Consider the following 57,066-nt stretch of genomic DNA (forward strand, 5'->3'; position numbering starts at 1 on the left):
CTGGCTCAGGAGGTCGCCCAACTGATCGACAGCAAGCCCGAGGAGCCTTGGCTGGTTGTGTATCACAAGGGGGTCAAGAAGGGCGCCATTCCCGATCGGATCAGGGGGCTGCTCAGTTCAAACCCCGACCGTGTCAGCTTCCTCAACTGGGGCAAGCATCAGGGAACGAACGAGTACCGCCATGTCCAGAACGTCATATTGGCGGGTATGAACAACCACCCGGAGACGGACTATGAGGTGAAAGCGCGATACTACTGCGGCATCGCGAATGATCAGGAGGTATCCAAGACCCTCGTGGAAGAGATGGCGGCAGGAGAACACATGCACCACATCCTGCAGGCTTTGTGTCGATCCTCAGTCAGGCTGGGCAGTGGCTCTGAGTGTGGTCCCTGCAACGCCTACATCATCGCCCCGAAGCGGTCAGGCATTCGTAAGCTAATACCCAAGATTTTCCCCGGCTGCGCTATCAGGTCCTGGAAGCCCGGCAAGAGCAAGCCCAAAGGCAAGGTTCAAGAAGCGTTGACCTACATCGAGAGGTTCTTCGATGGCTATCCTGAAGGGACGCTGCCGTTCACCGAACTGCGATCCGCTCTTGGCTATGACGCTTCCAACTTCCGACGCCGCATCCGCAACCACGAAACCTTCAAGCTCGGGTTGGCAAAAATGGGGATTGAGGAAGTCACCGCAGGTAACGCTGGATACCGCAATGCTTTCGCAATGACGTGGGGAGGTATCGGCCTTGCACAAGGCCCCTGCTTCATTGCGGATGTTTGAGCCAGAAAAATGTGAGCGCCTCAACATATATCGGGGCGTTCGCACTTCCCCCCATGGCCTCTATGCAACCCAGCCCACCAGCAAACAACTATGTTCACAGCTCCAGCACAAGCAATGTGAGTACGCCCCCGGGAACCGCACTGGAACCGCCCATGCGTGGGGTCTTCGAGCCGCCGTAGCACAAACCGTAGTACACAACGCGCCTGTTGACCTTGGCTTGGCTGTCGCGATACCCCTTACTTTGCTGACGGGAGACCTGAAGAAGGTGCCTGTAACGGGAACAGAACACCGCCCCCGGGCACCATTCCCAACAGGTAAGCTACTGTTTCCCTTCAGCTTTAACTGGAGCTGACCAAGGGCGTAGTACATGCTGGAGCTATGCCGTTGCTTTCAGCCATTTGCTCAGCACTTCAAGCGGATAACCCTTACCATATCCATGCCCTACGCCTTCGGTTTGCCAACCGCCTATCTGGTCGACGATGTCAGACGGACACTCGACAGCGCGAAGCCTGTCACGCATCGAATGACGAAAGCTGTGCATAGTGCAACGGTTCGGTACATATGGCTTCATCCATTTATTCAGCGCGACACTGGCAGAATTAGCGTTCGTGGTTTTCGATTTGTTGTAGCGGGGAAAAGCGAACTGGCTGTCAGCGTTCTCAGAGAGCAAGCGCTTGGCGGCCCATAGTGACGCCCCGACCAGAGGCACCTTTCGGTTGCTACCTGATGTCTTCAGCCGACGCCAAGGATGCTCTTGGACAACTACGTGAGGCACTGGGTCATTCAGATCGAAATCCTCTTTGAGCAAACCCGCAGCTTCTGCAAGTCGCATACCTGTGTCCGAGACCAGAGCAACCAGCCATCGCAAGTCATCATCAAGGGACCGGCATTTGGATTGCAGAGAGCGGATCGCTTCGATTGGCATAGGTTCACGATCTTCGACACCGGCACTTCTGTCGTAGTACACACCAGCGAATGGGTTGGTCAGTGTGATACCGGCTTCAGAAGCAGCGAAATTGATGACTGATCTGACTGTCCCAAAGATGCGGGTGATACTGCTACCCGCCAATTCTCGCTTCACCAGCTCGTCGCGAAACGCATTGGCATCCGCCTTGGAATAGCTTCTGATGTCTTTGTCCCCGCAGACATCCAAGACGTAGCCACACGACCGCTCAGCAGCCCTGTGGAAGGTGATTGGACGTCCTTGCCCCTTCAGCTGCAGATAGACTGACACGGCTTCTGAGAGCATTACAGCGTCAACGCTGGCTTGATCGCTGCATGACATCGAAGACCCAAGCTCGGCGGCAGCTCCCATCCTCAGAAGATGCTTACCCGGTAGGTCTACGTCTTGGATGCGTAGGTGATACCAGTGTTCATCCAGTTGCTGAGCAGCTCTTTGCGCTCGGGACTTTGCGACCGCCGCTGATCTTGTCCGGAGCGAGAAGGATATTTTTCCGGTGGTATAGTGGTGATCGACGTCCTTCGGGACCCGTCGTGTGAAGTAGAAGACCCCTGCTTTCACAAATGAGAAGGGAACGGTTTTGTTCTCCAGCATGTACTACGCCCTTGGTCAGCTCCAGTTAAAGCTGAAGGGAAACAGTAGCTTACCTGTTGGGAATGGTGCCCGGGGGCGGAATCGAACCACCGACACGAGGATTTTCAATCCACTGCTCTACCCCTGAGCTACCCGGGCACGGGAACGGCTGCTGCCGCTGGGTGGAGGCGTTCTATGACTTGCCACTGGCAGTGTCCAGAGCCTTTTTTACATTTTTTCAATGCGGACGCGAATGAGCGGTTTCTTCGCCCTCAACATCGGCCTCAACGTCTTCCTCCCTCTGAGACGGGACCGCATATGAACCGTTCAACCACTTGGCAAGGTCCAGATCGGCACAACGTTTTGAGCAAAACGGGCGGTACGCCTGAACAGTGTCTTCAGCACAAATCGGACAGGTCATTTCAGCACCTCGCTCAGCGGCAACCGAGCCCGTCTGCGCTGCAATTCAAAATGCCCTAGCGGCGTCCAGCCTGCCAGTGTGGTTTCGATCGGGTCGGTCTTGAAGGCCGAGCGTAGCGCGGATTCGAATCCTCTGCGGTCCTTCTTGGGCATCGGCGCCAGGTCAAGCGTGATCTGCCCTCCTAAACCCCGCACACGCAAGGCGCGGGCAAGCGCTTTGGCGCAGGCAAAGTTGGCCTTCGTACCCGCCGCCAGAGATGTATCGGCACCAGTGTTAACATCGACGGCGACCAATGCGCGTGTAGGCTGAATGTAGAGGCGCCCTCCGCCAGACAAAGGCTCAGAGATACCGCGGGCCGTGTCCAATGCCTCCAGCACGCCATGGGTGCCGAAACTACCTGCGCGGGTTTCGACCTCGGCCGGGTCGGTCCAGTCACGCCAGGCCAGAACATGAGGCCCGTCGCCTTCAAGCAGCAGTTCCGGCTCGGTTCCGGGGTCATTCACTACAGCGTCCGCGTGGGCCAGCATGGTGCTGATATCTTCAGCAATCTCACCCGCATCCTCACCCGCGCAGCACGAGCGCAGGATCAGGCCGTAATCACTGCCTTCCATCACCTCGTGCGCGATCTCAAGCAGGCGGTCACGCTCATCCTCATCGCGGATCGAGCGCGAGATGTTCAGGCCCGGCGCGTCGGGGGTGACAATCGCATAGCGGCTTTTGAACAGGACACGATCGGTCACGGGCAGGGCTTTGCCCGGCTCGGCATAGCCAGTCACCTGCACCAGCAGCAGCGCACCGGGGGCAAGCCCCTTGACCTGCCGCAGAAACGCGGGGCCGTCGGGCGTGGACAGGAACATGCCGCCCTGCCCTTTTACGGGCCGATCTGCGCGAGCACGGTAGATTGTGCCCGGTGCAGGCGCATCGGCGGCGATCAGGAAATCATCCAACTTGCCGTCGACCATCAACGCGGCCGCCTCGCGATCGTTGATGTGATCCAGAACGATAGTGCGACCCTTCATGAGACCTCACGATATAGGGGATAGCCGATGCCTTGCAAAAGGGCGGCGGTTTCAGACAGGGGCAGACCCACGATACCGGTGAACGAGCCCGAAATCCACGGGATGAACGCGCCAGCGGGGCCTTGGATAGCGTATGCGCCCGCCTTTCCTTGCCAGTCTCCTGTCGCCAGATAGGCGTTGATCTCAACATCCGATAGACGTTTGACCTTGACCTGTGAGACCACGTCGCGTTGCAGCACCCGATCCCCGCGTCGCACCGCGACCGAGGTAATTACCCGGTGGCGACGCCCGGACAGGGCGTGCAGAAACTCGGCCGCTTGGTCTGCATTTTCGGGCTTGCCCAGAATACGACGACCCAGCGCCACGGTGGTATCCGCACACAGCGTGATATCGTCGCCATCCGCTTGCACCGCCTGCACTTTTTCGCGCGTGATGCGGCTGCAATAGGGAACCGGAAGCTCGCCCTTCAGGGGCGTTTCGTCGATGTCAGGGGGGCGGATCGCATCGGGCTGCACGCCAAGCTGGGCCAACAGGTCCAGCCGCCTAGGGCTGCCCGATCCGAGGATAAACGCCATGAGAAAAGGCGTTACTTGAAACGGTAGTTGATCCGACCCTTGGTCAGATCATAGGGGGTCATCTCGACCTGAACTTTGTCGCCAGCCAGAACCCGGATGCGGTTCTTGCGCATCTTGCCTGCCGTATGTGCGATGATCTCATGGCCGTTTTCCAGCTCGACCCGAAACGTCGCATTAGGCAGGAGTTCCTTCACGACACCGGGAAATTCGAGCGTATCTTCCTTGGCCATGTTGTCTCCACATTTACGTTGCACTCGCAGAATCTGCGAGGATGTGCGCTTAAATGAGCCTATTTCGGGCTTATTTCAAGGCCGGAATCACGAAAGAGCAGAGATTGTGACCGATTCGACTCGGGGCGTTTGCTCATCCCAATGGGTTCGGTTCAGCACATGGCCATCAGCGCGGACCTCGGCAATAGCCGACAGGTCGATATCGGCGTAGGTCCAGCCGGGCTGGTTCAACTGTCCTTCGGCCAATACGCCGGTGCCGGGAAACCCTTTGTCCGGCGGGCCAAAGACGCCACCGGTGCCTGTGTTCATATCCACGGCCTCGGACCACTCGTTCTTGCCGACCAGCGAGGCCATGACCGTCACACACTGGTTTTCCAGCGCGCGCGCCATCGCGCCGATCCGCACCCGCCAATAGCCCGAGAGCGCCTCGGTGCATGAAGGTACAAGGATCAGGTCCGCGTCACTCAGCGCGCGACCCAGCAAGGGGAATTCGCTGTCATAGCAGATCAGAACACCGATCTTGCCCAGCTTGGTGTCGAACAGTTTCAACGGGCCGCCGGGGGCGATGTCCCAAGCCTCGCGCTCGAACCGGGTCATGATTTGCTTGTCTTGGTGATCCTGCTGGCCATCGGGTGCATAAAGCGCCGCGCGGTTCACCGGGCGACCCGGCCCATCCACAACCGGAGCGGACGCGCCCAGGATATAAGTGCCATATTCCCGCGCCAGCCGTTGATGTAGGGCCTGCGTATCGACCATCCGATCCGACACGGCGCGGATCGAACGTTCCAGATCGCCTGCCACATCGGTCCCGTCCAACGTCGACAGCTCCATCGCGCCATATTCGGGGAAGACCAGCAACTCGGCCCCCTGCCCGGCGGCCTCTGCCACCCAGTGGTCCATCTTGTCCTCATACTGCGCCCAACTGTCGAGCCAATCGAGGTCATAGGCGGCGGTTGCGACTTTCATGGGCTGCGTCCTTTAGCATTGTATTGGCGCGACCCTAGGACAGGATCGCGCGATATGTATAGACCCCGCCGAGACCCGACGAGAAAGTGAATTGGCTGACCGGCCCAGACTTGGTTCAATAGGGTCAGGAGGATAACCATGCAAAACCCCGAAAGCTTCGAAAAGTTCTATTTCGCCAAGGTCGGTATGGGCGAGGCCTGCGGCTGCGCCGAACGTGTCATTGACGTATTCGAATTCAATCGCAAAGGCGGGGCACAAGCAAAATCCGAGGTTCGACTGGAAAAACCCAAACGCCGGTCCTTTCGCGGATGGGCGGTGAAGTACGGCCTTCTCAGCCGCAAACAGACACGCTGAGACCGAAAGGCGCAGCTACGCGTTCAGATCCCTGATCCAGAACTGCAACGGTTTCTGCGTCTCACCGTCTTCTCCGATATCCTTCCACGAAAACTGCGCCACGACACCGGGTAAGGGTTCATACCCGCGTGCCCGCCAGAACGCATCCAAAGGCCTATAGCTTTCTGGTCGCATCGGATGGTCGACAGGGCGCTGCACACTGCAAAAGGCGCATTTCGTACAGCCCAAAGCGCGCGCATGGGCTTCGCGTTGATCGAAGAATTTATGACCAACACCCTGCCCCCGGTAGTCCGGCAGCAGAACAGATTCGGCGCAATAGAAAACATCCGACAAACCCACACCTGACCCGTCAAAGGCCGCAGCAAAATCTTCGGCATGATCGGCCAGCGGCGCGCCGGTCGAGGCCCCGATCAGACGGTCGCCGTCAAAGGCCCCTACCACGATGGATCGGGCACTGTCGCGGTAGGCTTGCAGGTATTTCCGCTCATAGCCCAGATCCCCATCATAGAGATAGGGCCAAGCGTGAAACACCTTGATGCGCAACCGGGCCACATCGTCCAGCGCGGCCTCAAGCGCCGCTCCGGTCAGGGGGTGGACCGCTGAGACCTTAGCCATTCGAGACCTGCTTGGTCCAGTCAGCCAGATTGTAGAAGGTAGTGACCCGGGTGATTTTCCCGTCCTTCAGGTCAAAGAACGACCCGGCGGGCAGACGGTAGGTTTGACCATGCGCCTCGGGCAGGCCTTCGTCTGTTTCAAGATAGGTGCCGTTCACGATGAACTCCGCCGCAGCACGGGTTCCACCTTCGGCGTCGAACACCACGATATCGGTCAGGTTCTCGCTGTAGCAGCGGTTCATATGGGCGCAGAAAGCGGTAAACTTTTCTTTTCCCACACGAATCTGCCCTTCATTGACGTGATGGGCAATGTCATCGGACAGGCAGGCCAACATGCCATCGACATCGCCTGCATTGAAGGCATCGAAATAGGTTTTCACGGTCTGGTTCATGGTCACTCCGTCGGTTCGCCCCAGCGGTCCTTCAGATGTTTGATGATCTGATCGCGGGTCTGTCGGTAGTGAGTTAGCTTGTCTTCACGACTTTCGCCCAGTCCGGTAGGGTCCATTATTGGCCAATAATCGACATCCAGATGAAAAATACGGGTCAAATCCAACGCTCGCCTTTGGCTGGCGGGTGACAACGCGACGATCAGGTCGAACGAGCTGAGGTCATCGCCCCATTCCTGCATCTCGTCGAAGGAACGCGACCTGTGTCGCGAAAGCTCAACGCCGATTTCCTGGCAGACGGCGACGCAGAAACCGTCGATCTCCAGATCGTTATGGACACCGGCAGATTGCACATAGGTACCGGTGCCGTAGAACTTTTTCATGATGCCTTCGGCCATCGGGGACCGAACCGAGTTGTGGTCGCAACAGAACAGAATGGACTGCGGCAGAGACGTCACCCGTCAGCCCCCAAAGTGCAATACGCAAATCAGCGTGAACAGGCGGCGGGCGGTATCGGTGTCCACTTCGGCCTTGCCATCAAGCCTTTCCTGCAAGACTCGGCTGCCTTCGTTGTGTATGCCGCGCCGCGCCATGTCGATGGTTTCGATCTGACTGGGCGGCAACGACTTCACCGCATCAAAATAGCTTTCGCAAATCTGGAAATAGTCTTTGACCACTTGCTTGAAGGGCCCCAGCGAAAGGTGAAACTCGGCCGCCTTTTCTTCGGCCTCAGTGGCAACGTCAAAAACCAACCGTTTGTCGCGGATCGACAACTGCAGGTGGTAGGGGCCATCAGGCACGACACGGTCATCGCGTTTGGGCAGCGCGAAGCTGTTGTCCTCAAGCAGATCATAGATCGCGACCTTGCGCTCCTGTTCGATCTCAGGCGTCGGCGGAGGCAGGTTTCGGTCGTCCAGTTCGATATGCGAAATACGGGTCATGGGTGTCTGGTCCATAAGGGTTGAGACAGCCATATCGTAAGAAAAGTGAATGGGCAACGCGCAGAAAATCGGTCTATGCCAATTCGTCACAAAGGATGTTTGGCGGGGTCAATCCCGTGCTTTGACAGGAGGGTATCGACCAAAGACCCCCGGTTGATCTCCATTTCACGAAACATCTTTCGGAACCACGAACCAAAGAAATGGATCGACATTTTGTTTTGCCACTCCAAAAAATCGAGCTTTGACATATCCGGTTCATTCCACAACCTGCGATGCCTTAAAGGCACGGCGTACAGCTCGGTTCGGGCCGAATTCATCTCGTGTTCTGGCGAGCCATAAAGGCAATGGAAAAAAAGTGGTGGTCCCAGAGTCGACAATGGGAGGCTCCAATATGAGGAACGGCCGTAGAGTTCGCGATACACCCTCTGATGATCCTCCGACCACCAGAATGGAACAAGATCGCTTTCAAAGGCAAACCGACACATCTTTTGCAGCGCAGAACTGTCGCGTGGCAACGCGACAACGCCGTTCATCATGCGCTGCCGCGCCAAATTCGCTTTTGGAAAAAGATATCCTGTGTTGGTTTCGAATGGCCGAAGGGCATAGGCATCCGCATCGACCCAGATATAGTCGGTCTGTTGCATGAGCTTTAGACGAAAAAGATCGGCATGAACGGCAACTGATCGCGTGATCGGGTCACGGTAGATTTCAGAAACATCAAAGATTTCCCGCGCATCACGCGCTTCGACGTAGTCCGGAATGTCTTCAAGCTCGCCATAGTGGTAAACAATGGGCGTCTGGTCGACATCCGCAAAGGACTTCAGGCAAAGGTGCTCCAGATAGTTGAACCGCTTGCCTATCCACAGTGTTGCTACACGTTCCAAACTTACTTCTTCCGACGTTGTCACGTCAGCAAGACGCCTCCGTTCCGTGAGTAAGATCAAGACATATTGTTTAATGAATGAGAATGGCGCAGGGCGTTGTGACCCTCAAACCATAGCCAATTAGTCGTTCAAGCGTTTCAATCTTGCAGCGACCGACAAACCATGTGCCTCAAGGCTTTCCGACTTAGCTAACTGTTCGGCCGCAGGGCCGATGGCCCGCAGCGCAGCGGGTGTCATCTGGCTGAGTGTCGTGCGTTTGAGAAAGTCCATCACGCTCAGCCCCGAGGAAAACCGCGCCGAGCGCGCCGTGGGCAGAACATGGTTTGGACCCCCCACATAATCGCCGATGGCCTCAGGAGTATATTGACCCAGAAAAATTGCGCCCGCGTGAACAGTTTTCTTGCTGAGCGCCACAGGGTCGCCCACGCAAAGCTCAAGATGTTCCGGAGCGATCCGGTTGGACAGGGCTGCTGCCTCGTCCAGATCACACACAGTGATCACCGCACCAAAATCACGCCAGCTGGGGCCGGCTATTGCGCGGCGTTGTAATGTCTCAAGCCGCTTGTCCACGGCCTCGGCCACCGCCTGCCCGAACGCTGCATCATCGGTGATCAGGATCGACTGTGCACTTTCGTCATGTTCGGCTTGGCTTAGCAAATCCAGCGCGATCCAGTCTGGGTCGTTGTCCTTGTCGGCGATGACCAGAATCTCGGACGGGCCCGCAATCATGTCGATGCCCACCTTGCCGAACACACGACGTTTTGCAGCAGCGACAAAGGCGTTGCCGGGACCAGTGATCTTGTCCACCGGCGCGACGGATTCGGTGCCGTAAGCCAACGCTGCAATCGCCTGAGCACCACCGATGCGATAGATCGTATCCACACCTGAAAGCTGCGCCGCCAGCAGGACAAGCGGGTTCACCACCCCATCCGGCGTCGGCACCGCAATGGCCAGCCTTTCAACCCCCGCCACCTTGGCCGGAATCGCATTCATTAAAACCGAGGACGGGTAGGACGCCAGCCCGCCGGGCACATAAAGCCCCGCAGCAGACACCGCCGACCAGCGCCAGCCCAAAGTCGCCCCGGCTTCATCCGTCCATTCGTGATCTTCGGGCAGCTGCTTTTCGTGATAGGCCCGGATACGTGTGGCCGCCAGTTCGAGCGCCGTGCGATCCGCGTCCGAGACCTGCGCCACCGCAGCCGCGATTTCTTCGGCAGAAAAGGCCAGAGTGCCAGGCGTCAACTCAAGCCGGTCGAATTTCGCGGTCAGCTCGATCACCGCAGCATCGCCCCGATTGCGAACATCTTCGATGATCTCCGCCACAATCGCATCTACATCCGGGCTGTCCTCTCGTTTTGCTGACAACAACGCCTGGAAGGCGAGCTCGAACTCGGGCGAGGTCGTATCAAGGAAAACGGGCATGAGCAGGCACTCCGAACGGGATTTTACCGGGACATATCGCCCGCAGCAGATGGCCTCAACCCTTCGTCGGGTGGGTGCAACGATTTGCGCATAGGATAATGTCGCATTCCGCACCAATGTTCAGGGCCACCCGCATCCTGCCAACCATATCGGCGATAGAATGCACGCGCTGTTGCGGTGGCGTTCAGATGCGCAATCGTGCAGCCTTGCTGCGCAAGCTCGTGCTCCATTCGAACCAGTAGGGCCAACCCGACACCGCGCCGAACATAGGCCGGATCGACATACAACAACGCGATTTCCGACCCAAAGCGCAGAGCCCCGACGCCCGAGACTTGGCCGTCCATTTCGGCCAACCAAAGTTCGGTTCCCGATTGCAACCAGCGTCGGATCGTCTGGGGGTCTTTGTTAGCACTCCACGCCGCCAGCAGATCGGGGTCTTTCCGATGATCTGCTGCACCAAGGTAAGTGATCGACCGGATCAACACCTGACTGATCTGAAACACGTCGAACACGGTCGCCGGACGCAAAACCAGACCCGTTGAGGGTCCGGCAAAGGCTTGTGCTATGCCCCGTTTATTCCGGATGATGTGGAGCCTGACCAGAAGGCGCCTGATAGGGCCGGGTCACATCCTTGAGGGTGACGTCCAGAGCCTCGACCGTCAAACGGATCGCTCCATCCCCGGCCAGCGTCAAAACAATATGACCGGCGCCATCTTCGCCGGGCTCGAAATCAACCGACAGCAGGGACATAACCATGTCCTTGTCGCCGCGGTCCACCCCCTGGCTGGCAACCGACAGGACGGAATCGAAAACAAGCAGCGCTTGGACCCGTTCAAACGGACGGTCGCGTTGGCTTGCAGCATCTTTGTCTTCCCAGCGGAACCGGTTCAGCAAAAGACCAAATCGACGCCCCGACGGACGCCATGTCATCTCGGTGATGGGGAACACCGCGTCCTGCGTCAGGGTCGAAATCACCTGGAGGTCATCCGCATCCTCTGCCCCCAGGTTCAGCGGGGCCTCACGACCGTCGTGGAAACTTGCGTCTGTCATTACTGGCCCTTGATCCGTTCAATCTTTGCACCCACGCCTTCCAGCTTGCGCACCACATGTTCATATCCCCGGTCCAAATGATAGACCCGGCTTACAGTCGTCTCACCTTCGGCCGCCAAACCGGCCAGAATCAACGAGACCGAGGCGCGAAGATCCGTCGCCATCACCGGTGCACCTTTCAGACGCTCGACGCCCGTAACCGTAGCGGTACCGCCATGGACCTCGATATTGGCCCCCATACGTACCAGTTCAGGAGCGTGCATAAACCGATTCTCGAAAATCCGCTCTTCAAGAACGGACACGCCTTCGGCAGTGCACATCAGCGCCATCATCTGCGCCTGCAAATCGGTCGGAAATCCGGGGAAGGGTTCGGTGACAACATCGACAGACCGTACGCGTCCGTTCTTGCGCGCAACTTTCAGCCCGTTTGCGGTTTCCGTGACCTCAATGCCTGCGGCATTCAGCTTAGCGGCGAAAGAGTCGACAAGAGACATCCGGCCGCCCAGTAGTTCAACCTCGCCGCCACAGATCGCCGGTGCCAACATATAAGTGCCCAGTTCGATCCGATCCGTTACAACCTGATGGGTCGCACCGTGCAACCGGTCGACGCCTTGAATTTCGATTGTCGAAGTCCCTTCGCCCGAGATCTGCGCACCCATCTTCCGCAGACACTCTACCAGATCGACGATCTCGGGCTCACGCGCGGCGTTTTTCAGCACGGTGGTGCCTTTGGCCAGCGTGGCAGCCATGACGATGTTCTCGGTCGCGCCGACAGAGGCAAACCGCATCTCATGCACGGCCCCTTTCAACCCACCCAACGTTTTGGCGTGCAGATACCCGTCTTTCAACTCGATCTCAGCGCCCAGCGCCTCAAGTCCCTCGACATGCAGATCCATAGGTCGCGCACCAATCGCGCAGCCGCCGGGCAACGAGACCACGGCCTCACCAAAGCGCGCCAGCAGCGGACCAAGCACCAGATTCGAGGCGCGCATCTTGCGCACTATCTCGTAATCAGCGGTATGGCTGGTCAGGTTGTGGCTGGACATGGCCAGCACTTGTCCGTCCTGCAAGGCCGACACTTCGGCCCCCAGCGATTGCAGCAAGGCAGTCATCGTCTTGATGTCGCTCAGCCGGGGTGCGTTTGTCAGCGTCAGCGGCTCTTCGCTTAGCAGCGTCGCTGGCATAAGCGTCAGACATGCGTTCTTGGCCCCCGCAATCGGTATCTGACCGTTCAACGGACCATTGCCCGTAACCAGAATCGAATCCATGTGCTCTTATCCCTCGTCCTTGTCGGTCTTCTCTCCGGATATCGCCCGCGCCTTGGCTTGCGCCTTACGTCGCGCCATATTTGCTTTAAGCGCAGCCTTCAGTCGCTCCTCGCGCGGATCGCCGGATTTGCCGTGTTTTTTTGGTGTATCTTTGTCTGCCATGATCTTTCTCTACAGGAGGCGAAAAAAACCGTCCAGACACCCTTGCGCCGCGTTTCGTTTGAGTCTAATCACCCGCCCACAGCGCTGCTGTAGCTCAGAGGTAGAGCACTCCCTTGGTAATGGGTGGGTCCATTCCAAAATTGAGTGTTCGAACATTGAGTTAGCAGCGTGAAGGAAAAATTAGTAGGGCATTAGTAGGGCATATGCTCGCGGGTCCGAAAAAGACGGTAAGCTGCTGTAGCTCAGGGGTAGAGCACTCCCTTGGTAAGGGAGAGGTCGAGAGTTCAATTCTCTCCAGCAGCACCATATTTTTCAATAAGTTACAGTGAACTCAGCAAATTGCTTAGCTTTGTGGCGACCACATGGCGACCACCACGCGAGCCTTAGAAGACGAGATAAGTCCGCGTAGTTCATTCAGCGCGAAGAGATCATTTCTAGCACTATGCTTTTTTTGTATTCCGACTAGCGGCTGCTCACGCGTTATCTACCCCCTGGCACCCCTTCAGCAGATCGTGCACGTGCTCGCGAGGCTTCCGTATCATACGGGACATATTTTTTTCTAATGAGGACCCTCACTTATGGGGGGGGACCAAACCCCAGCCTTATAGCTCACCAGCCATACGGATAAGTCAAAACAGAGTTTTTCAACAAGTCAGGCCTATTTGCATTGCGATCGACGTGGGACAATGGACTTTACTCCAACGCAAACAACGGTCTCAAGGCGTCGGGTAAAGGCTCGGCGAGATCCCATTGAACAGTAATCGGAGTTTCGCCCTCCCATCCGGCAAAACTGACAGGTCCGGCGTAGCGAAAGGGGGCACCGCGGCCGTCACGCAGTTTGGACTTCCTGACGAACAAGTGGACCGTCCATCCAGGTTCTTCACCCGAAATGATCTTTCCGTGGTTGCTGGCGCGGCGTGTCCTAGTTTGGGTCTGCCAAACGAAACGGGTTGGACTTGCGAATTCGTCAGCGTAGTGATCGCCGACGGACATGCTGCTCTTGTCCATTGTAACGAGTAAGACCATGGCCTTGACGTCTCTGATCACAACGATGCCCGAGTTCCAGGATCCAGTGTTGAAGACAGCACCGAAGAAAGATGGGATCCTGTCGCGTGGGTATTCCTGCCACATCTTGAGTTCCAGAACGGGCGGCGTCGGCTGGTCGACGGGGGGTGCTGTGGGATCGGTAACATGAGAGTTGTTCGACTGATCGTGGGTTTCACTGCGAGTCTGGAAATGTCGCAACAGGCGCCAATCGACGAGCTCTGAGGCGAGTTCCGACAAATGGGCAACGTGGTCATTGCCAAACGTGGTTTCAACGAAGCCAGGACCCAGATGGAACCATTCGGTTTCCCCAAGCAGCTTCAAAGGGTATTTCGTCAATAAGCTGCATATCGCTGCTGTGTCATCCGGGTCCACGCTGAGTTCAGCTTTTATTTCGGGGTTACGTCTAGCCAGCCGTGCAATTCGCTCGGCGAGATCTGTAACGGCGATACGGCCAGGGAACTGGCCTTCCTCGATCATTCCGCGCAATACAAACATCTTGTAACTGCGGTTCATCCGGGTGGTTTCGATCTCGTCGAGCAGGTCTTTGTGAGCCGTCCAAGCGGAATGCATGCCACCTGTAAGGTCGCCCATGTCGTTGACGAAACCCAACCAGCCAGCGTGACCTGTTCTACCTGGATTGAAGCCGGCGTGTTGAACCTCAGAGGCGGTGGGACGCACCCCGTGACGGTCACGAAAATCGCGATAGAATGCTGTCAACTCCTCACCGTCGCGCGGTTGGCGGATCAAGGCCTTGAGTATGTTCAGAGCTTCCAGTTCATATGTTACCTCGCAGCCTGTCGGAAAACTGATATCCTGACCCTCGAGTTTTTCTAGCGCGATCCGAAGTGCGCCTTCGCCTGCACCAACTCGCAACAGAGTTCTTGCTTTGGTTAGGAATATCCTGTGGTTGCCAATGTAGTCGATTACAGACAGGTGCGTCTTTTCGGCGGATCGGCGCAACCCTCGCCCAAGTTGCTGCAACCATATGACCGGGCTCTCGGTCGGACGTAGCATCATTACAGTATCGATCGAAGGTACGTCTACGCCCTCATTGAACATGTCGACCGCGTAAACGATATCAAGATCGCCATCTTCGAGCGCCTTCAACGCGCTAGCACGCGGGGCTGATTTTTCGCCCGAATGGACCGCCACGGCCCGCAAGCCGCGTTCCCGCGAGAACTCGGCCATGAAGTCCGCGTGGCGGCGGGAAACACAAAAGCCAATGGCCTTTCTACCCCCACGCCGCTCCAGTTGTTCCAGTGCGTTTTCAGCGCGCGCCTGCGTGGCAACAGCTTGGGTCAAGGCGGCTTCGTCGAACCTGCCGCTGCGCCACGGGATCTGTGCATACTCCACCGGGTCGGGCACACCGAAATAGTTGAACGGAGACAGTAGCTCGCGGTCGATGCCGGACCACAGATCGCATTCATAGACGAGGTTTTCCTCGCATAGCCCCAGCAGATCACCGCCATCGCTACGATCTGGCGTCGCCGTTAGACCTAGCAGGAACCTAGGCGTGAAATGATCAATCAACCGGCGGTATGTAGTTGCAGCAGCGTGGTGAAATTCATCCACAACGATGTAGTCGAAGTTGTCCGGCGAAAAACGGTGCAGGTGCGCGGTTCGTGAAAGCGTCTGGATCGAGGCAAATAGCACATCCGCGTCAAAATCCTTCACTCCACCTCCAAAGCGCCCGAGCCTTGCATTAGGTCGGACGGCGCGAAAGGCAGCCATAGCTTGCGTCAGGATCTCTTCACGGTGGGCGACGAATAGGACACGCTTAGCTGGTTGACTATCGAATGCGGCGAGAAAGGTCTTTCCGAGGCCTGTCGCCAGCACGACTAAGCCTGCGCGGTAACCTTTGGCGCGTGTGGCAGCCAGCGCTTGTAGCGCTTCTTTCTGGATAGCATGTGGCTCAGGCGTGTCTTCGTCTGCTTCCCTATGCACGCCGGATTGCATAGGCAAGGGAGCGATCCGGCGGGCCTCGTAGCTGTCGACCCAGTCGGGAGAGAGATCGACAACCTCGGGTCGCGCAAGGAGTTTTTCAAACGCGGCGCGGGCCGACCTTAGCGGCAGGGCGTCTGAGCGGTCGAAATGGCGCAGGTTCCATTCGACACCTTCCGTCAGCGCCGACCTAGACAAGTTCGAGGATCCAACGATAAGCGCTCCAGTGCCATCTGCGAAGGAAAACATCCACGCCTTAGGATGAAACGGAATATGGTCTGCCTGGAAGACGTAGAGGTGTCTGTCGTATTCGAGATCTTGCATCATCCGCAGGGCCGCCGGCTCTGTCACGCCCAGATAATCGCCGGTGAGCAGCCGAAGTCGCCCACCGCGCTCCAACAGATTTCTGAGATGGGGCAGAACGAGCTGCGCGCCTGAAGTCATCAGAAAGGAAACGGCCAAATCGACGGATTGCGCTCGGTCAATCAGGGGGCGCAGATGGGCTTGCAAGGCGTCCTCACCGCCGGAGATTAATGGACTTTCATGAGGTGCGTCGGGGATCAAAGTGGCCGTTACAGCCGGGGCCTCAATGCGAAGATGGAAATGTGGCTCTGTTTCAACGAAGGAGACTGGCGCCAGGACCTCGCCAGTTTCTAGCAGTTTTTGTGCTGCGGTGATACGCGCGATGAGCGCGGTTTGTTCTTCCTCAGTCAGATCACGCCAGCGCTTTACATGCCGCCGCGGGGCAAGGACGAAGCCCGCGCCACTCCAGATCAGAATGACTTGAGCGTCGCATTCGACCACAAGATCCATGGTAGGAGCGCATAATGGACAAAGAATATTGTCAGATGTCTCGGGCGGCACGCGTCAGGTTTTTCTCAGCAAGGCATTGAGCCAAATGTCTTCTTTTCGATCCGGACGGCAGTCTGACGACCGCCACACCTCAACCTGCCGCAGATCTGGGCATTCGTCTAGGAGCGACGATAAAGTTTCTTCGTTCATGTCGGTGAAGCTTCGTCCGTCTTTTTGCCGTTCGCCGGTTCCTAGCTTGAATGAGACATAAAGAATACCGTCTGTGACCAAGTGATCAGCCAAACGGCGCATTACACCAGACAAGTCTTCGCGTGCGACATGAAGTAAGGACGCACATGCCCAAATGCCTTCAAATGGGTTGTTCCAAGCAAAGTCTTCGAAACGCAAATGCTGAACAGGCAATCCCGCAAAAACAGTGGCTGCTTCCACCATAGCAGGAGACGCGTCAAATGCGGCAACCTGGTACCCGGCTCGACGAAAGGCTAGTGCGTCACGGCCCGATCCGGTTCCAGCGTCAAGGATACGCACGGTGTCTGCAGTGGATTGGGGGAGTGCTGCGAGAAACCGGTCGCGGAGTGCCGTCATGTCGACATCCCGTGTGTCTTTTACGAATTGCTCAGCTTTGGCTTCGTAGAAATCACTCATCAAATCGCCTGGTTACAGGAAGCAAGGCAAAATTCAAGGGGTTGAACTTCATTATCAATCGAGCGCAGCGCAAGCTATGTCACGTCAGATGCGGGCGTCGGATCAATAAGGCGCCACTAGAAGGTTCGCCGCCTACACTTCTTCGTCCGTTTGCTCGCAAGCCTGAGCGGCTCGCGCTTCATAAGCTTGTCATTTACTTGTAGACCACCAGCTCTGCAGGAGAGCTGCTAGGGCCAACCAAAGGATTACCATGGCAGCAGCCAGACTGACCTTGTCAAATTGGCCAATAAACCAATGCAATTGGCAAAAACTCGCAAGCACGTTTGAAACTACCTAACCAGTTAACTCTTGAGAATACAGGTCTTTAGCCTACGAGCCGCCACCACGCCAACGTTGGAGGCCCCATCATGATTTTGGAGCTCTTTAAAGTGATCAACCTAACCAACATCGTTATCGTCGGTGCCTGCCTTTATGGCGGCACCCATCTCCTAGGCCTTACAATTGTTCAATCTGGTTGGTTGGCTGCCGCAGTCATATTTGCTCAGTATTTGTTAGCAATACCAGTGGCGATTTGGATACGTCGCGTAGCACGGAACGACAAAGGAGTTGAGAAAGGGATCGAGTGGTATCAAGCCATCATAGCCGATTTAGAGTTCGCTGAGCGCAGCTTAAAGGGTCCAGTCGATGATGGGGGCTACCTGACAATTTACAACGAGTACGGAGGATCGGCGTCCTCGGTCCTTAGTGATATCGGCGGTGATTACTCATCCCTAGAAGCGCAAATAAACAGCACAAAGAGCAACGGCTGCTATTCCCAGTACGTCGGCAGCGACCTGCCGGTGACAATCAATAGCATCGAGGCCGCAACGACGCACGCTGATCTGGCACCAGCAGTACTGGTCGCACGTCACTTCATAGAACAAGCGCACCGCGCCCAGTTGCAAATTTTTGCCAACACCAAGGAAATGCTCGATCAACCCATCCTAACTACCATGATCGTAAACTGGATTTCTTCAATCAACGACAACGTTGCAAAAGACAATCGAGAACTGCTTTTGGTTGAAAGTCGCGCCAATGACGCGGCCTATACAATCTTGAAAGCAGCGCATGAGCGATGCGAGGCAATCTTTGAGGCTGATCACAACGCGTGGGTTGAACGTGTGGCCATAAAAAGTGCCTAGCACATCAAAACCGGACCAATTCGGCCGCAAGACTAATGCGTTTTTGCAGTCCTAGTCTTGCAACAAGTAAAGGTGAATGCCGATATTTGGATCAGATTTTCAGGAAACACAATTGCATGACAGAGCCACGCAGTCTTTTGAGCACCAATCACAAGACTTGCACGCCTTATCCACAGCGTTCACTTTGTCAATTGTACAATAAACCGAGTATTTACCAGTGTTCTCTCTTCCAAGTTAGCTCCGTTCGAAACCGCGAAAAATTGAAGAGCTGGATCAAAGTATCCCCGAAAGACAAGGTGATGATGTTGTTCCAAAGTTCGGGACCAACATCGACCGATCTGTTATTGATCTCTACAGGCCACACATCCACACTAGAGATTGCCTTATTGTAACCGGATACCAAGATTTCCTTTCATCGCTCTCGATTTTGATCGCAGAAATACCTGAACTAAAGGAACCAAATTTCGAGGGAGAGCTGAGAATTCGTGTCTCTTTTGGCGTCGACACTGCAAATGCCAAGAGAGTGGGAAGAACTGGATCGGTTAAGCAAGAAACCAAGCTTCGCTGGCTAGAAAAAACAGGGCTTGAAGTAGAAGACAATCAAGACCTGATGGCCATTCTAGCGCGGCGCGCTATCGAACGCGGGAACATCCAGCTACGCGTTTTTGACCCTATTCTCGCCCAAAAGAACCTCGGGATACGAGGGGATCGGCTTATGCACTCAAAGATTGTCAGCTCTCCGATCGGGGCTGCCGCTGGGTCCGCCAACTTTTCTAGGTCGGGTCTCTACCGAAACATAGAATACGCTGACACATTGGAGGCTGGATCCAATGATTTGCAAATTGAGCGAACTCGTACTGCAGAAAAAATCTGGGAAGCGTCTGTCGATTGGACCAATGAAGCGCTTGAGATTTTGGATAAGCTTATCAAGCCGGTAACTTCAGAGGACGCAATGGCTCGAATGATCTCTGAGCAAAGAGGCTTTCGACCCTGGCGTACTCGTTATCGAAAAGGAATAACTGGGCATACACTTTTCAAGTACCAAGAAGAGCTAGTTTATGAAGCGTGTTCCATTGTCTACGAGCATGGGATAGCATTTGTTGAAGCGCCAACCGGTTCTGGAAAAACGGAAATCGGTTGTCATTTGGCAGAAGCGCTGTCCGAGACTTATTCACGTGTAATCCCTCGATCTCCGATCCATGATGTTGCCCGCAAGAACGCGGCTGTGATTGCTCCACCAAAAGTTATCCCAAGCTGGGAAAGACATGCGACAAACTCGCTCAAAGCAGTGGCAAACACCACGCTTTCCAAGCGCAATTTGAGAGGCGCAGGAGACGACAAGAAGGCAGGCCTGCGCCTTGACCAGTTTGGTGTGCTGATTGTGGATGAGAGCCATACTGTTACGCCGAGCTTCGAGGAACCATCAAAAATGGCTGCGGCGATCGAGCTTGCGGCTTTATCAGAAGCCGACCTCTGAATTCCGAACCACAGAGCAATGGTTCTGCTTATCCTTGTCCTAACTTGGGCTAGGCGGACTCAGATCTTCTGTTGCTTTCTATTGTATCAAGGCTTGTATCGTGCGTACTCGAAGTCCATATACACAAGGCTAACGTTTTTCTTTTTCGACCTGCTGTCTCCCAAATTCGGCGTTCAGTCTTTCGATTCAGACCGACCACGCCGAGTCGCCGCAATGATGCGGGCGGCAAGTATTAGGAGACTTCCACCATGGCAAATGGCACAGTAAAATGGTTCAACTCGACCAAAGGGTTTGGCTTTATCGAACCTGAAGATGGCAAGCGCGATGTGTTCGTGCATATCTCAGCACTTGAGCGTTCCGGCATCAGCGAATTGAAGGACGGCCAGAAGGTTACCTTCGACGTCGAAGCTGGCCGTGACGGGCGCGACAGCGTCGCCAATCTGGCACTGGCCTGACCTTTTACGGGCACCCTTATGGGGTGCCCGTTTGCACAATGGGCTGCTAAAAGCCCTTGGAGAACAAGTCGGTTGCAACAGCAGGAATTGACCCGGGCGCTCGCGCAATACCGTGTGCCCGATACGAAGCGTAGCGTTTTTGAACTGACAATCACTGTCATCCCCTTTTTCGCGCTATGGGGCGCAGCGTGGTTTGCGCTATCCCTTAGTATCTGGGTCGCTGCTCTACTGGCCATCCTGAACGCCGCATTTCTGGTGCGTATCTTCATCATCATGCATGATTGTGGTCACGGATCATTCTTTAGAAACCGTACCGTTTGCAATTGGACAGGCCGGGTCCTGGGTGTTCTCGCCCTCACACCTTATGACGTCTGGCGGCAAAGCCATGCGATTCACCACGCCTCAACCGGCAACCTTGATCGGCGCGGGATGGGCGATATCCCTACGTTGACTGTAGAGGAATACCTGAAGCGCAAGTGGTCCGGTCGTGCCGCTTACAGGTTAATCCGGAACCCCTTCTTCCTGTTCTGTATCGTACCGGTCTACACGTTCTTTTTTCAAAATCGCTTGCCCTTTGGTTTCATGCGGTCAGGCTGGCTGTATTGGGCAAGTGCAATGGGAACAAACGCCGCGATTGCGGTGGCCCTGGCTCTGATTTTTTGGACCGGAGGCCTGGATGTACTGGTTTTTGTATTCCTTCCAACCATGATCGTCGCCGCATCGATTGGTATTTGGCTATTCTATATTCAACACCAGTTTGAACACACGACTTGGGAGCGGGAAGAAGTGTGGAATCTTCAGAACGCCGCATTCTATGGAAGTTCTCACTATGCCCTGCCAGGCATCCTGCGGTGGTTCTCTGCCAATATCGGTGTGCACCATGTTCACCACCTTGCCAGCCGCATACCGTTTTATCGGCTAAACGAGGTATTGCGTGACCATTCCGAGTTGGAAAATTGCCAGCGTATTACTCTATATGAGAGCCTTCATTGCGCACCATTGCATCTTTGGGATGAAAAAAGTCAACGTCTGCTGACTTTTTCCGAGGCTTTGTCGAACGCCAATTCCAATTGGCATCTAGTGTAGCCTGGCGCGCACCAAAAAGGCTTCGACAGTATCACCGCCGAGGGCGCGAATGGCCTCTAGTCGGTGAAGGCCTTCAATCAGCACGAACCTCTTGTTGTCCGCGCGTATCTGGATCGGGGTCTTCTGGCCGTTCTTCAGAATATCTTCGGCCAGCGTCAGGACTTTTTGCTGATCAAGTGTTTTTGCACGCTTCACAGGTACATAGATCAGGTCGAGCGGGTATGGTTTCTTCTCCAGCATAAGCTACGTGTGCAACCTTTCTTGCATTTATTCCGGTACAGAGCTCGCTTCAAAAGCGGGGCGGGAACGCACGTCAAAGAACCGAACGAACAGCATCGCGCAGTTCCCGATGCATGATCCAAGTGGCTGGCTCATCGTCATTTTCGACGTGAGAAAATGCCAGAACTTGCGCGGCGCCATCATTCTGCACCGATCCGGCTTCGGGAAGTTGGAGTTCCAGATATTCAGCGATCAATAGTCCGATTTTCTTGAAGACCTTGATGGACGCCTCGCGCGATTTGTAACCGGCTGCCTGTGACAAGTGACCAATAGTCAGACCGTCCTTGCCCGCGATTGTAAGTGCTTTGAGCATTGTGACCTGCGCAGGGGTGAGCCTGATCTGGCGCAATGCCTCTGCATATTCTCTTTCACTGGGAACGAAGGTGCCGGAGTTTCCCTCCAAACGGCGTTGACCGCTACGTTTCCTGTCTCGTTCTTCGAGAATTCCTTTTAAGGCTTCAATGGCCAATGCTGGTGTTTCGCCGACTGCATCAGCAATCATTGCCTGCGTTTTGGCTGGTGGCTTGGGGAATGCGCGCGCAACGCTGTTACCGCTCAGAATGCCAGCCTTAATCAAGTACTTGCCAAACTCTTCCTCAATCACACCGGCTACGTCAGCGTTCCGCGACTTACGAACACTGCGTTCCTGAAATGCTCTTTGATCTAGGACGCGAATTGCCGATTTTGGGTGCCGGAGGCTAACCTGAGGGGTGCTTTTACGCATCAGAGAAACACCACCACAATTATGGCCGCAACAAACACCGCCAACGCGACAAACATCTTTATGCTGTAGGACCAGCGTTGCGCCTTTTCGGCCTTGAGTATTTTACCCAGGTTTTCGTCAATCGAGTTATGGTTCACGGATTCGTCCTTCCGGATATGTCAGGAGGTATTGGTTCCCACCAACCTATTGTCGCGGCACATTTTCGGTGCACTTATCGTTCTGTCGTGTAAACGGCCGATTGCATTCCCAACCGTCACCTCTCCGATTCAAGTGAGCATTTGAAGGGACACGGATCGCAATGCATCTGTCCCGGTTTGCGCGAAAACCTCGTTTGCATTTCCATCCAGAAAAGGTTTCAGGCGCAAGATATGCATGCTGTGGAATTGCCACAGGTTCACAGCTACTCTCCGCTGCCCTGTAACCTCTGAGGCACACCCAACCATCCGCGCTGTTTTTGTCAGTCAGGCGGCCGTTGCTCGGGACATTAATCGCAACACAATCCTGGTCCTCCTTACGAAATCCCCAGTTGCAGTGTATTTCTTGTGCGCCAAACCTAGTTTCGACGTACCCATTTTGAGGTGAAATCACCTCTTCACACTCGTCCCCGATACGCTGGAACAACCGGTTGCATTCCCACCGATCTCCGGTTGAGGCAAGATAGGCATTTTCCGGAACTCTTATTTCCTCACAGAGTTCTCCAACGTTTTGAAAACCATGATTGCATTCCCAGCCGCTGCCATAGGAGCTACCCGTCAAATATGCGTTTTTTGGTACGTCTGTTCTTTGACACGATCCGTTCTTGTTTTCGAAGCCTTCGTCACAGACCGATCCATCAGCATTGCCTGCGACTTGGGCAGGAAGCTGCGTTCCTGGGAGCAACACCAAGAGTGCCGGGATCAAACAAAGAATGCAGCGTGTAAACACGATTAATGACTGATTGAAACGGAGCCTGAGACCTGATCTATCGGGCATCAAGCACGCAATTTATGAGCCATGTGCTGTTCATACGGCGCCTTCTTTCCTGGGTCACGCGATAACTGGTGTATGGCGGGTGACAGTTGCGAATGCTTGCGAGGAACGAGCTCATAGCGAAGACCCCAGCGAAACCCGTTCCTATGCTGGGGCACATGCTACAGTTATTCTGAAGGCCATTGGATCATCGAAGCCGGCAGCATCGCGGCGACGAGTAATTTTCACCAATGCACTTTTGTGGTCCTTAGCCAGAATAGAGTCAAGGAAGTTTCCCTTGTCGCAATGCAAGTACCGCCAGGGCAGGTAGTTTTTGAAACTGCCGGTGACCAAGATCCTTAGTGAACTACCGAAAGAAATTGTCTGGCCTGAGTGCGGCGAAAGAGGAGTATGTGATCAAGGCTTCCCCGTGACTATGAATGACAGGCCTGATGACATTGGCTGCAACGCGGCGATTTTCGCGCCGCTTCTGCACAAGTACCCGCGGTGCGATCAAATGGTCGCTCGGTCCCGCACCCTGTAAATTGCGCCTGAGCCGAGAAAACTGTGCTGCGAGCGTACGCAACAAGATTTTGACACTTCCGCTCAGGGCACGCTACGTCCCACTCCTGCGTAAAAGAACTAGAACCACTATGGATTGGCGACCGACAGCGCCGCTCGCCAAACTGTCTCAGATGTCTATGCGCTCTGCAATGCTTAGCGCGTCTTCCAATTCAACGCCCAGGTATCGCACGGTGCTATCGACCTTTGTGTGCCCAAGCAGAAGTTGGACCGCGCGGAGATTTCCTGTCTTGCGGTAGATCTCAGCTACTTTGGTTCGGCGAAGCGAATGCGTGCCATATCCGCTCGGTTCCAATCCGATTGCGGTCACCCAGTCTCGAACCAGCCTGCCATACTGGCGCGTCGAGATGTGTGGTCGATCATGGAATCGGCTTGGAAACATGAACCGGCTAGCAAACATTTCCGGTGATTTTACCCATACCAATACAGTTTCTCGCGTGTTTTCCGTCAATTCGAATTGAACAGATCGCTTGGTTTTGCTCTGGATCACCGAAACACGCTCACGGACGCGATCGTCTTTGACAAGATCGGTCACAGCGAGTTTGACCAGATCGCAGCCGCGTAGCTTGCTATCAATCGCGACGTTGAACATTGTGAGATCACGCAGATTTCCAGAAAATTCGAGCCGTGCACGGATCGCCCAGACCTGTTTTGGGAGTAGCGGTCGTTTCTGACCGATGATCCGCCCCTTGTTCCAAGCTCTGGGTTTTGGGGTGACTGCAGGTAGTTGGACTCTTGGCATATTTTGCACTCCGATCCACCCTCCGCACCCAAGCAACAGCACCGCGCTGACCACCGAATAGTACAAGCGGCGTGAATGCCTGCTGTCCGATTATGAATACTGGCATGGTTTAAGTGTGTGCATTCGGCGGCTTGAACCCATATCACTACGCATAAGAACGGTTCGAGTCCAAACCGCGCGTACGCTTCGTCTTCAGCACCGAATACCGATCGGGTTCCACGTTAAAAGGCTCGGGTCAGCACCAATAAGATAAAATGAGATATGATCAGAAAAGCTGGTAAGACCGGCGTCAGGTTATCAGCGACGCCGAGCTAACCCGGGGCTTACTGATACGCCATTTCGCCAGGCGCTCAACCCCTTGCAGCGTCGACAAATCCGCTCTCCGAACCCTTCGCTCCAGAATGGCGTTCTGCAACGAAGACACGGGCGTTCTTGCGGCACGTCATTGTGGGCGCGAGCCATGATCGTATCTGCTTCGTTGTCGGAGTCTTCCATCAGTTCTTAGCCTCGATTTCTGTTTTGGTTCATACAGCGACTGGAAAAGAAAGTTCCGAGCCCTAAGCCTTGAGATTGAAGGAGCTGCCTGGTTCAGACTGTCCGATGGGACGGCCTGTAATCCGAGGGGTTTTATTAGGATGAACCGGCATTCCTTCGTTCTCAGCAGCTTGGACAGCGAAAGTATACCGAGAACCGTTTCCGCATCCTTGCGGTAGGGCTCGTTGATCTGATGATCTGTCGTCTGCCTCAGAGATGAGCGACTCGGAGTAGAGGTGCCGAAGTTGAGTCTCTGAAACGCCATCCGCTTCCATAATCAATTGCACCATGGGATCGGCCAAAAGCTGGTCGAGCAAGAACTGCGACAACTGCTTTGAAGACAATTTATCCTTTGCGCGGGCTCTCTCCAAATCAGTAAGAGAAACGGTCAAGATACGCGCCAGACCGGGGTGAGATTTCCGTGGATGCAGACAGATTAGCACTGATGCTTTCCAGGCTTCTGGATCCGAATAATCTGGTGGTGCGGAAAGCTCAGTTTCTATGTCGTATTCGCCCGCCGGGAGTAATTCGTCAAAGCCAGGGAAAGTAAACGGCCTGGAAAAGACTGCGATCGTCTTGCTGATTATCTGGTTCATTTGGTTAATTCTCCTTTGCTGATACCGCTCGCTCGGAGATGCAGACAAGAACAAGCCACCCACTCCCGGCAGGGTATTATCAGTTTTGGGGTTTAGGCTTTGGTTTTTCGGGGACGGTGTCATGCCCTTTCGACGTCACTTCTTTTTTTGACGCGTCCGCATCGTTTTCCTTCAGTGCGGCAGCCGCTCTGGTCGTCAGGTCTTTGAAAGACATCATTTTGATCCTTTGATTGTCCGCACCACCCACGAGCCCAGATGGGGTGTGAAAAGTGAATGCGACTACATCCAATATAGGGATTGGGTGCCTCATTTACTACGTAAAGCCGTAGAATAAGACGGGTGGCTGAAGCAGAACCGAGGCGGCGGCAACCCTGGCGCGCTACTTTCGCTTCGAATATGGGCGATCAGTGTTCGCTGCGGTGCAGTCAACCAATGCACCATCACCATGGAAGACTTTTGCTACATCAGGTGCAGCCATGCCGCGCGAGAGCGCGCTATAGTTCAATTTCAGCTTTACCTCGCCACCAGGGCGAAGCAGACAATTGGTGTTTTCAACAACGATATGATCACTGGTGGCTCCGACGAACGTGACGCCAGCAGGGAATGCAAGACCCGCTGCATCGGTGTCCTGGAGTCCAATGCCAAGGATCGACCGAGTATTCGAAGGACCGTCTAAAGTCACACACTGCATTGAAGGTATAGGGTAATTCATTCGCACGGGATTTGGGTTTGATTTGGCTTTCGTTTCGATCACTTCCGCCCAAAGAGTGAAAGCATCTGTATTAAGCCCGCCGATCGCGTGCCCGGATACAGGATCGGTACCCAACAGGATAGCCTCACCCAGACGCAGGTTGTTGATCTTTCCGGTCGCACCCTTGCCAAACGCCCATGGCAAACTGGCAGAGCCGCCGCCTGACACTGTTTCAAGAGCGAGTGCAAACGCGCGCTCGGTGTCGATGGCAAGCGATGAAAGCAATGCCATTGCTTCTGCAGAGGGTGCCACATGACCAAGACAGGCAAAATTTGCGCCAATCCCCTTCAGAGAAATCCCTTCCATTCTAAGAATTTGAGACACAGTGCCCTCAAGGTGTTCAGGCAAGATGCCTTCCCGCATATCCCCCATTTCCACCATCAGGATAATACTGTGAGTAATGTTCTTTCCCAGCGCCTCGATGGCCAGGCTGGCGATAATGTCCATCTCTGTGTTGTAGCTGACATCGCAGTTATCAACGACTTGCGCGACCTGGCTCAGCATGGGCGTTCGGATCAAGGATATGGAGCACGAGATTCCAGCATCGCGCATACGCCTGATATTGCTGACCCGCGCGTCCGCCAGCCCTGTCGCGCCACCTTCAAGCATAGCATTCGCAATTTCAGGATGACCGCAAACGGCTTTTGTCACACCTGTCACCGTGATTTCGCGGGGTCTAAGGTGGTCGACTAGGAACCGTGTGTTGTACCGAATTTTGTCCAAATCAACGTCGATACGCAACTTGCTCATTCAATCGTCGTAGCACGTACGGGTTGCAAGCGCGGAAAGGCAGATAGAACCATATTCACCAAGTTTTTTGGAGGACGGTTCAATGCGTCAGTGACCGGGAGATACAATTTGCAGTTGTAGTCTGTGATGGCCTTTGAAATCTCAACATCATTCATTCCTTCATGGTTGATCGTCATGCCAATTACCTCTGTGTTCGCAAAAGCCTCGATCAGGGTGATTTCATCGCAAGGGTCGGGCATGGCCATGTTGGGGAAGTCGCATCGACGTTTTCGTTTAGGTGCGTGTTGAAGAATAACCGCATGTGGTTGACTGCCTCGCAGAATGAAGGCTGATGTGCAAAAGGCCGGATGGCTTAGCGCGCCCTGGCCCTCGATCACTATGACATCCGGGTGCTCATCTTCAGACGCTGCAACAACAGCGCGCTCAAGCTCGCCACAACAAAACTGCGGCGGCACCGAATCCATCGCGACGCCATACTTGGCGCCCTGCATCAATCCTGTCTGGCCGGTACCGACTAAAACTGTTTTGATCCCATGCGCGTTAAGTGCGCTTGTCAGGATTGTCGCGGTTGTACGCTTTCCAATTGCACAATCGGTGCCGAACACCGCGATGCGGATCGCCTGGACGTCTCCAATACTGCCATCTAACAGGCGCAGGTCGGGATTGGGCCGCGGCTTGCGAATGTCGCGGATCGTGACATCGTGAATTTTGGCAAATCCGACGAGCTCTTTGTCATCGCTAAGAAATTCATGCAGCCCACTGACGATGTTCATTCCGAGCGTTATCGCATCCACAACAACTTCGCGATCCTCAAGGGACATTCTGCCGCTGGCCGGCGCCATTCCGTAAATAAACGTGTCGGGGATCGTAGCTTCATTAGCGACGGCGGCATCAAGATCATCGAAGATGGGAACCTGATTGGCGACATTATCAAGTACTGTTCCACTGTCACAACCGCCATACGTGCTGTCGATCACCGAAAGAACGCGATAAGACTGTGAATGTCGAACGAGACCATTAGCCGTCTTGCCGTCGATCTTTGCGAAGTTTCCTTCGCAATACACAATTGCAGTCGGTGTACCTGTCACAAGTGTCTTGCGGTGAAGCTCTGGAATAACTGCTTGTGCAGGTGGTAGCTTTTGCGCATCGCTGGCACTGAACCGCTTGGCATCCGACGCAATAGGTACGGGTTTCATATCTGTTCCTTTTTGGAGTGTGAAACGCGCCGTCCTTTGTAAGAACGGGCGCAAATTGTGAAGTTTGGAAAAGTGGGCTCTCTGCCTGAAACCTCACTTGTTCAGAACACACAGCCCTTCTGACCGATGATAATTTCTGTGGCATTGCCACCCATTGCCGGATCGGTCGAGATGGGCATTTGCCGGTAGCTCGATTGCGTTGCAGCGATCACCGGACGCCTTGTAGCCACGTTCGCATTTCCATCCAACTCCATGGATCGCGTCATCGTAGAAAGCATTTTCAGGCACGATGACGGCATCGCACCTTCCGTCTCGCTCAAAATATCCACGCTCGCAGGTCCAGGGGCGCCCGCTGGTTGATGCGTTCAGAAAAGCGTTTTCCGGCACTGCTACTGCAACGCACGCTTCTCCGTCTATCTCGTAGCCACGATTGCAAATCCATACGGATCCATAAGTGCTGTTCGTTAGGTGGGCGTTGTCCGGCACCACGATTTTCTGGCAGCTATCGTCTACTCTTATGTACCCCCGCAGGCATCGCCACCTCTCACCTGAAGGATCGAGGTATCCGCCCTCAGGCACAATTACTTCAATGCATGAGGTGCCACCAACTTCAACAAAGCCATGTGTACATGCCCAGCCCGAACCATAGGTTCTGTTTGTCGGGTAGGCATTTTCTGGGACGGCAATGGCCACGCATTCTTCGCCTTCCAACCGATAGGACAAATCGCATTCCCAACCGTCGCCGTACTTTTTGGGATGCGCGTTATCCGGGATCGAATTTGTTTCGGCCGATGCGGGACTTGATGAGATAAAGGAGCCCGTCAAGCAGCTGAAAACGCCAACAAACAGCGCCGTCATGAAGTGAGAGTAAAACCAGTACTGATTTTTTCGATCTGTCCTGGTGCAAACGGCGTCGTCCGAAAGTTGAGTTGTTGAATTACGATCCATCCAGGTTCAGCCCCTCGATACAGGCCTGTGCCAGATCTTTATTAGGAGCTGGAGATCCCGGTACCGTTGCCCAGCCGGCTGCCATAACGGCATCCTTCCGCTTGAAAGACGAAGCTTCTTTGATCGTCGTTATTTTCTCGGCGCGTTGGGCGTCAGTTCTAGCCATGTCGACGCAGATCGGAACCAACGCAGCGATTACATTGTCGCGGGACATGGCGTTGCCCATCTTGTCCGCGTTACTTCCGGTCATCCATCCACCCCAAGAAAATCCAACGACGCCGACGAATATCCCTCCGATCAGGGCACCGTAGATTCCGGGTTTAAGCCATTCGGGCGTGTTCATAATCTATTCCTCCTGCGGGGAAAGTGCCGCATTGCTGTCATTGTCAGATGTGGCCAACGTCTGGTCGTGCTTAAGTGCCAGTTCGAGATCTTTTGGGTCGATGGGGCGCATTTCTGTGCGGCCTGGCTTGCTGCCTTTGCTCTGAACCGTCAGGTAGGTTCCGGTTCTTCGATATGCTTCGAAACTCAGGCTCTGTAATAGTTCTTCTTCAACAATTACTTCATACTCGCCTGCAGGAAGTTCATCCGGGTAGCCGGACAAAGAGAACGGATTTGAAAACGTCACCAAAGAACTGGACGATCTCGTGCTCACCTTGGTCCTCCATATAGTTGTTGGATCTTCCCCGCGCAGTCTGCCGCGGTACACGCTCGTAAGCGCCGCGGTAGTACTGGCGTTGTAATTTAGAATAATGTGCAAATGGCAGACGCGCGCTGATCGATGTTAGTCTGCGACCAAAGACCTGAGATTTTGTTGGAATCTCAAATGCAATTGGTGCCCGAGGATCAGGTACTGCCAAAAATTGACTAACCTGCGTCAGTGCAACGATGTTTGGATTCCGGCAACCTGATGTGTGTTGGCGGGATATTTGCTGGCGTGTTCTTAACGAGTATTTGAGAAGCGCAGGAAATCCAGTACCGCAATCGGACTGTATTTATCTTGCGCTTCTTTTTCAGTGAAATCCCAAATCTGCCGAAGCGAATGGCGTCTCTAACCAGGCAACTATCATCAAAATCCCGGCATCGCCCGAGGGGTGAACCTATTGCTTCAACAGTGGCCCGGCCTGATCCAGATAAGCGGGGTCAAAACCTGCCAGCGTCACCAGTCCGTCATAATCATCAAATGCCACTTGCCCGGATTGAAAAGTAACCAGCCCCTTCTCCCGCAGTTGCCTTAGGACACGATTAACATGTACAGCACTCAGTCCCAGCGCATCGGCAAGATGGTATTGTGTCAGGGGGCAAGTGAATCCCGTCTTGGTTGCCATCCCGACCTGAGTCAGCCTCACACCAAGTTCTAAAAGAAAATGCGCCATGCGCTCACCCGCATCGCGCCGTCCTATGTTGACCAGGTGCTCAACCACCATCGCTTCATCTCGGGAGACCGCCCAAAGAATTGCTGTCGCCAGCCGGGGCGTTTGCGCAAATGCTTCCAGGAGATCATCCACTACTACCTCAATGGCTTGGATTTCCATAATTGGTTCTATGCTGTGATCCGAGGTGTGCAGCAGAACGCTCCGCAAGCCCAGAAAGTCACCCGGTATTTGGAAATCGACGATCTGACGCGACCCGTCTGTCTGGGTTTTGTAGGAACAAACCCAGCCCGAGGCCAGAATGTAGGCAGCCTGCTCTGATTGCCCTTGATGCACAAGATCACGTCCCGCTTCAAAGGTTCTGCGGCGTTTGTGCAGGCGTGCTAATACCGCAAGTTCAACCTCAGTCAGAGCGACGAAGTTTAAGAGCTTTCGGGTGAGTGGACTGTTTTTGATAGCGCGCAAGTGTTCTTCCTTCATCGATGAGCAGCCCGCGAAACTATCCGACGCCAAGACTGCTTTCGATCAGTTAAGTATACAGCAATCTATGCCAGTATGATGCAATTCATCGTGGCGCTTCCTTGCTTGGACGCCTGTTACAAAAGGACGTCTACCATGGCCGACCGGCAAGACCACTCAGGAATGGCCGCACTCTCAATCTGCGAAGCACTTTTGCTTGCAATAAAAGATCGTGAGCTCCTGCCCGAACATGAGATAGTGGGAGTTTTGCGTGACGCAGCCGCTGCCCACGAAGCAGCGGTCGGCAATAACGATGAAAAGGACATGCACCAGGCCGCCGCTGTTCTGATAAACAAGATCATTGCTTCCGGCTATCGCGTTCGGCAGTAACGTTAATTTCCTGTCAGAAAAACAAGATTACGCTCGTCAAAAAAGCATAACAACAAATAGGAGCACTATTGGTGCCTCGTTCCTGATCAATTCAAACACGAAGCAGGAACCAAAGTTCCAATCTCTGCAATATCTCGACTTAATGAAAAATTCCACGACCGCGACTTACTCCCTCTTCCCCGCCACCTGCGTGAGCCACAACGAGAATTTGCTTACTGGCTGAAGGCCCGCATGGCCTGTCCTGCTGCACTGCCTGCGACAACGCAAACGTTGGCTTTGTTCGGTGTCTAAGTTGCTGATCCTATGTGCCGCAAAACTAGAGTTTGATAGTATCGCATCATCATAGCTTTGAATGACCGGTCTGGCGACAACAGCTGCAACGCAGCGATGAATGCGCTGCGACAGCAAATCAATGCTGCGTCAGCAATTGCCGCAATCGCACAAGTCCGGTTTGTCCGCAGAGCGGTCACTAAGACTGAACGCAGCGAACGGCTGCTCTGAGCCCGAAGCGGACCTGTATGATTGAGCAAAGAAGTTTTATCTTTCGATGCCAAACCGGGCCACAGCGTGTGCGAGCCCGGTTTGTTCCATACTTGCGGCAGAGGCATAAATTGCGTCTAAATATCTGCCCAGGATTTGTTAGTGATCAACCAGCCGCCAGCAGACTTCACCAGCATGAAGACCTCGTCGCAGTCGCCCCCCATAAATCCAAGTTCACGGCACTGCGCGACAGCAACACTGCCGAACACGCGAATGTCATCAATCTCCAAACGGTGGTCGGGCCCTGTTTGACCGGGCTGTAGTTCAGATGAAGCCCAATCGAACAGGCCTTGGATCGGTGCTTCACAAAGGTCGGGTCCAAAGTCACCGAAGAAGTTAGCGTGTTCGTGGAAAGCACTCTTAAGCAGAGCAACATCGGCGGTTTTCAAACCTTCAAAATAGCGGCCAATTGCTCCGCGGATGGCATCTTTGTCGTTCTGTAGCACGGTTGTTTACTCCTCATGTCGACCATGAGCACCATGTTGAGAATCGAACGTCGGAAAATCGTCGGAACGCCGTCGGAGCCGCTAGCTCCTCAATCGGGTAACCCAAGGCCAACCAAGGATGCTCTAAGACGGTTGGTGATTGAAGCGTCGCAAAAAGAAAGCGCATCAAGACAGCGACTAACCTCGAAATGTGGGGCGAGAGCCAGTAGTTTGATCCGGGCATCTGCAGCTTTCTTAGCCTGACCGTCCTCAGCTAATGCAGCAGCCATGAAGGCAAGGCTCTGGTCGTTGGGTTGTGTCATTTGCGCGAGTTCGTTCGCAGCTTCGCCACAATCGCCCTGTGCATAAAGGGCCATACCAGTGCCCCAAGTGTACCAATCGGGATAAAACGGATTGAGACGCGTTGCTTGACGAAGCTGATCGAGAGCTTCGGTCGTCCGCCCAGTAAAGACGAGGGGCCAGGCCATGTTCGCCATCGCATCGGAATTATTTGGATTCAGGTCCAAAGCACGCTGGAAGCCAGACAATGCCTGTTCATTGTCACCGGCGGCTAAGTTGGCCGCACCTAATGCCCAGTGGGCGAAGTCCAAGTCAGGGTCAAGCTCGACGGCTTTCTGGGCGGCTCGGAAAGTCTCATCCAAAGCGGCCTCGATCTCATCCGTCCAACCCATGTAAACCTCGAAAAACCACGTCCATGCCAGCCAGCCATATGCCGCCGCCATCGTCGGGCTGATCGATATCGCGCGTTCAAATAACGAACGAGCGGTACGCATGTCATCTTTAAAAAAGTGTTCTTTTAGGGCCATACCTTGCATCAATAGGTCGTAGGCCGTCAGATCAACTTCGGACTTCGACCGAGCCCTTCGCAATTCAGTTCGCTGTATGACGCCTTTGTAGCCACGTAGCGTTGCAACAATGCGAGCGACGATCTCATCTTGTATCTCCAGCATCTCGGGTCGTTCGCAATCGTAGGTCTCACTCCATACAAGGGCGCCACGGACGCCATCGACTAATTGGACATCAAGGCGCATTCGTGCGGGATCCATGCGCACTCGTCCCTCAACCGGATACCGAACGCCAAGTTCGTTGGCGACTTCCGCCGGCTTGACTGGAAGAGAGCGATACTGAGATGTTGATCCTGTCGAGATCACAAAGAGTGATCGGTCGCGCGATAGGCCGCTTGCAATCGTCTCAAACAATCCCTCGACAATGTGGCTGTGTCGCGCCTCGCTGGTTCTATCAACGAACGGCATGACTGCAATCGAAGGCACTGAAGGCCGCTCCAATTTCTCTCGCGGCAGTAGCCTTTCGCCTCGTCGGATATGTTCATTCAGCTCCAAGGTCAGATCGTCAGGCTGCGCGTCTAGCTCTTGGAGCAGAAGGTTTTGTAGGTCATCAAAGTCCTTAAGCGCATCGGAACGTCGACCAAGCGCCACTTTCGCTCTCATAGACAAGCGGTTCGCCGGTTCGTCGAGCGGGTCTATCGCGATAAGTTCTGTCACGATTTCGAGTGCGCGCTCGCCGTTTCCTTCGGCCAGAGCGGTTTCAGCGGCATCCATTGCTTTGACCGATGCAGCCTTGGTCAGTCGCACTCGCGTCTCAGAAATCCAATCGTCAAAAGCGATCGATCCGATTTCGAAGCCAGAGAGAAACGCCGCCGCCTGAGCGGGAGTCAAATCGCTCACTATGTCGGACTCGACGGTATCAGGATCGACGCACAGATGATTGCGATGGACCTCCAGTACCGTGCTCGCATTTGTTTCGAGCGCCTTCTTGACCTCGTAGATGGTGCCCCTTAGCGCTGTTTTGGCAGAGCTCGGGCCGCGGTCTCCCCATAACAAGTCTGCCAGTGCGTCGCGGGGAATACGTTCTCCGGGCCTGACTACAAGATATGTAAAAAGCGCTAATCCGCGCTTTGTCGGAAAGTGCACCGCTGTGCCATCCATCCGTTCGAAGGAGGGAGACCCACACAATTTTGCAGATAAAAATCTCTCAGGCACCTACTTTGATCCTTGCCGCTTAGGCAATTGATGATCGCCTCTTCATTTCATTTTGGCAAATTAGCGATCATGTTTTGATTATGTTTTCAAAGAACGAGAGGTTTTACTTTGGTTTGCGTGCTGCTTGGTAGAACGCAACCATTGATCATCGCATGTGGTCACGAGTGACTGATAACCGTGGCCCGGCTGACATCTGACCGAAAGCATCTAGCTGGTTGGTTGCCAACTAAACCGGGTCTACTGTGCCACCATGACCGACACTCAACCCTCTGACGCTCTAACGTTTCGCTACCGTGTCTCAGGTATGGACTGCGCAAAGGATGCGGCGCAGATAGAACGCGCGGCACAGGCCGCCGGAATTGCGCCAAACGCGGTGAAGGTATCGGCAGCCACTCACATCATGACCCTCAATATACCTGAGGTGCGGCTGCCGGAGATCGAGAAAGCAGTTGCGACGACAGGTTACGAATTTGACCGCATTGAGGGCGACGGTGATGCTCAGGCCGGCGCGGCGCATCAAGATCCGTCCTATCGTCGTGCTCTTTGGACCGTCGTCCTTCTGAATGTCGGCTACGGCGTGATAGAGATGGTTGGCGGATTTCTGGCTGGGTCACAGGCCGTCAAGGCGGACGCGCTCGACTTTATCGGCGACGGCCTCATTACGCTTCTAGGTCTTCTAGCCATCGGTTGGACCGTTGCATGGCGGGCGCGATCTGCTCTGATCCAAGGCATATTCCTTGGTATCCTCAGCCTAATTGTGCTGGCGACAACGCTATGGAGGATATTCACCCAGACCATGCCCGACGCGACGCTTATGGGCGTATTTGGGATCGTTGCTCTCGCGGTAAACGTGCTCGCCGTACTGCCACTGATGCGGTTCCGCAAAGGAGATGCAAATATGCGTGCCGTTTGGCTGTTTTCACGCAATGACGCTATTGGCAACGCTGCCGTCGTTGTGGCGGCTGGGCTTGTTGCTTGGCTCGGGAGCGCGTGGCCCGATCTGATCGTTGCCTTTGGGATTGCCGGACTATTCATGCATTCGTCTTGGTCGATCATCCGCGATGCGCAGGCCGATTTGAGAGGAGGCCGATAACCCCGAAAGGCGGACGATAAATTTGAGTTGGCATTGGGCGGCTTTGTCCGCTTAGCGACTGTTCACCTGAACTTGTCGAATGACGGAGCCGAGCCCAAACTTGCCGTTGGAGGATAGGTTGCGAACGTCTGCTTTATCCTCTCTTTCACTGAGCTCGAGCTACGATTGTGGTTTTAAGCGCCGGGTTTCGAAAGGAAGCTACGCTACATCCGGCTTTCAACGCGAACCTGTCTGGCTAAAACTGTGACAAGCTTCTCGAAAACGAAGTTTTCAACTTTGCCAGAGAAGCCATCCAATCATCATTAGCCTGTAATTCTACATCGAATTGACGGGCCGGTTAATCAGCGGAGGCCGGCTCTCAGAATACTAAGTGCTAGACAGAAGTTTCGGTTTTTTTCTGTCTCATAAGTTGAATCTCAACCTCAGCCCGAACACCAGAGGATCATCATCGGAGAAGCCGGGATTGTTCAAATATTGGACATCTGCCGTGAGCGCGAGGTTGTCGGAGATATCCAGCCGGTAAAACGCTTCGACGGTGGTTTGCGTGTCAAGGCTTTGATCGGTTGGGTCGGCGACCGTCACGCCAAACCCGAACAAGTCGTCATAGAACCCGGGGCGCCACATGACCCCGGCGTTGACCGCACGTCTGGCAATCGGGGCCTCGCCGTCGGACCAGCCAAGGCGGCCGAACAGCATAACGCTTTCGTCAAGGGTCACATTGCCCGACAGCATCGCTCCGTGACTGCTGGGCACGCCGGCGTCTTCTCTGTCATCCACATGGAATACACCGAGGTGAACATTGGTGAGGTATCGTTGGTCTCTTGCAGGCGTCCAGCCGATCTCTCCGTAGGTGAAGAACTCCGAACCGCCGGGAAACCAGTCTATATCCGTCAATGATCCATTGGCATCGCTGACCACGCCAAGTGCGTAGATCTGATCTGTAAAGTAACCACCGCCAGCAATGCCAAAGCCGGGATCGGGAATGGGAAGGACTGGACTGAACAGAATTGAAAAATTCGAAAAGGTCGTGCGGGGATTCACATAGCCAAGGATATCGGAATAGTCGCCGGGGTCGATGCGACCTGCAACGAAGCCTCCGTCGATGCCGGACAGCGCCTGCGACCAATAAGCAACCGACAGCGTTGAATCTGTGTCGCTGAAGGTCGTTGCCGTGACACCGAGATATCCGATTTCGCCCGCGAGACCGCCCGGCGCGATATCCGTTCCTAGCCGATGACGGTTTTCGAGGATGAAGACAAAGCTACCCGCATTTTCACTGCCACGATTAAAGAGTGCCCAGTTGCCAATGATCCGCGCCTGCCCGGATGCCGCCTCGTCGGTGCCACTCAGGCTGTCTGAAGACTTCTGGTACAGCGCTTGGTAGTCGAAGGACAAATTCAACCCAGTGCGTTTGGCAAAAGCCTCGCGCGACTGTTCGAAGGGATCGAAAAACCGATCCAGCCCCGGCAATCTGGAATTCTCGAGACGCCGGAGCCTGTCCTGCTCCAATTGCGCCTGAGCCGACGCTGGCCCCCCGAGCGATGCGGTGGCTGCCGCCTCCAGTTGCCGTACCGTGCTGTTCTCTTGGGCTGCCGCCCCGGATGCGATGGCCGCCACTCCTGCGCAAACGCTCATGGTCTGTTTCAACCGCGCCATTGCAACTGTTACATTGAGGTTTGAGCGCATGGTTTTGTTCCTGATACGACTGACACTACTTCAAATCATCCTGCGCCTTGATCTCGGGCACGCGGGACAACGCTTCGGCCATGTCCGCGCTGCTCATCAATTCGATCATCTGGTAGTCGTCCAGCAGTCCATCCCCAAGACGGCTGACGTAAAACGCCTGAATGAAGGTGGGATCGTCAGGTAGCAAAACAGTGATATAGTTTTTCCCGTTTCCGAGCCCCCAATAGTAACTGAGAAGCTCCCCGCCAAGCGCCTCAATTCCACCTTTGACGCTAGCTGCACGATCGCCTGGATTTGCAATCTGCATTTCCCACGCGGCACTGTTGGACGTGCCAATGAACAAAAACGTGCGCATGTTTTGGGTATCTTCTGCAGTTGCCAATGTGGCGTATCCCGCCATAAGAGCCCCTAGGATAAGATGTTTCATCGTACGTCCTTTCGATGAAGAGCCTGACGAGGTTATTGGTTCTCTGTTTGAGATTGACGGTTTTGCTTGAGCTTTTCGGCGAGACCTTCCGCCCAAGCCTTGGTGGCGGCTGATGGATCGGTAGTGCCCACTGACTGGCGGACGTCATTTTTACTGAACGTTTGAACGTCAGTAACATCCATTTCGAAGGTGGCACGCATTGAAACGAAACCGTCGACTACCAACATCCGCTCATCCGACGGCTGGATTTGCAACTGTCCCGTCACAACAATTGGTTCATACATCTCGGTCGACTTCCAGCCATTGGTCAGACGCAAGCGAACCATCTGGTTTGGCGGTGGTGGTGGTACGTGGCTGCACATTCCCCGCTCTGGAACCAGATAGCCCACAGGCGTGCCGTCCTCGGCGGCGGGTGCCGGAATGACAAATCCACCCAGCTTGATGATTTCCCCGTCTTTCGCCGGATTTCCGGCTTCTCCTGCCAGCTTTCTCCGATCCGCAACAACCCACCTTTGCGAAATAAGCCAATTGGCATCAATCCCCTCGGCTTTCAGCTCCGCCTCGACGTCGGCGAGCTGAGCTTCCAGTTGCGATCGGTCATCTTCCGCAGTGTCTCCGGATGTCAGGCTCTCCTGAGCATTCACAAAGGTGCGCAGTGCGACAAGCTGATCGAAGGTCAGATCACGGAAGGGATCCTCGAAGTTCTGAGCCGCCTCATCAACGAGATCGGGCCAGTCAGTTACCAAAGGTTCGGCAACTGCGGCCTGCCAACAGGCTGAGAAGACAAAGGAGGCGAGGACCGACCGGAAAGCCCTCATTGCTCCGGGCTCCCGGGTATCGTGGTTTCGAGCGCTGCCGGCCGATCAGGGAACTCCGAGTGTTCATCCTCTGGCGTTTCGATATCCGCATGCCACGAGAATGCCTTGTCGCCCAGATCGAGCTCGATTTCACCGTCTGTGATGCGCGCGTACCGGATCGGCTTTCCGGGCCGCAGATCGGTGTTTGCAACGCCGCCGTCGATGATGATCTGACCGCTCACCAGAACGTAGGGAATCCCCTTGGTGAATGATCCGTTCATGCCCTTTTTCATCGATGATGTCTCAGTGATCGTCTCGGGGTTGAAAATTGTGATATCTGCGATCATGCCTTCCTGCATCCGGCCGCGCTCTTGCATCGCCTGAAGACCGACGCGGGAGAAGTACTTGGCGGGGATGTAAGAGGCGTTGTTGACGATCTCCATGAGCGGGATACCCTGCTCGCGGGCTTCGCGGAACACGATGCCATAAGTGCCGGCATTGCGCGGGTGGCCGCCGTACTCTCTGAAATCGGCCTCAACTGGCAGCGGTTCGCCATCGACGAGATAGCCGACGATATCATTGGCGATCGCAATGTCCTTCATGTGGATCCAGCGCTTCAGATCGGCTTCCGGGCGCACAGTGATGAAGATTGGCTTGGACGGGTCCTCTGCCTGTTGACGGAAGAATTCTTCGTCCGTTTCATAGAGCTCCCCGGTGGAGGTATCGAAGATATCCCGCGTCGGAACGATATTGTTCGACTCGATCTTGTCGGGCAGCAGTTGTGGGGTTGCGATGTTGGGATTTCCGGTGATCGCCGGATAGTACTCGGCGAAGATGTCCATGTCGCGCTGCTGCAGGCGGCGGGCGAGTTCGTAAATCTCTTCCCAGCCCTGATTCTGAATGTGCGACAGGATCAGCGCGCCATCCAGGGCCACGGCATTTGCGATCACCTCGTTTGCACCCAGCGAGTAGTAGAGCGGCAGGCTCTCGGTCGGCCCGAACCGTGTATGTGCGCCAAAGTACCGGTCATATTCCTTGGCAAGCTTCTGGAGTGCGAAGATCTCTTTCGGGAAGGTGTTGTACCCCATGTAGCCGACCGTCGTATTAACGGTGATCGCGCCGGCGCGCAGACCCTTGACGTACATGGTCATGACTTCTTCGAGTTGTTCCTTGGATGGGACATCGAGGGCCCAACTGGCATGGCCGTCTTCTTCCTCGGCCGCCCCGCGCGATTTGAGGATGTATGTCGGATCGGATGCCAGTTCGACCGGTACGCCGTCCATAACCACACGACGGATCTCTTCATGTCCCATCCCGGTGCCGTAATTGAGAAAGGAGTTGCCCTCATACTTGTCATAGAACAGGTCGGCATCGGCCACACCGCTTTCCGTGTCCAGGATCGTGGTGGTCCCGTCGTGGGCCATCATCTTCTAATCAAACCCCCCGAAGGAGTGCGAGTGGGTATTGATGAAGCCGGGCGCGACCACGTGGCCTGCAACGTCGATCTCGCGTTCACCCGAAATTGCATCTTCGGTAATCGACGTGATCCTATCGCCCTTGATGCAGACGTTACGAACGGCGTCGAAATTGTTTTCCGGGTCCATGACCCGCCCGTTGAGCAGTGCAACATCGCAATCTGCGGCAAACGCCGGGGTTGCGAAACCTGAGAGTGCGACCAGAATGGCTATCGCGGATGTTTTCATTTCTAAGACTCCAAAAGTTGTTGGCGGACAGAGACCGATGACCCCGCCGTAATGGAGAGGTCAGTTCAGCGTGTTCTTGTAGATCACGCCGTCCTTCATGATCATTCGAATGCTTGGGACATCCTGTCCGCGCGGCGGCGCATCAAACCATGTATCCACCGCGCCGATGGCCGAGATGTCTTCAAGTGGGTTCCCGTCTACGATCAGAATGTCGGCGTAGGCGCCTTCTTCGATCACACCAAGCTTGCCTTCAGGGTAAGGGTTTCCTCGTCCGGTCAGAGCCGCCAATTCGCCACCATTCGAGGTCATCATCTGCAATGCCCAGAGGTTGCCAAACTCACGCGCGACAAACGCCTTCGTAAAATCCATTGACTGGCGATAAGGGACACCCGTGAGAAGCACGTAATCGGAATCGAACACCATCTTCGGCTTGTATTTTTTCACAAGATCCATGAGCTGCTTGCTGTTTTCCCGCAACCACAGAAACTTCGCCGTCGGCGGGAAAGTCGGGTCCTGATGCATCGGGTGTTCCAGAGCTTCGGGCGCAAGCGCAGTCAGGTTGGGCGAAAAGAACGCCTCTTTTTCGACCAGCTTCTGCATCGTCGGTTCGGTAATAGTCAGGCCGTGGTCTACCACTTTGACACCAAGATCGAGAGCACGGGACAGGTCGCTGTCCATAAATACGTGCATAGCGACGTATGAGTCCATATCGCCTGCAACCTCTACTGCAGCAGAAATCTCTTCGTTTGTGAAAGCAGACTGATAGATCGGGTCCTTGATCGATGTCACGCCACCGCTGACCATGATCTTTAGATAGTTTGCCCCTAAAGCAAAATTCCTCCTCGCACCCTGAAGCACCTCGGCGGGCCCGTCCACCAATCTGGTTATCTCCAGTCGCTCAAGATTGCTCTCGTTCTTGCGCTGACCAGCGATACCCCAGTCGCCGTGTCCGCCCGTTTGGCTAAGGCATGCGCCGGAGGAATAAATTCTTGGGCCGGGAAGTGATCCTTCATCAATAACCGCTCTAAGCCCACCATGAGCGCCGCACATATCGCGAACCGTTGTAAAGCCCATCGCCAACATTTCCTGCGCGAATGCGGCAGCACGTGCGCCAATCTCTTCCCATGTGGTGTCCTGAAGCCCCGGGATAGTCCCGTTCTTGTACATGTTCACATGCACATGGCTGTCGATAAGCCCGGGCATGAGCGTACGACCGTCTCCGTCAATGACGGTCACATCCACTTCTTTGGTCTCGATGCCGCGTTCCGTTTGAACGGTGAAGGAGTAGCCGTCGATGCCGCCGACTGGATCAGGCAACCGCTTGGATCCCCCGGTGCGCACATCGACTTCCCACTTCCCGCCCTCAGGAATGTCAGCGTCAATCTTGTGAATCTTGTTGCCTACGACGAGAACGTCGACGTCCTTGAGCCCGTCACTCACTCCATCAAAAACCATCACATTCTTAAAGAGTGTAACAGGGGGGATGTCACCTGCGGCCTCCTGTGCAAAAGCCGCGCTTGTTGTGAGAGCGACTGCGCTCGCCATCATTGTAGATTTGCCGAGGTATTTCATGGGCTTCCTTTCCCTTCCGCTATCGGGGTGCGCGGGGTGCCGAGGTGAATTCACCCCGCGCGACACTCAATCGAGTGTATTCTTGTAGATCACGCCGTCTTTCATGATGATTTTCAGATTGGCGTCCGGCTCGGCCAACAGAAGGATGTCCTCCAGCGGGTTGCCATCGACGAGTAGAAGATCTGCATAGGCACCTTCCTCGACCACGCCGAGGGGGCCGTCTTGATACGGGTTGTTCAAGCCGGTCAGTTGGTTCATGCGGGCGCCGTTCGACGTAGCGATGCGCAGAATGTCATATGCGCTGAATCCCGCTTCGTGCAGATACCCGATTTCGTCGTTCATCTTCTTGTCTTGCTCAAGCGTCTGATCCCAGTTGTTCACAAGGTCTGTGCCCAGTGTGTAGAGATCGATCATGCCCGGCGTCGTCTGGATTACTTCGATCATATTGGCTGCAGCATCGCGCACGCTTTTCCATTTTACAAAGGACGCTGGCGTGTAAAAGGCTTCCGCTTGTTCGGTGGTCACCGAGTAGACCGGGGCCACCGCCGTCGCGAACATGATCTGCTTTTCGACCATAATCTCGGCAGCCTCCTTGGTCAGGAACGGGATGTGTTCAATCGTCTTGGCGCCATTGTCGATGCAGTTGCGGATCGCCTCTTCGGTGAACACATGGCAGGTGACATAGGTGACCCATTGCGCGGCCGTCTTGACCGCCATCTGGATCTCGTCAGCCTGATACTGAAGTGAGTGCAGCGGATCGAACTCTGACGTAACCCCGCCGCTGACCATGATCTTGATCTGGGTTGCCCCGCGACGCAGGTTTTCACGCACCGCCATTCGGATTTGCTCAGGTCCGTCGGCGATAAAGCTCATGTCCGTCTCGACCCAATGCGAAGGACCCTGTCCGGAGAGTGTCGGATGCCGGTCGTTCAGTTTGCGGAAATCGGCATGACCGGATGTCTGAGTGATAAACGCTTCCGAGGAATAGATACGCGGGCCGGGAAACATTCCGGTGTCAATGATGCGGGCGATGGATTTGGCCGGACCACCAAGGTCGCGCACGGTTGTGAATCCGTTCATCAGGATGCGTTCGGACCGGATCGTGGCGACGCCGCCAAGGTGAAAGGGAGTGATGTTCTGGCGTAACCCGTCGCTGAGCGGATTGAATACCGTAAGATGCACGTGCTGGTCATGCATCCCCGGCATCAGCGTGCGCCCGCCGCCGTCGATGATCTGGGCGTTGGCGACGGCCAGAGGTTCGGTCGAGACATCGGCGATCAAGTTGTCGACCACCAGCACATTGGCATTCTCGATCCGCTCTTCGTTCACCCCGTCAAAGACATGCACATTGGTGAAGAGGATCGGAAAGCTCTCCTCTTGAGCAAATGAATATGTTGCGACCGCTGAAAGAACAGTGGCGACTATAAATCTTTTGAACATTTTGGAGTTTCCTTCTTGGCAATGCACTGCTCTGCACGATTGTATCTTTGCGTGTGGCGCTCAGACTGTCATTAGCAATATGGTTGAATTGTCCAAAAAAATGCTCGAAAATGCGAATAAAAAATTAGATCGCGATAGTTCAGGTCGGCAAATGAAACTCCCAACTGTTGAATGCTCGATGGCGCAACCTTTTGTGTCCCTTGCCCTCAGCCATGGCCTTGAAGTTGAAAAATTTCTTGAGCCATCCGGCCTCTGTCTGAAGGACGTGCAGCGCGGCGAAGCGTTCATGGCAGGGCAGCATTGGTACGATCTGATCGACAATCTCGCGAAGGCATTGAGTAACCCGCATTTAGGGTTTGACGTCGGTGCTAATGCGGCTCTCAATACATTGCCCAACCTGTCGATCCTTGAAACTCAAAGCGCGACGCTCGGTGATCTTTTAATATCGCTTGTTGTGGACGTCGGCAGGATTTCGTCCATGGCGAACTACAATCTCGAGACCAACGGTCATGTCGCTAGGTTGGTTGCAAAACGCACATTCAAGCCATCTTCTCCACCTGGCCAAGTCGACGGCTATTATCTGGGATTTATGGTTCGACTAGTTCGATCCGTCTGCGATCCCGACTGGGACTCCAAGAAACTACAATTCTGGGTTTGCAAACCTGATTGTATCCCTGATTGGCAGAAAAAGGAAATTTCGGTACGCAGGACCAACCGCATGGGGGCGCACATCGAGTTTCCAGCAAACTGGTTGTTGCTTCGGTCCGGAGGTGGGCAAAGCCAGAATCTCCCGGAGAACTTCACAGGCGCCGACGACTTTCTTCAGCAAACCCGCGATTTGCTTGAACTGCATCTCGACAAGCAACCTGCCACCCTGAACTGGTTTGCAGAGTTGTATTCGCAAAGCCCCGACCGTTTGAAACGCACCTTCCGAGCCAATGGTACAAGCTTCAAAGCAGAACTGGAAAAATGTCGGGCGAAGCGAGCGAAGACTTTGCTTGTAAACAGCCAACTTTCGATAAAAGAAATTGGTGAAAGTGTTGGGCTTCTGGACCAACCCAGTTTTCACAGGAGTTTCAAGCGATGGACCGGGATGACTCCGAATGAATTCAAAAAACGCAATCAGATATGCAACTCCGACTGATCGTTAAGCTAAAGATTACCGCTCCAAGATTCAGAAGCGACGACGCAAGTCCCAACTTACTGCAGGCGTTGGCTCGCTTCGGATATCCGGCGTTTTTCCGTGGGACTTCAACGCCGCGAAAAGCGTAAAGACTAGGCCATACCGACTCAACAGGCTTCTCACGGGCGTTTCGGATATGGGCTGATAAGGCCCCCGCAGCTTTCAAACGATCCAACAAATACGCTTACCCCGCGAACGAAGCCCACTTCTGGAAAGCGGTCATTGACCAAATGGTGGCTTTGTCCGCAAAGCGGCTGTTCAACTGAACTCGTCGCATGACCGCTCGGAGCCCAAAGCGGCCACCCATTTAGTGCGAATACTAGGGCAAAATCTGGCTCAAAAACTCTATAATTGTTGACAAAAAAACGACAAATTGCTTTTCTTGAGCCCATTGCGCCCCTTCTAGCAAACAGACGATGCGCCAAATTCGGTTAATGCTCTGCTCCTCTAGGACACAATTTAGCTGCTTGGCCCAAAAGTTAGTGAGCTGAGTTGTGACTGAACGTGAAAACATCGCGGAACAACACCAGGCTGAGCATGGTAATCTTCCCTATGACCCTGAAGAATGGACAAAACGATTAGCCGAAGCGCGAAAGCAGCGAGAAAAAGTACTTCTGAACCGGTCTCCTCACGATAATCAGAAAAAGGGCGTTTCCGACAAAAAAAATCGCCAGAACAATATGCTCACGCGAATGGCGATTGCCCGCGCAAAGCGCGAAGAAGTACTGCAAAATATTACCAAGCACAAAGTTCCAAGTAGCCAAAAGTGCGCCGAAACTCTAAAAGTTCTGGGCGTCCGGAAAAAGCTTGATACGACGTATAATGAAGCCAAGCTTGTTGTTGGTACGGACGGTCGAACAAAGCTGGTTGGCTCGGACGGTCGAACAAAGCTGAATGTCATGCCCTGGGCTTCGGATGTTGATGAAGTCGAGGTCAAAAAGCCTATCCAAGAACCACCTGCCGAAGAGTTGACCCAATTTACGCTGGCCAATACCGAAAAACCAAGGAAACACGCCTCTTCTCGTCCTACTTCCAAGAAAAAACTACAAGCCGAACAATCAGGTAAAGCGAAATCTCCCAGGTCAAGCGAAGCAACAGTTGATCCCGTTAAAACGCCCACCGAAACTACTAGCTTTTCCAGGAAATCGCGAACGTGGATGAACCCACAACTTGGAGTTCTTTTGGCCTTTATCATTGCCCCCGTTGGATTGCTGTACGCGAACTCCAGCCATTTCCAAGCGCAATTTGTAAGTTTTAGCAAACACATTTCAAACTATCGGTCTTCATTCCAAAGCAACGGATACAACATCCGTATCTCACCTGCTCCTTCACAACCAAAGTTGTCCGTTCCCAAAATGACGAATACCACGCTGAGAGGCGCGACTTTGCCGCACATCGAAGAGCGGCCGGAAGTCTTCTCTAAAGTCTCAAAACTAACTGAAATGGTGTCGGGTGAAGAAACCATACAAATTATCCAGACAGGCCATGCAGGAAAACGACCCGAAATTGCACAATATGGCCCAGTCTTGGAACTTCCCGACTACATAACAGAGTCCAATACTGAAAACTGGCTCAGCCCTCCGGCGCCAATCTCAATTAAGTCAGCGTCACTTCCCAACGAGGTGGACCCGGCATCCGTTTCCTTATCAGATGTTTGGACCTCACCACTTTCTTTGAAAAGCGAAACTTTCATTGTCGTGCATTTCCCGAAGAACCTTCCGCAGGAGCGTCGCCGACGTGTCCTAGCAAGATTCGAGGCAGAGGGAATTTCGGTAGAATCCGTTGCTTCGTCACCCTTCACAATAAAAAATACGCAAGTACGCTTCTACCATCTAGAAGATCAGCGTTTGGGGGAGGACTTGGCGAACTTTTTCGACGGCGTCGCGCGAGATTTTACCAGTTTCGTACCGTCACCAAAACGGGGGCTTTTAGAGCTCTGGGTGTCCGGAGAAGGAACTAAAACGGCGCCCTCTTTTCAGAAGCCGCCAACAGTGGCAACGCCCCAGGTTGTTGCGCGAGCTGTATTGGCAAAGCCTCCCACGCAACGCAGCAATCTGTTCGGCAAGTTGTCGGGTATCTTAAAAACGGAAATAGAACGTGGTGAGAGTATCAAAGCCAGCTCTGACAGAAACAATGTGGGCAGCGACGTCACTACTGAAGTTGCAAGCAATTCGACAATCGCTGGCGGCGGCGGAAACAATCCCAGTAGTGGTGGCAGCAAAAGCAGCACAGGCGGAAACGGTGGCGGCAGCAAAGGCGCAGACAAAGAAGGTAGCAAGCCCGGTAAAGGCGGAAACCGTGGAGGTGGAAAGGCCGGAAATAAGGGTGGCGGCAAAAGCGGCAAGGGCGGGAACAGTGGCGGCGGCAAAGGCGGTCACAGAAACTGAAACTCTGAATGTAACCGCTTTATCAGGATTTTGTTCAGAAGCTGACTGCTGCAAAACAGCAAATAACAGCTTCGTCCGCAGAGAACTCGCTCACAGCGCGCCCGTTGAATGGCCGCTTCGAGCCTGTAGAGGACATTCATTAGCACCACAACTAAGCTTGCGGGTGCCGCACTAGCATTAAAGCGTGACAGTATTAATTCACAGATGCATCTGAGGAAACTGAAGATGGTGAAACCTGAACCCGACCGTACTGCGTCCGTTTTGCAGGTAGCTGATCGTTACTACCATGCGATGGTACATGCCGAAGAAGGCGAGCTTCGCCAGCTCTTTGAGCCACGCGCAAACATCGCCGGCTACTTTGAAGGAGAGTTTCAATGGCTAGCACTTGATGAGTTTATAGATGAAACCAAGACCCTAGTTGGACAGCATGGTAAGCTTGAAGCTCGCTTGGAAAGCCTGAAGCTCCACGGCGACATTGCCTCAGTCTGCTTATCCGGAAGATATGCTGGCCTTTGGATTGTGGACCACCTCTTGCTAGTTGAAAAAGACAACGAGTGGATTGTCACAGGCAAGTCGTTCCACGTGAGGAGCTAAAACGAAGAGCGGCCGGCATTATTCGCCATCGGTCTGTATTGTATGATGTCCACTTTGCCCGCAAACTAGACTAGGACGAACTTTCATGATGGTCCGCATTGAGCCCAAAGCGACCCTTAGAATTACGCAATTCATCGCCCGCGGAGAATGTGGTTAGTGCGCTTTAGGTTGGTCTTGGTAGAATACCGAAAGGCGAGAACGTCTTACGTGTCTGCCATTCAATTGTCAGCCGACGCTGTAGTGACCCAACTAGGTCTCTATGCTTGGATCGGATCACCGGGCAACCCTATAGCCTCTCTGATGGGGTCGGGCAGATGAAGATTTTGTGCAAGGATATCCGCTTGTTCTGACAGCGCTTCCGCACGTACTGCAGCAGTTTCCGCTTTGGAGTGCATTCCCGATTTCCTGAGTATCCACGCCTTCACTAACCAAAAGTGTCTGCAGGAGGGACGCATTTCAGTCGCGTCAGAAATTGCTTCGATCGCGTGTCCCTCATCACCTGCCATCATGTGGGCGATCGAAAGGGGGTAAAGCCGGTACGGAAGAAACGGATCCTCAGTGGAACGACTCACGGACTTCGCTAAACTATTCCGAGCGGCTTCCCAGTTACCGGCAATAATTTCGGTGTAACCGCTCACCTCCATACCCAAAACGTAGTTGGGGTTCAGTCGAAAAATCCTATCAATGTCCTTCCGGGCGCCATGTAGATCACCCGCGAGGCGTGCGCGCACCTGTGCCCGCGTATACCAGCAGTAATCAGAGCGAGGCGCAGCCTGAACGGCCTTGTTCGAAGACTCAATAATCCGCATACGCAAATCAGGATCAGCCTCGCGATAGCATGCTTCTAAGGGGTAAAGTTTGGCTTCACACCACATTGCAAGCCCTGACCCGTTCTCGGGATCAAGTCGAAGTGCTCGCTCTAGCAATTTGCCCGCATGATTATAGTCTTCGATGGTGGCACGATAAAACAGCATTGCTGCTCGGGATCTTAACTCACTTGGGCTTAGTTGATCGTCTGGAATGTCGCTCAGCCGGTCGCCGTCAAACGCGTTGATCTGCAGACGTAAATCGTCTGAGAGTTGTTCTGCAGCCCGATCGCTCAATTCAAACAAATTCTCTGAATCTCCGGTTAAGAAGCGCGACCATGTCACCTGTCCATCTCCCAACCGGGTAAGGCTGGACGAGATCCTTGCTTCGGTCTCCCGGCAGCGCAATCTGCACCTAAGGCTGTAAGTTGCTTTGGTCTCGGTTGTTGAATCTGTTGCTATCACACGCACACCAGTGCGGCGCGAAAGACTGTGAACCAATTGCTCCTGAAGATCAGCGCAAACCTCAAGCGTTTCTCTTGTTTCGGGAGCACTTGTGACCGGCTCGACTGCAATGGAAGGCAATTCGGTATGTTCAGTTTCACGCTTCGTGGTGGGCCGCCATTGAAACCCATTCACCGGATTAGCAAGGTTCTTTAAATCGAACCTACCCGCATCGCTGAAACCCGCTGAGAACTTTTCGTCTAACTGCCGCTTGAGGTCTTCGGAGATCATCACACCACCGGGTGGCGCCTCGGTTTGTAGGCGTGCGGTGATGTTTATACCGGCGCCATAAATGTCGGCCTCGTCTTGAACGATCTCACCAAGATGCGCTGCCATCCTTAGCCTGATTTTCTTATGGCCGACCAATGCAAGTTGAACAAACTGAGCGGTTTCAATTGCCGCGGATACTGAAGGAAAGGCAATTATCCATCCATCACCCATACGCTTCAGTATCTCGCCGCCTCTTTGTACGGCTTCCGGTTCCAGTAGTTTATCCCGAAGTTCGCGGACAAGCCCAATTGCGAGCGACTGATCCGCCTCCATTGCGGACGTATAGCCGACCAAGTCAGCCATCAAGATCACAGCAAGGCGAGCTCTCATAAAGCTAGGTTAGGACAGCGCTCAGGTATTGTCATCTTTTTATGCTGGCGGAACGACCTTTGGCATTAGCAAAGCTGTGCAGCGAATGGCGGCTTCGTCCGCATTGCGGTCTTTGCCCCGTTTTCAGCCAACGTCCGCTGCTTAGTAAAAGCCGCCGTCGACGTTGAGCTCTTTTTAAAAGTCCTCATCCTAGCGAACTAACTAAAACTCACCGAGTTCAGACAGCATATGCTCCCATCGGTATTGGGCTTCGAAACGCCGGTCGATAATGGTGGATTTGTCATAAGTTCCAGCTAGCCCGGGGCGCTTGTGTCCGATCATTCTTTCGGCAGTGTCAAAGTCGATCCCGAGTTCGCTCAAGCCGGTACGGTATGTGCGGCGCAGGCCGTGGATAGACAAACGGTTGTCGCCGTATGCATTACGGACCGGAATGATCCGCTTTGACCAGCCGGACATTGGCGATCCGGGTTTGCGATGGCTGGAGAAGATCAAGGCGCCGGTTTCACCTATGGTCGCGCAAGCAACCTCCGCGAGATTTTCCAGCAACGCGCGGGACAGAAGACCGAGCGGGACCGTGTGTTCGGTCCCGGTCTTGGTACGGTCTGCGGGGACTGTCCAGATCGAGAGTTTGGTGTCGAGCTCCGCCCAGCGCATGTGCGCGACTTCGTTGCGGCGTTGGCCGGTCAGAAGTGTGAAGCGCAAGAAGGCTTGGAATATCGGATCATGAGAGGAGCTGACAGCCTTCAGAAACCGCTGGATCTGCTCTGGGGTGTTCATGGTCCATTGGTTGCCCGAGAGGCGTTGCGCGCGTGTCTGGCGCGGTCTACGGTAGCCTGCGAGGGGCGAGACAGGGATATGTCCCTTGTCTGCTGCGAAGTTCAGAAATCCAGTGGCGTTCTTGCGGAAGTAGTCGGCAGCGCCGGGACGACCGGATTTCTCGATACCGTCAATGACCGCCGTCAGGTCGAGGCGTGTCAGATCACCGATTGGACGCGTGCGGTGCGGGTTTAGGTTCGCGCGCAGCGATTGCATCATGTCGGTCGTACGGACGATTTGGCGCGCGATCAGGTCCTGTTCGTAAAGGTCCAGAAGCTGGGCGGTACGGATCGCCCCGATCCGAGGGACGCGCGGGTCGATACCGTTGCGCAGATCGAGGATGTTGGCGCGTGCGAGGTCGCGCGCCTGCTTGAGAGTGGTTGTGCGGGTGTCACCGATCTTGATCTGGACGCGCTTGGCTTCACGACCGGTCCCGAGGCGTGAGCGGAGGATGTAGACCTTGGTGTCGGTCCCGATGCGCAGCGCGAGGCCGGGGACATCCGTGTCATTGATTTCGTATCGTTGGGCGCATGGCTTTGCTGCGCGGACCTTGGCTTCGGTTAGGGCCTGGCGCTGGGCGCTGGGTTTGGGGCCGACCGGAACGATCTTTAGGGCAGTTGGGGTCATAAACCGGTTTCCCTTTTGGCGACCACATGGCGACCACCGTTATGCTCATTCATCGCAACATGACATAACCTAGCATAACTAAATTTTAAAGGTTTCAATTGGTTCTAACTACTCAGCGTGACCCAGCGCATGTTAGAGCACTCCCTTGGTAAGGGAGAGGTCCGGAGTTCAAATCTCCGCAGCAGCACCATAACTATCAGAAATTAAAACGATTTTTACACGGCGTACGGCGTAGTGTTTTTAGCGGGGGAACGCGTGTTCTCCGTCGCCGCCCAATAAATTTGGGCCGAGCTTACTACAGTACATGCTGAGTTTGATCGTGGTGGCTCAAAGGGCGCGCAATCAGCCCTTTGGCTCTTTCATTTCCAGGATGCGTTTGGAGATGAGCTCAACAGGTTCACGCAATCTATCGACGTTGATGATAATGTAACCGCCTGTGACATCGGCAGATGAGCGATGGTTCAGCAGACGTTTGAGCGCGTAGTGCGGAATGTCGAGGCTTTCAGCAATCGTGATATACGTTCTGCGCAGGTCATGGAGCGTGAAAGATACGCCTGAGGCAGCGCTGACCCGTTGCAGGAACTTTTTTGGTTCGACAATATGGCCTGCGGGTCCGTTACCGGGAAACACCCATGGAGATGCGCTCGCATTTTGTTTTCGTTCTCGGAGCAACTCGAAAATAAAGTCAGATAACGGAAGTGTAAGCGGGTCGCCGTTTTTGGTTGTTGGTAGGTGCAGTTTGCGCTCAGCAAGATCAACATTCTCCCAGCGCAAGCCCTGCAACTCACCCCGCCGCATACCGGTAAACAAAGCCATAGTCAGGAAATCCCGGGAGTACTCGGGCTCTTCCATTACTGCGGCCCACCATGCGGGGAGCTGTTTTGCCTCGATAACCGTTTGTCGCCGCCGTTCCTTATTCCAGACCTTAGCCTGGCTCAGTATGCTCACCGGATTTGGCGGAAAATCATCCTCGGTTGCAGCAATAAAGTTGTATACAGAACGAAAATGGCGAAATGAGTCGTTGGCTGTGATTTTGCCATTATCACGGGACATCTCTTGGTGCTTTTTCAACACCATTTGCCGTGTGATCTCATTGATTGGCTTGTTCGCCCAATCCTTCAGGTAAATGAAACCGGTGCGCGAGTAGTTCTCCACTGTGGCCTTTGCTAGATGTGGTCGACCGGCAAAGAACTTATCGAAAGCCGTTTTCAAAGTAATAGCTTTTGTCGCTTTTTTACGCTTCTCCTCTATCGGGTCAACGCCATCCGCCATTTCTCCCAACACCACCTGCGCCTTGCGTCGCGCTTTTTCCGGTGGGAAGAGGTCAGCCCGTCCGATAGTAACACGTCGTGTGCGACGGTTTACCTGCCCTTCGACAATGTATGTTTTCGATCTGGCACCGACACGCACACCAAACCCCGGCAACATTGTGTCCCGATATATGATTTGCCCGCTTACTGGGTGCGGTATGTCGTCAACAGTGCGACGGGTAAGACGTAGGTTTGGCATCGTGACCTCCTTTCGGCCACGACTCATTATAAGCATCATTCCCGAAAAAGCTCGACTTTTCATCGTGTTAAGATACAGCATCGCACTGCATCCGGTACAATGGAGAACTATCCAACTCGATCATATCAACCAGAATTGAAAGGTTTGGCCAATAGAGGCGTCTACCACGATCGAACGTTCAGCGGCTCAACGTCAAAGATCCCCGAAAGCGGACGTTGGAACAAAGTGCAGCAATTAGATCAGTATAAGGTCTGCTATGCGGACAAAGCGGACGCTTCCCGTTCTTTCGAGAGGGTCCGCACCTGTAGCTAACTCTCATCCAATGGCTTCATAAGTTGAAAGATCTGCTGGCGCATCCATTTTGCCATCGGGTTCTCATCAGATCTTTTGTGCCAAATCGCGATGATCAAGGCAGGAGCGATTTCGAACGGTGGCGTGAAATGCTTAAGGTCAAATCCTATCGAGACCTTTTGGGCCAGTTGCGTCGGCACCAGCGCGATAAGATCGCTTTCGCTGACGGTTCTGCACACGCCCGAAAACACTGGCAGAGTCATGGCGACTTGACGTTTTCGTCCGACCTTTGCCAAGGCTGCATCCCCCATGGCCGACATTTTGCCCTCAGGAGAAAACAGGACATGGGACAAGTCGCAAAAAGTTTCCAAAGACATTTCACCGCCGCTAACAAAGCTTGAAAGCGCGGGATTGGTGGCTCTGCCAATGACGGAAAAAGACGAATGGAACAGAGGTTCGCGATTTATCCACTCTGGTAGGTCCGTATCCGGAATAAGGGCGACGTCGGCCTGATATCGGTCAAGGCTTTCGACGTAATTGTAGGGAACCAAATCGACCAACTGGGCGGTTATTCCCGGTGCATTGTGACTGAGGTGGTCGCCAAGCGCTGGCATGAGGAGTTCTGCAAAGAAATCGCTTGCCGAGATTTTGAAGTTGCCCTGTGCCTGCAGCGGATCGAAATCTTTGGGTGGAGTTAGCAATCCCTCCAGCCGATTGAGTTCTTCGCGCAAGCCATCTTTGATCGAAGCGGCGAAATCGGTTGGGACCAACTGGTTCCCGTGTCGAACAAACAGGGCGTCATCCAAGGAATGTCGCAGCCGGTTCAGGGCATTGGAAACCGCAGATTGCGACAACCCCAGCCTTTCGCCGGCCTTGGTCGTCGATCCTTCGCGCAGAATTGCGTCCAGAATTCTGAGCAAATTAAGGTCAAGAGTGGCGAAATTCACGTTGGTGATACCCTGTATTTTGAAGTTTCGTTGGAGTGATACCGAATAATCCCGGTAAATGGAAACCAACGAAAGCGCTTTCGTTTCATCTCAAGAACAGGGACTGAAACGATGAAAGATTTGATGACTGATGACGCCACAATCGAATGGCTTGGCGTCCGTTACAAAACCATCCTGACAGCGGAAGAAACCGGTGGGGCCATGTCGATCGTCGACAGCCTGTCGCCCGTCGGCAGCGGACCGCCCCGCCACGTTCATCACAATGAAGACGAAACATTCGTGATGATCACGGGAACCTGCAAAATCTGGATCGAAGGGATCGAGACGATTGCGGGCCCGGGCGAAAGCGTCTTCATCCCGCGTGGAAAGGAACACACATTCAAGGTGATCGGCGACGAACCGTCTCGTCATCTCGTTATTCTGACCCCGGGCGGCTTTGAGGGGTTCTTTCAGGACATGGCAGACGGACAGTGCAAAATCCCCGAGGATATGCCGGCCATCGAAGCCTCTGCCACCAAACACAACATGACCTTCACCGGTCCGCCATTGGATTGAGCTCCATGAACAAGCACATAGTATATCACATCCCAGTCTGCCCATTCTCCCAACGGCTCGAAATCCTTCTGGAACTTCGTGGTATGCAGGACGCGGTCGAGTTCAGAGTTGTCGACATCACCAAACCACGTGACCCCGAGCTCTTGCGAAAAACCCGTGGGACAACCGCCCTGCCAGTACTGGAAACGGCAGAAGGTCACATCATCAAGGAAAGCCTGGTGATCCTGCGTTATCTTGATGAAGTTCTGGAGGGGCCACGGCTTCGCCGCGCCGACCCTTGCGAACATGCGATCGAAAGCATGCTGATTGCCAAAGAAGGCCCCTTCACCATGGCGGGATACATCTATGTCATGAACCAGGACCGGGCACAGAAAGAGGCCCACAATGACAAATTGCTCTCACTGTACCGGGACCTGAATGATTTTTTGATGGAACATAACCCGGATGGCACCTTCTTGTTTGAGGAGTTCAGTCTGGCCGAAGCCGTGTTTGCGCCTGTCTTCAAACGCTTCTGGTTCTTGGATTACTACGAGGGTTTTGAGCTACCTGTAGGGCCGGAATATGAACGTGTCAAAAAATGGCGCGCCGCTTGCATGGCCCACGAGGCCACCGACCAGGTCAGCGAAGAAGAGATCGTCAAACTGTACTATGACTATGCATTGGGCGCTGGAAATGGTGCGCTGGTTGAAGGACGATCTGTGTCCAGCTTTGCCTTCCAACCTGAATGGCAATCGCGCCCAATGCCACCACGCGACAAATATGAGACGTCGGCCACGGACGTCGATTTGGGTCTTGTCGAGATTGGCGCAATCCTCACTGATGCCAATTCCCAACAAACTTACGCCCACCCGACATCCGACTAACGAATGCCAATTCGGACATCTGTCTAGCTGTTCCAGCCGGATAGGTGTCCGGTTTGGGCTCCGAGCAGACTTGCGGCATTGCGGCGATTTCAACGATTTTTGTTGGAATTAAACGTCTGCTTTTTCGCATATTGCGCGAGCTTATCCGCAAGAAGAGCGAATGACTCTTTAAGGCAACTGACGGTGAGATCCACCCACCATCATTACTAGGCAAACCGCTTACACGGCACCTATGGTCATAGCTGCTGGGAATTAGCCGAAAATCCGCTATACAGAGGCGTTAACGTCGTCCGCAGGGACGCTCAGAAGCTCATGTAGGATCAAGGCGCTGGCCATGCCCCTGCCCCCACCAACATGCGTACAGCCAATGGATATGTCCGCTCAGCATGGCTTTGCAGCCTCCGCTTGGTCACGGATCATTTTAAAATGACCTCGCATACCGGCGCCGAATAGTGTGCAGTTCTTACGTAATCGGTGTTTGGCGCAACGCATCGGTTTGCGTGCGGAGAAGGAAAATACAAAACCGCTAGCCGAAGCAAACCCCGTAAACCCTGCAAAGTAGGGCCGGCCTGTCGGCCAGCCCCGTTTTGATTGATAGCGTGCCTAAACCCCAATCAGAATGGAATCTCATCCTGCACTTCCACTTTCATGGGTGCCGCTTCGGCGATATCGACGCGATAAAGTTGAGCTCCGCTTGAACCCAGGTTCGCCCGGAGAACACGACCACCGACAATCCTATCTTTGTGGCGCATGAGATGCCGGCCCACACTTTTGGGATTAAAATGACCATTCCGGCACATGGCAGATAGCGCCGCCATGAGTTCCTTCATTTCAGGTGTGCTATCGCTTTCCACCCGTGCCGCGATCTCCGCAAGAGTTAGCTCCTCGCTTCCAACCGCGCTAAGCCAGACTTCAAGGAGGTTTGCCAACTCAGACTTGCGCGGATCGTCCGCCATAAGTCGCTCTCTGGCTGCGACAGGGTCTGGCAGACCCAACCAGATCAGCGTCTCTCTGACCATATTCCATTCTGCAAATGACCCCATAGGCGTTGTTTGCTTCGGGCGCCCGGCAGCAATGTAGGCGCGGAATATAGTTAGCCCAGCGACTACTAACTTTGGCCGATCTTGCAGGGCCTCCTCTCTTGGATCAAAGCTGTGAGGTTCTTGATCCGGACGCTCGCTCTTTGGGTCCAGCCGACAAGGAATCGTACGTCTTGCCATGTCGCCTGCGACGATGAGATTGTTCCCTGTCGCCATGAACAAGGCGTTGGTTGGAGTTCTTGCCAACTCTGACTTGCCGAGAATACGAGCACCCCAGATTTCAGAGGTGAGCACAGTACAAAGCGCGTCTCCGCTGATTTGTCTTTCACAGTTGTCCAAGACGACCACGGCATCACCAGCCAAAAGCACGGTCGCGATGCGCTTTTCATCCTCCTCTTCTGTCTTGCCTTGCGAAATGAGTGTCGGCATGTGCCCGTTTGCGATTATTCCGATCACCTGGCTTATGAAGGTTTTGCCACTTCCCGCCGTTGGAGCATCGATAGCAAAGAGTGGTGCTGTCGGCAGCGAGCGTCGAACAAGCGAAGTGAGTGCTGCGGCTATAGCAACACTACGGTCTAGTTCGCTTGCAAACGGGAACTCGCGAAACGGTCGTATGAAGACAGCCAATGCCTGCTTCGCTTGTTCAAGGGTTGGTTTGTCCGGAACTTCTTCGAACTCGGCGCCACCAGGGTCGTAAAGCAAGCCAGATGCAAAGTCGTATCCGGGCGTTTGCAGTATCGAACCGTCCGCTCGCAAAGTTGGAGTAGAAGTAAGTCCGTTAAGCACTGGAACCCTCCACTGTCCAACACGCGCGAGGTAGGTTGTCGCGTGTTCGGATGGTGGACTGACAGTCTTAACACCACCGTCAAATTGCTTTTCCCAATTAATAATCCGGGCGAGTTGCTCCCGCAGCCAAGTACTATTCACTTGAAAAAGAATGTGGGTACCGCCTGGACGGACCACGCCATCTTCTCCGACTGACTTTGGCAGTTCACCGACCCGAACTAAGTGCTCGGCGCGCTGGTAAACATCTATCTCTGACGCGATCAGCGCTTGTTCGAGTTGATCGACTTCAGCCGGCAAATTGCCCGGTGCAATGACGATCGTAGGTTCACCGTTG

The 57,066-nt window shown here is 54.3% G+C and carries 56 protein-coding genes and 3 tRNA genes (1 of these 59 running past the window's edge); 15 read left to right on the top strand and 44 right to left on the bottom strand.

Going from position 1 to position 57,066, the window contains the following annotated elements; all coding sequences use genetic code 11:
* Positions 1–57 precede the first annotated feature (57 nt).
* Positions 58–774: a hypothetical protein gene (locus AC2FNR_RS14790; protein WP_496849736.1), complete on the top strand. Its 717-nt coding sequence runs from the start codon at positions 58–60 to the stop codon at positions 772–774.
* Between the two features lie 376 nt (positions 775–1,150).
* Here AC2FNR_RS14790 and AC2FNR_RS14795 read toward each other — a convergent pair whose 3' ends face one another.
* The 7 genes from AC2FNR_RS14795 to AC2FNR_RS14825 all read right to left on the bottom strand — a co-directional run bounded on the left by AC2FNR_RS14795 (position 1,151) and on the right by AC2FNR_RS14825 (position 5,519).
* The gene (locus AC2FNR_RS14795) at positions 1,151–2,329 is read right to left on the bottom strand and encodes a DUF6538 domain-containing protein (RefSeq protein ID WP_496849738.1); all 1,179 of its coding nucleotides are present in this window, start codon (positions 2,327–2,329) and stop codon (positions 1,151–1,153) included.
* Positions 2,330–2,392: 63 nt separating this feature from the next.
* Positions 2,393–2,467: transfer RNA gene (locus AC2FNR_RS14800), tRNA-Phe, on the bottom strand.
* A gap of 79 nt (positions 2,468–2,546) precedes the next feature.
* Positions 2,547–2,729, bottom strand: a complete 183-nt coding sequence (locus tag AC2FNR_RS14805; RefSeq protein ID WP_170751457.1) for a DNA gyrase inhibitor YacG — start codon at positions 2,727–2,729, stop codon at positions 2,547–2,549.
* Entirely contained in the window at positions 2,726–3,748 is a 1,023-nt protein-coding gene (locus tag AC2FNR_RS14810) for a ribonuclease E/G (protein ID WP_496849740.1), read from the bottom strand. The genes AC2FNR_RS14805 and AC2FNR_RS14810 overlap by 4 nt, the downstream gene beginning before the upstream one ends.
* Positions 3,745–4,323, bottom strand: a complete 579-nt coding sequence (locus tag AC2FNR_RS14815; RefSeq protein WP_496849742.1) for a Maf family protein — start codon at positions 4,321–4,323, stop codon at positions 3,745–3,747. Before AC2FNR_RS14815 ends, AC2FNR_RS14810 begins: the two co-directional genes overlap by 4 nt.
* Before the next feature lie 11 nt (positions 4,324–4,334).
* Positions 4,335–4,553 (bottom strand): translation initiation factor IF-1, encoded by a 219-nt coding sequence (gene infA, locus AC2FNR_RS14820; protein ID WP_005978431.1) that lies wholly within the window; start codon positions 4,551–4,553, stop codon positions 4,335–4,337.
* A gap of 87 nt (positions 4,554–4,640) precedes the next feature.
* The gene (locus AC2FNR_RS14825; RefSeq protein ID WP_496849744.1) at positions 4,641–5,519 is read right to left on the bottom strand and encodes a carbon-nitrogen hydrolase family protein; all 879 of its coding nucleotides are present in this window, start codon (positions 5,517–5,519) and stop codon (positions 4,641–4,643) included.
* Positions 5,520–5,657: 138 nt separating this feature from the next.
* Here AC2FNR_RS14825 and AC2FNR_RS14830 point away from each other — a divergent pair, with 138 nt between their 5' ends.
* Positions 5,658–5,873 (top strand): hypothetical protein, encoded by a 216-nt coding sequence (locus AC2FNR_RS14830; RefSeq protein ID WP_496849745.1) that lies wholly within the window; start codon positions 5,658–5,660, stop codon positions 5,871–5,873.
* Positions 5,874–5,888: 15 nt separating this feature from the next.
* On the opposite strand, the gene AC2FNR_RS14835 is transcribed toward AC2FNR_RS14830, so the two are convergent.
* The 10 genes from AC2FNR_RS14835 to AC2FNR_RS14880 form a co-directional block, all read right to left on the bottom strand.
* Positions 5,889–6,488, bottom strand: coding sequence for a GNAT family N-acetyltransferase (locus tag AC2FNR_RS14835; RefSeq protein WP_496849747.1), 600 nt, complete (start codon positions 6,486–6,488; stop codon positions 5,889–5,891).
* Entirely contained in the window at positions 6,481–6,879 is a 399-nt protein-coding gene (locus AC2FNR_RS14840) for a ketosteroid isomerase-related protein (RefSeq protein WP_496849749.1), read from the bottom strand. Before AC2FNR_RS14840 ends, AC2FNR_RS14835 begins: the two co-directional genes overlap by 8 nt.
* A 2-nt stretch (positions 6,880–6,881) precedes the next feature.
* Positions 6,882–7,334 carry an arsenate-mycothiol transferase ArsC gene (locus AC2FNR_RS14845; protein ID WP_170353273.1) on the bottom strand — a complete coding sequence of 151 codons (453 nt, stop codon included), beginning with the start codon at positions 7,332–7,334 and terminating at the stop codon, positions 6,882–6,884.
* Positions 7,335–7,337: 3 nt separating this feature from the next.
* Positions 7,338–7,817, bottom strand: coding sequence for a UPF0262 family protein (locus AC2FNR_RS14850; protein ID WP_170353926.1), 480 nt, complete (start codon positions 7,815–7,817; stop codon positions 7,338–7,340).
* Between the two features lie 86 nt (positions 7,818–7,903).
* A complete protein-coding gene (locus AC2FNR_RS14855; protein ID WP_496849752.1) occupies positions 7,904–8,701 on the bottom strand; it encodes a hypothetical protein in 798 nt (265 codons plus the stop codon).
* Between the two features lie 120 nt (positions 8,702–8,821).
* Positions 8,822–10,123 carry a histidinol dehydrogenase gene (gene hisD, locus AC2FNR_RS14860; RefSeq protein ID WP_496849754.1) on the bottom strand — a complete coding sequence of 434 codons (1,302 nt, stop codon included), beginning with the start codon at positions 10,121–10,123 and terminating at the stop codon, positions 8,822–8,824.
* 23 nt (positions 10,124–10,146) lie between these two features.
* Positions 10,147–10,650, bottom strand: a complete 504-nt coding sequence (locus tag AC2FNR_RS14865; RefSeq protein ID WP_496849756.1) for a GNAT family N-acetyltransferase — start codon at positions 10,648–10,650, stop codon at positions 10,147–10,149.
* 46 nt (positions 10,651–10,696) lie between these two features.
* Entirely contained in the window at positions 10,697–11,173 is a 477-nt protein-coding gene (locus AC2FNR_RS14870; RefSeq protein WP_496849758.1) for a DUF2948 family protein, read from the bottom strand.
* Positions 11,173–12,441 carry a UDP-N-acetylglucosamine 1-carboxyvinyltransferase gene (murA, locus tag AC2FNR_RS14875; RefSeq protein ID WP_496849759.1) on the bottom strand — a complete coding sequence of 423 codons (1,269 nt, stop codon included), beginning with the start codon at positions 12,439–12,441 and terminating at the stop codon, positions 11,173–11,175. Before murA ends, AC2FNR_RS14870 begins: the two co-directional genes overlap by 1 nt.
* Before the next feature lie 6 nt (positions 12,442–12,447).
* The gene (locus tag AC2FNR_RS14880; protein WP_170751479.1) at positions 12,448–12,603 is read right to left on the bottom strand and encodes a hypothetical protein; all 156 of its coding nucleotides are present in this window, start codon (positions 12,601–12,603) and stop codon (positions 12,448–12,450) included.
* Positions 12,604–12,686: 83 nt separating this feature from the next.
* Between AC2FNR_RS14880 and AC2FNR_RS14885 the strand changes: the two genes are divergently transcribed.
* Both AC2FNR_RS14885 and AC2FNR_RS14890 read left to right on the top strand, forming a co-directional pair.
* Positions 12,687–12,772 (top strand) — tRNA-Thr (locus AC2FNR_RS14885).
* 62 nt (positions 12,773–12,834) lie between these two features.
* Positions 12,835–12,909 (top strand) — tRNA-Thr (locus tag AC2FNR_RS14890).
* A gap of 387 nt (positions 12,910–13,296) precedes the next feature.
* Here AC2FNR_RS14890 and AC2FNR_RS14895 read toward each other — a convergent pair.
* Entirely contained in the window at positions 13,297–16,404 is a 3,108-nt protein-coding gene (locus AC2FNR_RS14895) for a DUF3427 domain-containing protein (RefSeq protein WP_496849761.1), read from the bottom strand.
* 54 nt (positions 16,405–16,458) lie between these two features.
* Entirely contained in the window at positions 16,459–17,049 is a 591-nt protein-coding gene (locus AC2FNR_RS14900) for a class I SAM-dependent methyltransferase (RefSeq protein ID WP_217357441.1), read from the bottom strand.
* Positions 17,050–17,456: 407 nt separating this feature from the next.
* On the opposite strand from AC2FNR_RS14900, the gene AC2FNR_RS14905 reads away from it, so the two are divergent.
* From AC2FNR_RS14905 to AC2FNR_RS14920, 4 genes are all read left to right on the top strand, one after another.
* Positions 17,457–18,230, top strand: coding sequence for a hypothetical protein (locus tag AC2FNR_RS14905; RefSeq protein ID WP_170592149.1), 774 nt, complete (start codon positions 17,457–17,459; stop codon positions 18,228–18,230).
* A 427-nt stretch (positions 18,231–18,657) separates the two neighbouring features.
* The gene (locus tag AC2FNR_RS14910; protein WP_496849764.1) at positions 18,658–19,707 is read left to right on the top strand and encodes a DEAD/DEAH box helicase family protein; all 1,050 of its coding nucleotides are present in this window, start codon (positions 18,658–18,660) and stop codon (positions 19,705–19,707) included.
* A gap of 248 nt (positions 19,708–19,955) precedes the next feature.
* Positions 19,956–20,162 (top strand): cold-shock protein, encoded by a 207-nt coding sequence (locus AC2FNR_RS14915; RefSeq protein WP_496849766.1) that lies wholly within the window; start codon positions 19,956–19,958, stop codon positions 20,160–20,162.
* A gap of 18 nt (positions 20,163–20,180) precedes the next feature.
* On the top strand, positions 20,181–21,248 hold the full coding sequence (locus AC2FNR_RS14920) for a fatty acid desaturase (protein ID WP_496849768.1): 1,068 nt from the start codon (positions 20,181–20,183) through the stop codon (positions 21,246–21,248).
* On the opposite strand, the gene AC2FNR_RS14925 is transcribed toward AC2FNR_RS14920, so the two are convergent.
* The 11 genes from AC2FNR_RS14925 to AC2FNR_RS14975 all read right to left on the bottom strand — a co-directional run bounded on the left by AC2FNR_RS14925 (position 21,240) and on the right by AC2FNR_RS14975 (position 31,151).
* A complete protein-coding gene (locus AC2FNR_RS14925; RefSeq protein ID WP_170452343.1) occupies positions 21,240–21,488 on the bottom strand; it encodes a ParB N-terminal domain-containing protein in 249 nt (82 codons plus the stop codon). The two genes, AC2FNR_RS14920 and AC2FNR_RS14925, sit on opposite strands and share 9 nt — an antisense overlap.
* Positions 21,489–21,561: 73 nt before the next feature.
* On the bottom strand, positions 21,562–22,131 hold the full coding sequence (locus tag AC2FNR_RS14930) for a hypothetical protein (protein WP_496849769.1): 570 nt from the start codon (positions 22,129–22,131) through the stop codon (positions 21,562–21,564).
* Positions 22,132–22,250: 119 nt separating this feature from the next.
* Positions 22,251–22,388, bottom strand: coding sequence for a hypothetical protein (locus tag AC2FNR_RS14935; protein ID WP_480659044.1), 138 nt, complete (start codon positions 22,386–22,388; stop codon positions 22,251–22,253).
* Between the two features lie 1,502 nt (positions 22,389–23,890).
* Positions 23,891–24,523: a tyrosine-type recombinase/integrase gene (locus tag AC2FNR_RS14940; RefSeq protein ID WP_480756871.1), complete on the bottom strand. Its 633-nt coding sequence runs from the start codon at positions 24,521–24,523 to the stop codon at positions 23,891–23,893.
* A gap of 557 nt (positions 24,524–25,080) precedes the next feature.
* Positions 25,081–25,653 (bottom strand): hypothetical protein, encoded by a 573-nt coding sequence (locus AC2FNR_RS14945; RefSeq protein WP_170712022.1) that lies wholly within the window; start codon positions 25,651–25,653, stop codon positions 25,081–25,083.
* 379 nt (positions 25,654–26,032) lie between these two features.
* On the bottom strand, positions 26,033–27,154 hold the full coding sequence (locus tag AC2FNR_RS14950; protein ID WP_496849772.1) for an alanine/ornithine racemase family PLP-dependent enzyme: 1,122 nt from the start codon (positions 27,152–27,154) through the stop codon (positions 26,033–26,035).
* Positions 27,151–28,350 carry an N-acetyltransferase DgcN family protein gene (locus tag AC2FNR_RS14955; protein WP_496849773.1) on the bottom strand — a complete coding sequence of 400 codons (1,200 nt, stop codon included), beginning with the start codon at positions 28,348–28,350 and terminating at the stop codon, positions 27,151–27,153. The genes AC2FNR_RS14950 and AC2FNR_RS14955 overlap by 4 nt, the downstream gene beginning before the upstream one ends.
* Before the next feature lie 93 nt (positions 28,351–28,443).
* Positions 28,444–29,298 (bottom strand): hypothetical protein, encoded by an 855-nt coding sequence (locus AC2FNR_RS14960; protein WP_496849775.1) that lies wholly within the window; start codon positions 29,296–29,298, stop codon positions 28,444–28,446.
* Entirely contained in the window at positions 29,288–29,641 is a 354-nt protein-coding gene (locus tag AC2FNR_RS14965; RefSeq protein ID WP_496849776.1) for a hypothetical protein, read from the bottom strand. Before AC2FNR_RS14965 ends, AC2FNR_RS14960 begins: the two co-directional genes overlap by 11 nt.
* A gap of 3 nt (positions 29,642–29,644) precedes the next feature.
* The gene (locus tag AC2FNR_RS14970) at positions 29,645–29,953 is read right to left on the bottom strand and encodes a hypothetical protein (RefSeq protein WP_496849778.1); all 309 of its coding nucleotides are present in this window, start codon (positions 29,951–29,953) and stop codon (positions 29,645–29,647) included.
* 445 nt (positions 29,954–30,398) lie between these two features.
* Positions 30,399–31,151: a Crp/Fnr family transcriptional regulator gene (locus AC2FNR_RS14975; protein ID WP_421597688.1), complete on the bottom strand. Its 753-nt coding sequence runs from the start codon at positions 31,149–31,151 to the stop codon at positions 30,399–30,401.
* 135 nt (positions 31,152–31,286) lie between these two features.
* On the opposite strand from AC2FNR_RS14975, the gene AC2FNR_RS14980 reads away from it, so the two are divergent.
* Positions 31,287–31,520, top strand: coding sequence for a hypothetical protein (locus tag AC2FNR_RS14980; protein ID WP_480649454.1), 234 nt, complete (start codon positions 31,287–31,289; stop codon positions 31,518–31,520).
* Positions 31,521–32,137: 617 nt separating this feature from the next.
* Here AC2FNR_RS14980 and AC2FNR_RS14985 read toward each other — a convergent pair.
* Positions 32,138–32,506 carry a nuclear transport factor 2 family protein gene (locus tag AC2FNR_RS14985; protein ID WP_171619931.1) on the bottom strand — a complete coding sequence of 123 codons (369 nt, stop codon included), beginning with the start codon at positions 32,504–32,506 and terminating at the stop codon, positions 32,138–32,140.
* Positions 32,507–32,595: 89 nt separating this feature from the next.
* Positions 32,596–34,506 carry a BTAD domain-containing putative transcriptional regulator gene (locus AC2FNR_RS14990; RefSeq protein ID WP_496849781.1) on the bottom strand — a complete coding sequence of 637 codons (1,911 nt, stop codon included), beginning with the start codon at positions 34,504–34,506 and terminating at the stop codon, positions 32,596–32,598.
* A 250-nt stretch (positions 34,507–34,756) separates the two neighbouring features.
* Between AC2FNR_RS14990 and AC2FNR_RS14995 the strand changes: the two genes are divergently transcribed.
* Positions 34,757–35,599 carry a cation efflux transmembrane domain-containing protein gene (locus tag AC2FNR_RS14995; RefSeq protein WP_171619935.1) on the top strand — a complete coding sequence of 281 codons (843 nt, stop codon included), beginning with the start codon at positions 34,757–34,759 and terminating at the stop codon, positions 35,597–35,599.
* Between the two features lie 402 nt (positions 35,600–36,001).
* Here the strand turns inward: AC2FNR_RS14995 and AC2FNR_RS15000 are convergent, their stop codons facing one another.
* From AC2FNR_RS15000 to AC2FNR_RS15030, 7 genes are all read right to left on the bottom strand, one after another.
* Entirely contained in the window at positions 36,002–37,285 is a 1,284-nt protein-coding gene (locus AC2FNR_RS15000; RefSeq protein WP_171728259.1) for a carbohydrate porin, read from the bottom strand.
* 25 nt (positions 37,286–37,310) lie between these two features.
* Positions 37,311–37,712, bottom strand: coding sequence for a hypothetical protein (locus AC2FNR_RS15005; RefSeq protein WP_170482510.1), 402 nt, complete (start codon positions 37,710–37,712; stop codon positions 37,311–37,313).
* Positions 37,713–37,744: 32 nt separating this feature from the next.
* Complete coding sequence (locus tag AC2FNR_RS15010) at positions 37,745–38,530, bottom strand: DUF3299 domain-containing protein (protein WP_170482507.1); 786 nt, start codon at positions 38,528–38,530, stop codon at positions 37,745–37,747.
* Entirely contained in the window at positions 38,527–39,936 is a 1,410-nt protein-coding gene (locus tag AC2FNR_RS15015) for an amidohydrolase family protein (RefSeq protein WP_496849783.1), read from the bottom strand. Before AC2FNR_RS15015 ends, AC2FNR_RS15010 begins: the two co-directional genes overlap by 4 nt.
* A gap of 3 nt (positions 39,937–39,939) precedes the next feature.
* The gene (locus AC2FNR_RS15020) at positions 39,940–40,212 is read right to left on the bottom strand and encodes a hypothetical protein (RefSeq protein WP_496849785.1); all 273 of its coding nucleotides are present in this window, start codon (positions 40,210–40,212) and stop codon (positions 39,940–39,942) included.
* A gap of 60 nt (positions 40,213–40,272) precedes the next feature.
* Positions 40,273–41,784, bottom strand: coding sequence for a metal-dependent hydrolase family protein (locus AC2FNR_RS15025; RefSeq protein WP_170542485.1), 1,512 nt, complete (start codon positions 41,782–41,784; stop codon positions 40,273–40,275).
* Between the two features lie 66 nt (positions 41,785–41,850).
* Entirely contained in the window at positions 41,851–43,224 is a 1,374-nt protein-coding gene (locus tag AC2FNR_RS15030) for a metal-dependent hydrolase family protein (protein ID WP_496849787.1), read from the bottom strand.
* 79 nt (positions 43,225–43,303) lie between these two features.
* Here AC2FNR_RS15030 and AC2FNR_RS15035 point away from each other — a divergent pair, with 79 nt between their 5' ends.
* The 3 genes from AC2FNR_RS15035 to AC2FNR_RS15045 all read left to right on the top strand — a co-directional run bounded on the left by AC2FNR_RS15035 (position 43,304) and on the right by AC2FNR_RS15045 (position 47,388).
* Positions 43,304–44,368, top strand: coding sequence for an AraC family transcriptional regulator (locus AC2FNR_RS15035; protein WP_171722458.1), 1,065 nt, complete (start codon positions 43,304–43,306; stop codon positions 44,366–44,368).
* 533 nt (positions 44,369–44,901) lie between these two features.
* Positions 44,902–46,794, top strand: coding sequence for a hypothetical protein (locus AC2FNR_RS15040; RefSeq protein ID WP_496849789.1), 1,893 nt, complete (start codon positions 44,902–44,904; stop codon positions 46,792–46,794).
* Positions 46,795–47,019: 225 nt separating this feature from the next.
* Positions 47,020–47,388 carry a nuclear transport factor 2 family protein gene (locus AC2FNR_RS15045; RefSeq protein ID WP_496849791.1) on the top strand — a complete coding sequence of 123 codons (369 nt, stop codon included), beginning with the start codon at positions 47,020–47,022 and terminating at the stop codon, positions 47,386–47,388.
* Positions 47,389–47,645: 257 nt separating this feature from the next.
* Here AC2FNR_RS15045 and AC2FNR_RS15050 read toward each other — a convergent pair whose 3' ends face one another.
* From AC2FNR_RS15050 to AC2FNR_RS15065, 4 genes are all read right to left on the bottom strand, one after another.
* Positions 47,646–49,271 (bottom strand): hypothetical protein, encoded by a 1,626-nt coding sequence (locus tag AC2FNR_RS15050; RefSeq protein ID WP_496849792.1) that lies wholly within the window; start codon positions 49,269–49,271, stop codon positions 47,646–47,648.
* A gap of 228 nt (positions 49,272–49,499) precedes the next feature.
* The gene (locus tag AC2FNR_RS15055; RefSeq protein ID WP_282121126.1) at positions 49,500–50,741 is read right to left on the bottom strand and encodes a tyrosine-type recombinase/integrase; all 1,242 of its coding nucleotides are present in this window, start codon (positions 50,739–50,741) and stop codon (positions 49,500–49,502) included.
* 342 nt (positions 50,742–51,083) lie between these two features.
* Positions 51,084–52,250 (bottom strand): tyrosine-type recombinase/integrase, encoded by a 1,167-nt coding sequence (locus tag AC2FNR_RS15060; protein ID WP_496849794.1) that lies wholly within the window; start codon positions 52,248–52,250, stop codon positions 51,084–51,086.
* Positions 52,251–52,558: 308 nt separating this feature from the next.
* On the bottom strand, positions 52,559–53,488 hold the full coding sequence (locus AC2FNR_RS15065) for a LysR family transcriptional regulator (protein WP_171619941.1): 930 nt from the start codon (positions 53,486–53,488) through the stop codon (positions 52,559–52,561).
* 111 nt (positions 53,489–53,599) lie between these two features.
* Here AC2FNR_RS15065 and AC2FNR_RS15070 point away from each other — a divergent pair, with 111 nt between their 5' ends.
* Positions 53,600–54,043 (top strand): cupin domain-containing protein, encoded by a 444-nt coding sequence (locus AC2FNR_RS15070; RefSeq protein ID WP_171619939.1) that lies wholly within the window; start codon positions 53,600–53,602, stop codon positions 54,041–54,043.
* Positions 54,044–54,048: 5 nt separating this feature from the next.
* The gene (locus AC2FNR_RS15075; protein ID WP_496849797.1) at positions 54,049–54,906 is read left to right on the top strand and encodes a glutathione S-transferase family protein; all 858 of its coding nucleotides are present in this window, start codon (positions 54,049–54,051) and stop codon (positions 54,904–54,906) included.
* Positions 54,907–55,520: 614 nt separating this feature from the next.
* Here the strand turns inward: AC2FNR_RS15075 and AC2FNR_RS15080 are convergent.
* Positions 55,521–57,066, bottom strand: the 3' portion of a protein-coding gene (locus AC2FNR_RS15080) for a hypothetical protein (RefSeq protein WP_496849799.1). 86 nt of this gene lie beyond the right edge of the window; the window shows 1,546 of its 1,632 coding nt (coding positions 87–1,632); the start codon falls outside the window, past its right edge — the gene reads right to left on this strand; it ends in the stop codon at positions 55,521–55,523.

Source organism: Ruegeria sp. SATB045, from assembly GCF_059613525.1.

Excerpts from the sequence above, each read along its gene's own strand:
- AC2FNR_RS14950 (WP_496849772.1), bottom strand. The coding sequence starts at position 27,154 with ATGAGCAAGTTGCGTATCGACGTTGATTTGGACAAAATTCGGTACAAC.
- AC2FNR_RS14905 (WP_170592149.1), top strand. The coding sequence starts at position 17,457 with ATGATTTTGGAGCTCTTTAAAGTGATCAACCTAACCAACATCGTTATC.
- AC2FNR_RS14840 (WP_496849749.1), bottom strand. The coding sequence starts at position 6,879 with ATGAACCAGACCGTGAAAACCTATTTCGATGCCTTCAATGCAGGCGAT.
- AC2FNR_RS15030 (WP_496849787.1), bottom strand. The coding sequence starts at position 43,224 with ATGTTCAAAAGATTTATAGTCGCCACTGTTCTTTCAGCGGTCGCAACA.
- AC2FNR_RS14835 (WP_496849747.1), bottom strand. The coding sequence starts at position 6,488 with ATGGCTAAGGTCTCAGCGGTCCACCCCCTGACCGGAGCGGCGCTTGAG.
- AC2FNR_RS15025 (WP_170542485.1), bottom strand. The coding sequence starts at position 41,784 with ATGAAATACCTCGGCAAATCTACAATGATGGCGAGCGCAGTCGCTCTC.
- AC2FNR_RS14975 (WP_421597688.1), bottom strand. The coding sequence starts at position 31,151 with ATGAAGGAAGAACACTTGCGCGCTATCAAAAACAGTCCACTCACCCGA.
- AC2FNR_RS14830 (WP_496849745.1), top strand. The coding sequence starts at position 5,658 with ATGCAAAACCCCGAAAGCTTCGAAAAGTTCTATTTCGCCAAGGTCGGT.
- AC2FNR_RS14960 (WP_496849775.1), bottom strand. The coding sequence starts at position 29,298 with ATGGATCGTAATTCAACAACTCAACTTTCGGACGACGCCGTTTGCACC.
- AC2FNR_RS15070 (WP_171619939.1), top strand. The coding sequence starts at position 53,600 with ATGAAAGATTTGATGACTGATGACGCCACAATCGAATGGCTTGGCGTC.
- AC2FNR_RS15050 (WP_496849792.1), bottom strand. The coding sequence starts at position 49,271 with ATGGCTGACTTGGTCGGCTATACGTCCGCAATGGAGGCGGATCAGTCG.
- murA (WP_496849759.1), bottom strand. The coding sequence starts at position 12,441 with ATGGATTCGATTCTGGTTACGGGCAATGGTCCGTTGAACGGTCAGATA.
- AC2FNR_RS14980 (WP_480649454.1), top strand. The coding sequence starts at position 31,287 with ATGGCCGACCGGCAAGACCACTCAGGAATGGCCGCACTCTCAATCTGC.
- AC2FNR_RS14880 (WP_170751479.1), bottom strand. The coding sequence starts at position 12,603 with ATGGCAGACAAAGATACACCAAAAAAACACGGCAAATCCGGCGATCCG.
- AC2FNR_RS14795 (WP_496849738.1), bottom strand. The coding sequence starts at position 2,329 with ATGCTGGAGAACAAAACCGTTCCCTTCTCATTTGTGAAAGCAGGGGTC.
- infA (WP_005978431.1), bottom strand. The coding sequence starts at position 4,553 with ATGGCCAAGGAAGATACGCTCGAATTTCCCGGTGTCGTGAAGGAACTC.
- AC2FNR_RS15015 (WP_496849783.1), bottom strand. The coding sequence starts at position 39,936 with ATGATGGCCCACGACGGGACCACCACGATCCTGGACACGGAAAGCGGT.
- AC2FNR_RS14940 (WP_480756871.1), bottom strand. The coding sequence starts at position 24,523 with ATGCCAAGAGTCCAACTACCTGCAGTCACCCCAAAACCCAGAGCTTGG.
- AC2FNR_RS15055 (WP_282121126.1), bottom strand. The coding sequence starts at position 50,741 with ATGACCCCAACTGCCCTAAAGATCGTTCCGGTCGGCCCCAAACCCAGC.
- AC2FNR_RS15060 (WP_496849794.1), bottom strand. The coding sequence starts at position 52,250 with ATGCCAAACCTACGTCTTACCCGTCGCACTGTTGACGACATACCGCAC.
- AC2FNR_RS14870 (WP_496849758.1), bottom strand. The coding sequence starts at position 11,173 with ATGACAGACGCAAGTTTCCACGACGGTCGTGAGGCCCCGCTGAACCTG.
- AC2FNR_RS14895 (WP_496849761.1), bottom strand. The coding sequence starts at position 16,404 with ATGGATCTTGTGGTCGAATGCGACGCTCAAGTCATTCTGATCTGGAGT.
- AC2FNR_RS14920 (WP_496849768.1), top strand. The coding sequence starts at position 20,181 with ATGGGGTGCCCGTTTGCACAATGGGCTGCTAAAAGCCCTTGGAGAACA.
- hisD (WP_496849754.1), bottom strand. The coding sequence starts at position 10,123 with ATGCCCGTTTTCCTTGATACGACCTCGCCCGAGTTCGAGCTCGCCTTC.
- AC2FNR_RS14850 (WP_170353926.1), bottom strand. The coding sequence starts at position 7,817 with ATGACCCGTATTTCGCATATCGAACTGGACGACCGAAACCTGCCTCCG.
- AC2FNR_RS14900 (WP_217357441.1), bottom strand. The coding sequence starts at position 17,049 with ATGAGTGATTTCTACGAAGCCAAAGCTGAGCAATTCGTAAAAGACACA.
- AC2FNR_RS15075 (WP_496849797.1), top strand. The coding sequence starts at position 54,049 with ATGAACAAGCACATAGTATATCACATCCCAGTCTGCCCATTCTCCCAA.
- AC2FNR_RS15000 (WP_171728259.1), bottom strand. The coding sequence starts at position 37,285 with ATGCGCTCAAACCTCAATGTAACAGTTGCAATGGCGCGGTTGAAACAG.
- AC2FNR_RS14945 (WP_170712022.1), bottom strand. The coding sequence starts at position 25,653 with ATGAACCAGATAATCAGCAAGACGATCGCAGTCTTTTCCAGGCCGTTT.
- AC2FNR_RS14995 (WP_171619935.1), top strand. The coding sequence starts at position 34,757 with ATGACCGACACTCAACCCTCTGACGCTCTAACGTTTCGCTACCGTGTC.
- AC2FNR_RS15020 (WP_496849785.1), bottom strand. The coding sequence starts at position 40,212 with ATGAAAACATCCGCGATAGCCATTCTGGTCGCACTCTCAGGTTTCGCA.
- AC2FNR_RS14825 (WP_496849744.1), bottom strand. The coding sequence starts at position 5,519 with ATGAAAGTCGCAACCGCCGCCTATGACCTCGATTGGCTCGACAGTTGG.
- AC2FNR_RS14915 (WP_496849766.1), top strand. The coding sequence starts at position 19,956 with ATGGCAAATGGCACAGTAAAATGGTTCAACTCGACCAAAGGGTTTGGC.
- AC2FNR_RS14965 (WP_496849776.1), bottom strand. The coding sequence starts at position 29,641 with ATGAACACGCCCGAATGGCTTAAACCCGGAATCTACGGTGCCCTGATC.
- AC2FNR_RS14810 (WP_496849740.1), bottom strand. The coding sequence starts at position 3,748 with ATGAAGGGTCGCACTATCGTTCTGGATCACATCAACGATCGCGAGGCG.
- AC2FNR_RS15035 (WP_171722458.1), top strand. The coding sequence starts at position 43,304 with ATGGTTGAATTGTCCAAAAAAATGCTCGAAAATGCGAATAAAAAATTA.
- AC2FNR_RS14925 (WP_170452343.1), bottom strand. The coding sequence starts at position 21,488 with ATGCTGGAGAAGAAACCATACCCGCTCGACCTGATCTATGTACCTGTG.
- AC2FNR_RS15005 (WP_170482510.1), bottom strand. The coding sequence starts at position 37,712 with ATGAAACATCTTATCCTAGGGGCTCTTATGGCGGGATACGCCACATTG.
- AC2FNR_RS14805 (WP_170751457.1), bottom strand. The coding sequence starts at position 2,729 with ATGACCTGTCCGATTTGTGCTGAAGACACTGTTCAGGCGTACCGCCCG.
- AC2FNR_RS14815 (WP_496849742.1), bottom strand. The coding sequence starts at position 4,323 with ATGGCGTTTATCCTCGGATCGGGCAGCCCTAGGCGGCTGGACCTGTTG.
- AC2FNR_RS15045 (WP_496849791.1), top strand. The coding sequence starts at position 47,020 with ATGGTGAAACCTGAACCCGACCGTACTGCGTCCGTTTTGCAGGTAGCT.
- AC2FNR_RS15010 (WP_170482507.1), bottom strand. The coding sequence starts at position 38,530 with ATGAGGGCTTTCCGGTCGGTCCTCGCCTCCTTTGTCTTCTCAGCCTGT.
- AC2FNR_RS14955 (WP_496849773.1), bottom strand. The coding sequence starts at position 28,350 with ATGAAACCCGTACCTATTGCGTCGGATGCCAAGCGGTTCAGTGCCAGC.